At 65.0% G+C, this 57,671-nt stretch carries 51 protein-coding genes (2 of these 51 cut by a window edge); 43 read left to right on the top strand and 8 right to left on the bottom strand.

Translation table 11 applies throughout. The annotated features are described in order from the left end of the window. The 3 genes in view from tssM to H7F16_RS13120 are tightly spaced (each overlapping or abutting the next) and all read left to right on the top strand, a layout consistent with a single transcriptional unit that may run on beyond the window. A protein-coding gene (gene tssM / locus H7F16_RS13110) for a type VI secretion system membrane subunit TssM (RefSeq protein WP_241741430.1) crosses the window boundary here: on the top strand, positions 1-35 show its final stretch. Its footprint begins 3,559 nt before the window's first position; only the last 35 of its 3,594 coding nucleotides appear in the window; its start codon lies beyond the left edge, outside the window; it ends in the stop codon at positions 33-35. Continuing rightward, the gene (gene tagF, locus H7F16_RS13115) at positions 35-679 is read left to right on the top strand and encodes a type VI secretion system-associated protein TagF (protein WP_185798049.1); all 645 of its coding nucleotides are present in this window, start codon (positions 35-37) and stop codon (positions 677-679) included. The genes tssM and tagF overlap by 1 nt, the downstream gene beginning before the upstream one ends. Beyond that, on the top strand, positions 672-1,394 hold the full coding sequence (locus H7F16_RS13120) for a PP2C family protein-serine/threonine phosphatase (protein ID WP_185798050.1): 723 nt from the start codon (positions 672-674) through the stop codon (positions 1,392-1,394). Before tagF ends, H7F16_RS13120 begins: the two co-directional genes overlap by 8 nt. A 41-nt stretch (positions 1,395-1,435) precedes the next feature. Here the strand turns inward: H7F16_RS13120 and H7F16_RS13125 are convergent, their stop codons facing one another. The 3 genes from H7F16_RS13125 to H7F16_RS13135 are packed head-to-tail and all read right to left on the bottom strand — an operon-like array spanning position 1,436 to position 4,660. Next, positions 1,436-2,302 carry a hypothetical protein gene (locus H7F16_RS13125; RefSeq protein WP_185798051.1) on the bottom strand — a complete coding sequence of 289 codons (867 nt, stop codon included), beginning with the start codon at positions 2,300-2,302 and terminating at the stop codon, positions 1,436-1,438. A gap of 10 nt (positions 2,303-2,312) precedes the next feature. After that, positions 2,313-3,818 (bottom strand): caspase family protein, encoded by a 1,506-nt coding sequence (locus H7F16_RS13130; protein WP_185798052.1) that lies wholly within the window; start codon positions 3,816-3,818, stop codon positions 2,313-2,315. Further along, positions 3,818-4,660: a M15 family metallopeptidase gene (locus H7F16_RS13135; RefSeq protein ID WP_185798053.1), complete on the bottom strand. Its 843-nt coding sequence runs from the start codon at positions 4,658-4,660 to the stop codon at positions 3,818-3,820. The genes H7F16_RS13130 and H7F16_RS13135 overlap by 1 nt, the downstream gene beginning before the upstream one ends. A gap of 242 nt (positions 4,661-4,902) precedes the next feature. On the opposite strand from H7F16_RS13135, the gene H7F16_RS13140 reads away from it, so the two are divergent. From H7F16_RS13140 to H7F16_RS13230, 19 genes are all read left to right on the top strand, one after another. Continuing rightward, a complete protein-coding gene (locus tag H7F16_RS13140; protein WP_185798054.1) occupies positions 4,903-5,517 on the top strand; it encodes an OmpA family protein in 615 nt (204 codons plus the stop codon). Between the two features lie 42 nt (positions 5,518-5,559). Continuing rightward, positions 5,560-7,797 (top strand): serine/threonine protein kinase, encoded by a 2,238-nt coding sequence (locus tag H7F16_RS13145; protein WP_185798055.1) that lies wholly within the window; start codon positions 5,560-5,562, stop codon positions 7,795-7,797. Positions 7,798-7,860: 63 nt separating this feature from the next. Further along, positions 7,861-8,652 (top strand): hypothetical protein, encoded by a 792-nt coding sequence (locus H7F16_RS13150; protein WP_185798056.1) that lies wholly within the window; start codon positions 7,861-7,863, stop codon positions 8,650-8,652. A gap of 60 nt (positions 8,653-8,712) precedes the next feature. Beyond that, a complete protein-coding gene (locus tag H7F16_RS13155) occupies positions 8,713-11,286 on the top strand; it encodes a hypothetical protein (RefSeq protein WP_185798057.1) in 2,574 nt (857 codons plus the stop codon). Between the two features lie 175 nt (positions 11,287-11,461). Continuing rightward, positions 11,462-11,890: a FixH family protein gene (locus H7F16_RS13160; protein WP_185798058.1), complete on the top strand. Its 429-nt coding sequence runs from the start codon at positions 11,462-11,464 to the stop codon at positions 11,888-11,890. Further along, positions 11,887-13,116 carry a cytochrome-c peroxidase gene (locus tag H7F16_RS13165; protein ID WP_185798059.1) on the top strand — a complete coding sequence of 410 codons (1,230 nt, stop codon included), beginning with the start codon at positions 11,887-11,889 and terminating at the stop codon, positions 13,114-13,116. The genes H7F16_RS13160 and H7F16_RS13165 overlap by 4 nt, the downstream gene beginning before the upstream one ends. A 151-nt stretch (positions 13,117-13,267) precedes the next feature. Continuing rightward, positions 13,268-13,549, top strand: a complete 282-nt coding sequence (locus tag H7F16_RS13170) for a hypothetical protein (protein WP_185798060.1) — start codon at positions 13,268-13,270, stop codon at positions 13,547-13,549. A gap of 59 nt (positions 13,550-13,608) precedes the next feature. Then, on the top strand, positions 13,609-15,132 hold the full coding sequence (locus tag H7F16_RS13175) for an alkaline phosphatase family protein (protein WP_185798061.1): 1,524 nt from the start codon (positions 13,609-13,611) through the stop codon (positions 15,130-15,132). A gap of 483 nt (positions 15,133-15,615) precedes the next feature. Then, complete coding sequence (locus tag H7F16_RS13180) at positions 15,616-15,810, top strand: hypothetical protein (protein ID WP_185798062.1); 195 nt, start codon at positions 15,616-15,618, stop codon at positions 15,808-15,810. A 118-nt stretch (positions 15,811-15,928) separates the two neighbouring features. Continuing rightward, complete coding sequence (gene rnr / locus H7F16_RS13185) at positions 15,929-18,181, top strand: ribonuclease R (protein WP_185798063.1); 2,253 nt, start codon at positions 15,929-15,931, stop codon at positions 18,179-18,181. A 78-nt stretch (positions 18,182-18,259) separates the two neighbouring features. Next, positions 18,260-20,302, top strand: a complete 2,043-nt coding sequence (locus tag H7F16_RS13190) for a methyl-accepting chemotaxis protein (protein ID WP_185798064.1) — start codon at positions 18,260-18,262, stop codon at positions 20,300-20,302. Between the two features lie 130 nt (positions 20,303-20,432). Continuing rightward, the gene (locus H7F16_RS13195; protein ID WP_185798065.1) at positions 20,433-21,608 is read left to right on the top strand and encodes an acyl-CoA dehydrogenase family protein; all 1,176 of its coding nucleotides are present in this window, start codon (positions 20,433-20,435) and stop codon (positions 21,606-21,608) included. Next, the gene (locus H7F16_RS13200; protein WP_185798066.1) at positions 21,605-22,726 is read left to right on the top strand and encodes a CaiB/BaiF CoA transferase family protein; all 1,122 of its coding nucleotides are present in this window, start codon (positions 21,605-21,607) and stop codon (positions 22,724-22,726) included. Before H7F16_RS13195 ends, H7F16_RS13200 begins: the two co-directional genes overlap by 4 nt. Before the next feature lie 17 nt (positions 22,727-22,743). Continuing rightward, the gene (locus H7F16_RS13205; protein ID WP_185798067.1) at positions 22,744-23,685 is read left to right on the top strand and encodes an N-carbamoyl-D-amino-acid hydrolase; all 942 of its coding nucleotides are present in this window, start codon (positions 22,744-22,746) and stop codon (positions 23,683-23,685) included. Between the two features lie 262 nt (positions 23,686-23,947). Next, a complete protein-coding gene (locus tag H7F16_RS13210) occupies positions 23,948-26,047 on the top strand; it encodes a hydantoinase/oxoprolinase family protein (RefSeq protein WP_185798068.1) in 2,100 nt (699 codons plus the stop codon). Between the two features lie 4 nt (positions 26,048-26,051). Then, positions 26,052-27,827, top strand: a complete 1,776-nt coding sequence (locus tag H7F16_RS13215) for a hydantoinase B/oxoprolinase family protein (RefSeq protein WP_185798069.1) — start codon at positions 26,052-26,054, stop codon at positions 27,825-27,827. Between the two features lie 3 nt (positions 27,828-27,830). Beyond that, complete coding sequence (locus tag H7F16_RS13220; protein WP_185798070.1) at positions 27,831-28,751, top strand: LysR substrate-binding domain-containing protein; 921 nt, start codon at positions 27,831-27,833, stop codon at positions 28,749-28,751. A 16-nt stretch (positions 28,752-28,767) separates the two neighbouring features. Next, a complete protein-coding gene (locus H7F16_RS13225) occupies positions 28,768-29,949 on the top strand; it encodes an oxidoreductase (protein ID WP_185798071.1) in 1,182 nt (393 codons plus the stop codon). A gap of 13 nt (positions 29,950-29,962) precedes the next feature. After that, positions 29,963-30,781 carry an FAS1-like dehydratase domain-containing protein gene (locus H7F16_RS13230; RefSeq protein WP_185798072.1) on the top strand — a complete coding sequence of 273 codons (819 nt, stop codon included), beginning with the start codon at positions 29,963-29,965 and terminating at the stop codon, positions 30,779-30,781. Here the strand turns inward: H7F16_RS13230 and H7F16_RS13235 are convergent. Further along, entirely contained in the window at positions 30,778-31,770 is a 993-nt protein-coding gene (locus H7F16_RS13235) for an AraC-like ligand-binding domain-containing protein (RefSeq protein WP_241741431.1), read from the bottom strand. The two genes, H7F16_RS13230 and H7F16_RS13235, sit on opposite strands and share 4 nt — an antisense overlap. A gap of 270 nt (positions 31,771-32,040) precedes the next feature. Here H7F16_RS13235 and capB point away from each other — a divergent pair, with 270 nt between their 5' ends. From capB to H7F16_RS13340, 21 genes are all read left to right on the top strand, one after another. After that, complete coding sequence (gene capB, locus H7F16_RS13240) at positions 32,041-33,795, top strand: caprolactamase subunit beta (RefSeq protein ID WP_185798073.1); 1,755 nt, start codon at positions 32,041-32,043, stop codon at positions 33,793-33,795. A 20-nt stretch (positions 33,796-33,815) separates the two neighbouring features. After that, a complete protein-coding gene (gene capA / locus H7F16_RS13245) occupies positions 33,816-35,903 on the top strand; it encodes a caprolactamase subunit alpha (protein ID WP_185798074.1) in 2,088 nt (695 codons plus the stop codon). Next, a complete protein-coding gene (locus H7F16_RS13250; protein WP_185798075.1) occupies positions 35,900-36,619 on the top strand; it encodes a LamB/YcsF family protein in 720 nt (239 codons plus the stop codon). The genes capA and H7F16_RS13250 overlap by 4 nt, the downstream gene beginning before the upstream one ends. A gap of 17 nt (positions 36,620-36,636) precedes the next feature. Beyond that, positions 36,637-36,873, top strand: a complete 237-nt coding sequence (locus tag H7F16_RS13255; RefSeq protein ID WP_185798076.1) for an acetyl-CoA carboxylase — start codon at positions 36,637-36,639, stop codon at positions 36,871-36,873. Positions 36,874-36,876: 3 nt separating this feature from the next. Beyond that, complete coding sequence (locus tag H7F16_RS13260; protein ID WP_185798077.1) at positions 36,877-38,253, top strand: acetyl-CoA carboxylase biotin carboxylase subunit; 1,377 nt, start codon at positions 36,877-36,879, stop codon at positions 38,251-38,253. Continuing rightward, positions 38,250-39,125, top strand: coding sequence for a 5-oxoprolinase subunit B family protein (locus H7F16_RS13265; RefSeq protein ID WP_185798078.1), 876 nt, complete (start codon positions 38,250-38,252; stop codon positions 39,123-39,125). The genes H7F16_RS13260 and H7F16_RS13265 overlap by 4 nt, the downstream gene beginning before the upstream one ends. Further along, positions 39,115-40,086, top strand: coding sequence for a 5-oxoprolinase subunit C family protein (locus H7F16_RS13270; RefSeq protein ID WP_185798079.1), 972 nt, complete (start codon positions 39,115-39,117; stop codon positions 40,084-40,086). Before H7F16_RS13265 ends, H7F16_RS13270 begins: the two co-directional genes overlap by 11 nt. A gap of 64 nt (positions 40,087-40,150) precedes the next feature. After that, positions 40,151-41,383: an ABC transporter substrate-binding protein gene (locus H7F16_RS13275; RefSeq protein ID WP_185798080.1), complete on the top strand. Its 1,233-nt coding sequence runs from the start codon at positions 40,151-40,153 to the stop codon at positions 41,381-41,383. Next, positions 41,380-42,363, top strand: a complete 984-nt coding sequence (locus H7F16_RS13280; RefSeq protein ID WP_185798081.1) for a GntR family transcriptional regulator — start codon at positions 41,380-41,382, stop codon at positions 42,361-42,363. Before H7F16_RS13275 ends, H7F16_RS13280 begins: the two co-directional genes overlap by 4 nt. Positions 42,364-42,563: 200 nt before the next feature. Further along, positions 42,564-43,697, top strand: coding sequence for an ABC transporter ATP-binding protein (locus tag H7F16_RS13285; protein WP_241741432.1), 1,134 nt, complete (start codon positions 42,564-42,566; stop codon positions 43,695-43,697). Next, positions 43,697-44,569 carry an ABC transporter permease gene (locus H7F16_RS13290; protein WP_185798082.1) on the top strand — a complete coding sequence of 291 codons (873 nt, stop codon included), beginning with the start codon at positions 43,697-43,699 and terminating at the stop codon, positions 44,567-44,569. Before H7F16_RS13285 ends, H7F16_RS13290 begins: the two co-directional genes overlap by 1 nt. A 3-nt stretch (positions 44,570-44,572) precedes the next feature. Then, positions 44,573-45,424, top strand: coding sequence for an ABC transporter permease (locus tag H7F16_RS13295; protein ID WP_185798083.1), 852 nt, complete (start codon positions 44,573-44,575; stop codon positions 45,422-45,424). Then, positions 45,421-46,155 carry an SDR family NAD(P)-dependent oxidoreductase gene (locus H7F16_RS13300; protein WP_185798084.1) on the top strand — a complete coding sequence of 245 codons (735 nt, stop codon included), beginning with the start codon at positions 45,421-45,423 and terminating at the stop codon, positions 46,153-46,155. Before H7F16_RS13295 ends, H7F16_RS13300 begins: the two co-directional genes overlap by 4 nt. Next, a complete protein-coding gene (locus H7F16_RS13305) occupies positions 46,152-46,907 on the top strand; it encodes an SDR family NAD(P)-dependent oxidoreductase (RefSeq protein ID WP_185798085.1) in 756 nt (251 codons plus the stop codon). Before H7F16_RS13300 ends, H7F16_RS13305 begins: the two co-directional genes overlap by 4 nt. Before the next feature lie 57 nt (positions 46,908-46,964). Beyond that, positions 46,965-48,185, top strand: a complete 1,221-nt coding sequence (locus H7F16_RS13310; protein ID WP_185798086.1) for an ABC transporter substrate-binding protein — start codon at positions 46,965-46,967, stop codon at positions 48,183-48,185. A 70-nt stretch (positions 48,186-48,255) separates the two neighbouring features. Beyond that, on the top strand, positions 48,256-49,359 hold the full coding sequence (locus H7F16_RS13315) for an ATP-binding cassette domain-containing protein (RefSeq protein WP_185798087.1): 1,104 nt from the start codon (positions 48,256-48,258) through the stop codon (positions 49,357-49,359). A 4-nt stretch (positions 49,360-49,363) separates the two neighbouring features. Then, positions 49,364-50,710, top strand: a complete 1,347-nt coding sequence (locus tag H7F16_RS13320; RefSeq protein ID WP_185798088.1) for an amidase — start codon at positions 49,364-49,366, stop codon at positions 50,708-50,710. Between the two features lie 46 nt (positions 50,711-50,756). After that, a complete protein-coding gene (locus H7F16_RS13325; RefSeq protein WP_185798089.1) occupies positions 50,757-51,659 on the top strand; it encodes a polysaccharide deacetylase family protein in 903 nt (300 codons plus the stop codon). Between the two features lie 49 nt (positions 51,660-51,708). Next, on the top strand, positions 51,709-52,002 hold the full coding sequence (locus H7F16_RS13330; protein WP_185798090.1) for a hypothetical protein: 294 nt from the start codon (positions 51,709-51,711) through the stop codon (positions 52,000-52,002). After that, positions 51,992-52,963, top strand: coding sequence for a CobW family GTP-binding protein (locus tag H7F16_RS13335; RefSeq protein ID WP_185798091.1), 972 nt, complete (start codon positions 51,992-51,994; stop codon positions 52,961-52,963). Before H7F16_RS13330 ends, H7F16_RS13335 begins: the two co-directional genes overlap by 11 nt. After that, positions 52,960-53,403: a GNAT family N-acetyltransferase gene (locus H7F16_RS13340; protein WP_185798092.1), complete on the top strand. Its 444-nt coding sequence runs from the start codon at positions 52,960-52,962 to the stop codon at positions 53,401-53,403. The genes H7F16_RS13335 and H7F16_RS13340 overlap by 4 nt, the downstream gene beginning before the upstream one ends. Here H7F16_RS13340 and H7F16_RS13345 read toward each other — a convergent pair. The 4 genes from H7F16_RS13345 to H7F16_RS13360 form a co-directional block, all read right to left on the bottom strand. Next, positions 53,400-54,065: a nuclear transport factor 2 family protein gene (locus tag H7F16_RS13345; RefSeq protein ID WP_185798093.1), complete on the bottom strand. Its 666-nt coding sequence runs from the start codon at positions 54,063-54,065 to the stop codon at positions 53,400-53,402. The two genes, H7F16_RS13340 and H7F16_RS13345, sit on opposite strands and share 4 nt — an antisense overlap. 9 nt (positions 54,066-54,074) lie before the next feature. After that, positions 54,075-54,593, bottom strand: a complete 519-nt coding sequence (locus tag H7F16_RS13350) for a GNAT family N-acetyltransferase (RefSeq protein WP_185798094.1) — start codon at positions 54,591-54,593, stop codon at positions 54,075-54,077. Between the two features lie 162 nt (positions 54,594-54,755). After that, positions 54,756-56,537, bottom strand: a complete 1,782-nt coding sequence (locus H7F16_RS13355) for a hydantoinase B/oxoprolinase family protein (protein WP_185798095.1) — start codon at positions 56,535-56,537, stop codon at positions 54,756-54,758. A gap of 12 nt (positions 56,538-56,549) precedes the next feature. Next, positions 56,550-57,671 carry the 3' portion of a hydantoinase/oxoprolinase family protein gene (locus H7F16_RS13360; protein WP_185798096.1) on the bottom strand. 957 nt of this gene lie beyond the right edge of the window, so only the last 1,122 of its 2,079 coding nucleotides appear in the window; its start codon lies off the right edge, out of view; its stop codon occupies positions 56,550-56,552.

Raw genomic sequence — 57,671 nt, forward strand, 5'->3', positions numbered from 1 at the left:
CGCTGTCCGAGTTCACCTGTCCGAAGTCGTTCTGATGACGGCGCGTTACGGTGCCTTCGGCAAGATACCCGCCTTGGGGGATTTCTTCCGCCTGGCACTGTCGCAGGATTTCGTAGCCCCGTGGGACCGATGGCTTCAGGCGTCGATCGTCGAGGCCCGCGCGGCCTTGGGCGCAGGGTTTCAGGACGCCTATATGTCGGCGCCGATCTGGCGGTTTTCGCTGCCGCCGGGCGTTGCGGGCAGATCGGCGGTGTCGGGGATCCTGATGGCGTCGGTCGATCAGGTCGGACGGCTGTTTCCGCTGACCCTTGCGCAGGAAGCCGGAACGGGCGGCGATGTATTGGCCGATCATGCGGCCCTGCTGGCCGTGGCGACCGAGCTTGAGGAAACGGCGCTGGACGCGCTGTCTGACACGCTGTCGCGCGATGCCCTGGCCGCGCGTCTGGAGCTTTGTCCCGCGCCGCGCCGCGCGGTCCTGCCGCCGGATGCGCGCTACCTGCGTTTGCAGGGCGGGGCGCTGGTGCCCGCGTCGCCGCCGTTTTCCCCGCGTCATTCCATCTGGTCGGCACCGGCCGGGGACGGGCTGGTGCTGATCGCCGCCGACGGTCTGCCCGCGCCTTTGTTCGCAACGCTGATCAACTCTGCCACGCTTCGCTGCGAAGGGGCGGCCCATGACTGAGACACCCTTGATCCGCTACAGCGCCACGACCCATGTTGGACGGGTGCGAAAGATCAACGAGGACAGCATCCTCGCCCTTCCCGAGCATCATATCTGGGTTGTTTCGGACGGGGTGGGCGGCCATTCGGCGGGGGATTTCGCCAGCCAGACGGTCGTGGATTCAATCGCCATACTGCCGCCCGATCTGCCGCCCGCGCAGATGATGGTCGAAATCCGCGCGGCGCTGGGGCGCGCGCATGACATCATCCGCGCCGAGGCCCGCGCCCGCGATGTCGACCTGATCGGCGCGACCGTGGTCGTGCTGATGCTGCACGGCCGGCATTTCCTGTGCTTCTGGGCCGGAGACAGCCGCCTTTACCGCCTGCGCGACGGAATGGTCGAAATGCTGTCGTCGGATCATTCGGTCGTGTCCGAATTCGTCAATGCCGGGCAAATGACATGGGACGAGGTGGATGTCCTGCCGCAGTCGAATGCGATCACGCGCGCGGTCGGTGTCGGCGATACGCTCGAGCTGGACAAGATCTGGGGCGAGATGGAAGCGGGCGACCGGTTCATCCTGTGTTCGGACGGGCTGACCAAATACGCGCGGACCGCGACATTGCAGGCGCTGGCCGCGCGCGCGCCCATCGAGACGGTGGCCGATACCCTGCTGACCTATGCCCTTGAACAGGGTGGCGGGGACAATGTGTCGATCATCGTCGTCGACGTCACTTGACAGGCCGCCCCCGCGGGGGAGCGGCCGCGTGTCATGCGCCGTTACGACCGCAGCAGGAGCATGGAGTTGTCCATGCCCGAGGCGACCGTCTGATAGGCGGCGTAGCGCGCCTCGCTGTCTTCGACCGAACGGATGAGCAGGATCTGCGCGTTCTGCAAGATCACCGTTGCCGCTGCCGCCGTTGCCTCGACCCGGTCGGCGCGAATGGCCGGAAGCGGGGCGCGGGCCACGGCGGGCGCGCGGCGCGGGACGTCGGTGACACGGGCCTGCGGGGCCTCGGCATCGGCGTTCTCGTCCGCGAGCGCGCGCAGCTGGTCGGCGGTGTCGTTGAGAATGCGCTTCATCTCGAAATACTGGCCGCCCGACGGGAGTTGCTGGGCCAGCGCCTTGTACTGGTTCGCAAGGCAATAGACCCGATACTGGATCTGGAAGGTGTCGCAGGTGTCGTTCACCGCCTTGATCGACTTGTCGAGCGTTCCGGTCAGCTTGACCGGATCGGTCGGCTCGATCGGGCCATCGAAGCAGGATGCCAGCGTGACCTGCGCCTCGGCGGCAAGTGCGTCGCTTTGGCGGATCAGCTCGTCAAGAGCGGGCGAGGCATCGGCCACATCCATGCCCGGCACCTCGAGAAAGCCGACGTTCCCGCCACCGCCGTTGTCGATGTCGTCGGGGCAGGGGCCGGACACCTCGATCAGGCCGCCGTCATGGGTTGCGCGCCCGAGGCCCAGTTCCAGGTGCGGCATCAAATCCGCGCCCGTCTCGATCAGGACTTCGCTTCGCAGACCCTGCGGCGCAAGGATACCTGCCGAAACCACTTGGGGCACCATCGTCATCGGCATCACGGCCCCGATCATCACGCCGCGCCGCGCCGTGCGCCAGAAGCCCGCTTCATTCACTTTCTGCATCATGCGTATCCCCTTATCCTGAAATGCCGTAGGCGAGGCGGATCGCCTTTTGCGTCCCTTCGCCGAAATCTCCGTCAATCGTACCTGCGTAGAAATCGTACTCGGCCAGCTTGGCCTGCAAAGCCTTGCGCGTATCGGCCGAGAACACGTCGGGCCGCTGGCTCACCAGATCGAAAACGCGTTTGCTGCCTGCGCGTATCGCGTCGTAAAGGTAGTTCGCCGCATCGGCGGGCCCTTTGCCCGGAACCTGCCCTGCGTTGATCATCGCGGCGTAATTGTACATCGCCTCGCGGTGGCGCACATTGGCGGCGCGCTCGAAATAGGAAATCGCCGTGGGCACGTCCTGCGGCAGTCCATAGTCGCCGCGGGCATAGAAGAAACCGAGGTTGTTGAGCGCGTCGCCAAAGTTCTGGTCGGCGGCCTTCTTGTAAAGCTCGAGCGCCCGCGCCGTGTCCTTTTCGGTGCCAAGCCCCAGTTCCAGAATGCGGGCAAGTTCGAACATCGCCTCGGGCTCGCCCGCGTTGGCGGCGCGTTCCAGTTGCCCGATGGCGGCTTGGGGGTTGTAGCGTTTCTGGTCCTGCGGGTTCAGCCACATGCGGCCCAGTGCGATCATCGAGCGCGTATCGCCGTCATCGGCCAGACGCTTGAACTGTTCTTCCTGTCCGGGCGGCACCTCGGCCCATGCAAGCTGGACGTCCTCGGCCGCGATCTGCGTTCCCGCGCCATCGGTTCCGGCCAGAAAGAACGGCTCGCCCGGAAGCGATCCGTAGGTATGCGGTTCCTGGAAGTTGCCGGTTTCCTTGAGCACCATGTCGCGGACCTGACGGAACATCAGGCTGATCTCGAGGCCCGGTTGTTTCATCCGGTCGGCAAGGGCGGTGGCAAAGGGGCTGTTGCCGCCGTTTCCGTCAAATGCCACGGCCCCGTCGCGCGCGGCAAAGGCGACCAGCGTGCCGCGATCCGGAGAGGGGGCGGCCATGCCGCCGCCGGCGCTGCTGCGCGTCGCCTCGTCGGTGGCCGGTTCCTCGGCCTGGGCTACGGGTTCCAGACCGTCACCGAAGGGATTGTTGCGGCAGGCGTCAAGGATCACGATCCGCATCTTACGGGCGCGGTCCACCGATGCGAGAAACTGCTTGAGCGAAACCGACTGCGCCTGCACATCGCGGTTCGAGCCGACCTTTGCGTCGACCGGCACGAGGAAATTCTCGCCCTGCACCTCGATTCCGTGACCGGCGAAGTAGATCAGCGCCAGATCGGCGGTTTCCGATTTGAAGGAAAACTCGGCCAGCTTGGCCTGAAGTTCGGCCAAGGGGGAATCGACAAGCAGGGTGACATCGAACCCGATGCCTTGCAGCGAGCCTGCGATCAGCTTGGCGTCGTTGACCGTGTTTTCGAGCGCCAACCCCTCTTGCTGATACTTTGCCATGCCGATGACCAGCGCCTGACGGTCGGACCCTGCCTGCGCCACGGCCCCCCAAAGCATCAGGACAAAGGCCAGGATGGCCGGAAATGCGCGCATCACAACCGCCCCTCTGACTGCCATTCGAGCAGCTTTTCCTCGCTTACCTCGAAATGCATGCTGTCCTCGCGCGTTTTGAAACCCGCACCCCAAATCCATCCCGCTTCCTCGAAGAAATCCGCCATGATCGTCAGGCCGAGCTGGGTTTTCCCGTCGCCCAGCGTGTCGAGATAGCCGTCGATGTTCAGATCGACGGCCGTTCCGAAGGAATGCGAGGACCACTTGTCCGTGGTGCCCCGGATCGGACGCACGCAGAGCGCCCCCGCGCTGGTGATGCGGTTGTAAAGATCGACGTCGACGCCCTTGATCTGCTCGAACACCTCGGCAAGCGACTCGGTCGCGGCTTTCAGCATCTTGACGCGAATCGGGCCGACATCGGCCTCGACGAGATGTTCCTCGAAATCCGGGTTGTCGACGGTCAGGCAACCATCGGTTTCGACCAGCGCCATCGCGGGCGCGCCGAGCAGGTCGACAAGGAAGGCCGGGTCGGGAACCGTCCACTTTGAATTCAGCGCCTTGCGCGCGGCGACCGTGACCACCTGCGCATAGGATTCAAGGATCAGGTTGTCGGCCCCTTGCGGGGTTTGCATCATCGTGTCGCCGCCCGATTGCGGGGCAGATGCCGCCGTGGCCGCTGCCTGCATCGCGGCAAGATCGGCCTGAAGCGTGGCGATCTGTTCGGCCATGTCGTCTATCTGGAAGCGCACGGCCTCGAATTCGATGCGCAACTCGCGGTCGACCGCGCCGCCCGAGGGACCTGCGAAATACATGCTGCCCATGACGCCGATCACGGCCGCGATGATGATCGACAGACCGATGATGATCGGAGGCATAAGCCGCATCAGCGGCACCTTTGGGCGGTTCGAGGCAAAGCGGAACGGAAGGGTATCATGGACTGCGCGACACCTCGGTTAACTATCGCTAACAATGCTATCCAAAATCGTGTGTCACGCAACATAAGCCCGTCCATGTCGTTAAAATTTATTGATCGACAGGCTTTTGTATGTGCGAATGCTTCATAAAGATTAATCGTCTTGCGGCACCCGCCGCGCCGCCCCGAACGCACAGATACGGAGATTTCGACATGACGCTTCGTTCCCGCATTTTCGCCACCCTGCTGGCCCTTGCCCTGCCGCTGGTTTCGCTGCCCGCCGCGCCTGTTCTGGCGCAGGACGCCTCGGGCATGACGGCAGAAGAGCTTGAGGCGCTGTTCAAGAAGCAAAAGACACGCGGCCTTGTGCTGGCCCCTGCCGGTGAGCCCGCCGCGGCAGCACCCGCCGCCGCGGATGCAACCGCCGCGACGACAGAGACGGCTGCCGCACCCGCTGCCGAAGCCGCGACAACCTATGTCGAAAACGACTCGGACACGGCGGTGAACATCCAGATCAAGTTCGACTTCGACAGCGCCGCCCTGCGTGACGACCAGAAGCCGAAACTCGGCGCGCTTTGCACCGTGATGCAGACCAATGCCGATTGGGTCTTCCGGATCGTCGGCCACACCGACGCCGCCGGAACGGCCGATTACAACAACCGCCTGTCGCTGCTGCGGGCGCAAGAGGTGGCGCGCTACATCTCGACCTCGTGCAGCGTGTCGATGGACCGGCTTCAGGCCATCGGCGTGGGCAAGGACCATCTGGCGAACGAGGCCGATCCCCGCAGCGAGGAAAACCGCCGCGTGGAATTCCAGTTGCTCAGCTAAGGTCTTCGCCGCGGATGCACCGCCCCAGCCCACGAGGACGGCATGAGCCAGTCACGTTCTTCCGACACGTTCCAGCCCGGTGACCTGCTGAACAACACCTACCGGATCGAAAGCCTTCTGGGGCGCGGCGGCACCTCGGAAGTCTATCGGGCGCGGTCCGAGATTTCGGGGCGTCTTGTCGCGCTGAAGGTGCTGAAATCCGAATTTTCCGCCGACAAGTCCTATCTGGTGCTGATGACGCGCGAAGAGCAGATGCGCGACATCCGCCACGATGCGGTGGTGCGCTATTCGGAAAACCACCGCACGCCGGATGGCCATGTCTATCTGATCATGGATTACATCGAAGGGCCGGGCCTTGACGAAAAGCTGCGGCAAGGCGGCATGTCGGCGGACGATCTGCTGACCGTGACCGCCCGTGTGTCCGAAGGGCTGCACGCCGCCCATTCGCGCAACGTGGTGCATCGTGACCTGTCGCCCGACAATATCATCCTGCGCGGGGGCGATCCGGCGCAGGCGGTCATCATCGACTTCGGCATTGCCAAGGATGAAAATCCGGGCGCCGAAACCATCGTCGGCAACGAATTCGCGGGCAAATACGCCTATGCCGCCCCCGAACAACTGTCGGGCAAATCCGATGCCCGTTCAGACATCTATTCGCTGGGCGCGTTGATCCTTGCCACCTATCGCGGCAAGGTTCCCGATGTCGGGCGCAACCCGATGGAGGTGATCCGCGCCAAGAACCTGCCGCCCGATACCGAAGGCGTGCCCGAGCCTTTGCGCACCCTGATCGAGCGGATGACCCAGCCCGATCCCGATGCCCGCCTGCAAACCGCCCTTGCGGTGCTTGAAGCCATCGACCCGTCGTGGATCGCGCCCACGACAGCGCGCCGCCCGCTGACGGAACAGCCCAAGCCCGCGACGGCCAAGCCTGCGGCCCCGGCTGCGGGCAAATCCGCGACCCCGGCGCCCGCTGCGGGCAAGTCGGCGGCGCCGCTGATCGGCGGCATCGCCGCGGCGCTTGTCGTGGCTGCCGGGATCGGGGGGTGGCAGTTCGGCCTTTTCGGCGGCGCGCCGAAAGCACCGCAACCCGCTGCCACCGCGTCGACGGCAACGGCGGCTTCGACGGGCGCCGAACCCGCAGCCGAACCTGCGGCCCCCGACAGCGGGGCTGCGGCGCCCCTTGCCAGCCCCTTCGTGCTGCGTGCCGCCAAGGCCGCCGACGGCACAACCAGCCTGAGCGGGAACGTCCCGTCCGAAGAGGCGCGGACGGCCCTGACCGCTGCGATGGGGGCGGGCGTCAGCGGCGATCTTTCGCTTGCATCGGGTGACGTGCCCGACGGTTTTGCCGAAACGCTCGGCACGGTCTTGCGCGCGCTTGGGCCGCTGCCGGAATGGCAGGTTCAGGTTCAGGACAAGACGCTGTCCGTCACCGGTCGCGCCACATCGGACGCGGAACGGCAATCGGTCCTTGCGGTCTTGCAGACGCCCGAAATGGCGGTTTGGCAGGCCAGCGCCAAGATCGACCTGCCGACGCTGACCCTGCCTTCGGCATCGGTGGAAGAGGTTCTGGCCAAGCACACGAATTGCGGCCCGCTGGTCCTGATCGATCCGCCCGCAGCGGGCTATGGCCCGCAGGACCAGATCGCCGTGACCGGAACCGTGGCCGATAGCGAAACCCGCGTGGCGCTGACCGAAGAGATCACCGCCCTTGCCAAGGGGCGGCCCGTCGTTGTCGATGCCGAAGTGCTGAACGCCAAGGTCTGCACGGTCGAGGCACGGCTTCCCCGCCTGCCGTCAGGGCCGCTTTCGGTCAATTTCCTGACAGGCGACCAGTTGGTGCCGAACCCGTCGGGGCGTTACTATGTCAATGAAAACCCCGTCATCGACGTGACCCTGCCCGCCTCGGTCGAGGATGGATACATCTGGGTTTCCGTCATCGACGTCAGCGGCAACGTCTACCATCTCTTGCCGAACCTCGGACGTCCCGAAGCCTCGGTTGTCGGGCTGCGCAAGGGGCTTCCGGGTGATCTTTCGCTGCGCGTCGCCTATTCGCTGTCGGAGGCCAAGGCCAACGGGCAGATCGCCTTTACGGTCGATGACAGCACCTTGGGCAAGACCAAGATCTTGCTGCTTTATTCAAAAGCCCCCGTTTTCGACGAATTGCGCCCGACGACGGAAAGTGTCGAAGGTTTTGCCGAGTCCCTCGCCCAGCGGGCCGGAGAGGGCAAGCTTTCGGGCCTTTCGCTCAACAGCCGTATCCTTGTGACGGAGAAAAGATAGGCAGGTTCTTCCATGACTGAATTCAAGGTTTCCGGTCCGGAAATTAAGAAATTTGTAAAGATCATGCGGCGTGCGCCCGTTTCATTCGCCTATAACGCCGCCGACAAATCCGAGGACGATTACCTTGGCTTCCATCGCCAGAAGCCGCCCAAGGTATTGGGCAAGGAAGCCAAAGAGGAAGGCGCAGGCCCCAAATACGCCTTTGGCACGGCGCAGGTCGAAGGCAAGATCCTGTCGCTGACCTGCGAGCGTGTCGTTCCCGGCCTTGCCAAGAAGCTGAAACGCTATCTCAAGACGCAGAGGATCATGCTGAATGTGCAGATCCTTGACGAAACCGGGGCGATCCTCGAATCCGACATCGAAGAGCTGCCGGACGATCCCGAACTGTTCGACGACGACGACCCTGCCGCCGCCGCGACCCCCGCTGCTGCGGCGGCCCCTGCCGCTGACGGTGCGGCCCCGAAAGGCCGTGTGGCAAAGCGTGTGTTTCTGCTGGAGCGCTGGAAGAAGATTCCCGGCGAGTTGAGCATCGAGCTTGGCGCGTTGAACAAATCTATCGCCAGCAAGGTGCCGGTCGAAGACCCTGACGATTTCTGCAAGGGCGTCGAGGACTGGTTCGGCGCGATCCTGTCCGAGATGCAGACGGACCTGACCGATGCGATCGACGAGTCGATCAATGCGGGCGATGACAGTTTTGCGGCCGTGGGCAAGGTGATCAACGGCAAGTTCCGCCCGCGCATCGCCAGTGACCGGCTGGTGCAGCTTTTCAAGAAGGGTTCGCTTTTGCCCGGAAGCCCGTTCGAAGAGGCCTTCGAAAAGGCCTTTGCGGAAATTGAAACCGGGCTTCGGCTTTGACGCCGTCCGCGCCTGCGTGGACGACCCCTATTTCATCTTTCATCAGGATATTCAGCTTCCATGGATGACGCCAAATTCAATGCGCTTTACGCATCGCTCGCCAGCCGCGGGGCCTCGGCCGGGGAACTTTTGGCTTTGGCGGCACAGCATGCCGAACATCCGGCGATGGATGAAAAGAGCTTTGCCGAAGCTTTCATCAGACCCGTGATGGCGAAGATCGCCGCGCGCGAGCAGTTCTTCAAGGAAGCGCAGCTCGGGCGGCAGATCATGGGACGGCCCATGCCCGCCAAGGCGCCGCCAAAGCCGCCGCGTCCGGCAGCCGCGCCGCGTCCCGCCACCGAGCCGGGCGCAAAGCAGCCCATGACGCCGGACACGCCCGTTGCCGCGCCACCCCGGCCACAGGCCCCGCCGCAACGGCCGGTTTCGGCACCTTCGGACAGGCTTGAGCAATTCGCGCAAGCCCGCACCGCCGCACCGCAGCCCGCGCCACCTTTCACGGCGTCGCCGATCACGGCCCCGCCGCCGCCCAACCCGTTCGAAGCGGCCTATGCCAAGGCGAAGGATGCGTTGGAGTCGGCCGAGAAGATCATCGCGGGCGGGTCACTTGGCGCGCGCAGCGCCGAGGTCGGCAAGGCCTTTGCCGACCTGAAGGCCGAGGCGCTGGCACGATCGAAAGACGACGGCAAGGCTGCCATGCTGAACTTGCAGAAGCTTGTCGCCCTTGCCGAAAAGATCAACGGCACAAGGACGCTTGCCGCACGGCCGGCCCCGCCGCCTGCCTCGCCGAACATCGCGCCCCCGCCCGATGGCGCGCCGAAGCCGCAGCGGCCTGCGGATGCGGCGCAGGGCGCACAGACCGGCGATGACAACCGCAAGAAATACGAGGCCGCCGCGCAACGGCTGGTGCCGGATATCAAGGCGGCGCGCGCGTTGCAGACGCCCGCCTCGGGTGCGCTGGTGGGTGCCGCTGTGCGCAACATGCTTGATCTGAGCAACGTGATCGGCGCGGCCGTGGCCAAGGGCGATTATGCGACAGCCCAAGGCCAGCTTGGCCAACTTGCCAATCTGGCGGCGGCTGTGGGTGACGCGGCGAAACTCGAGGCCCGCCAGCGCGCCGCCCGCGACGCGCAGCGCAAGGAGTCGACCACGGCGGTGACGGCAGTGCTGGGCAGTCTTGATACGTCCGTTCCGCCCAAGGACATGGCAAACAAACTGCAAGAGGCCGGCAAGGCGGCGGACACCGATTTCGGCAAGGCCATGCGGAAAATCGAAAAGCGCGCCCGCAGCCATGACCGGATGATGAAGGATTACACCGAAGCCCGGAGCTTTGCGCAGAAGTATCTTGCCGACCATCCGCGTAAGGGGAAGGTGAAGGACGACGAGACCGAGAAGCGCCGCAAACTCGCGGAACTGGCCATCGCCACGACGGACAAATGGTTCGCCGATCAGGTCAGCAACAGAAAGAAGATCGAGGCGCTTTGCACGCGGCTGAGCGCCGATGCGGGCAAGGGCGACGGGCCTGTCGCCATTGCGGTGCTGGACGACCTGCAAAAGATCATCGACAGCCCCCTTGTCCCGCAGGATCTGCGCGATATGGCCAGTGCGACGGCCGACAAGATCGTTTTTGCCAACCGGCTTCTGGCGCCGGCGGCGCTTGCATCGGCCAAGACCGATCCGGAACGCGGCAAGACATTGCTGGAACACGCGCGTTTCAAACGGACCGACGGCGGCACGTCGGACGTGAAACTGCTGACCGAAGACGATGGCCGGATCGCCTATGCCTTCAAGAGCGTAGAGGGTGAATCCGATGGTGGCCTGCGGTTTCTCGGCCTTGGCAAAGGGGCCTCGACGCTGCGCGAGGTCGTCTCGTCGAAAATCCATGACGCCTTTGCGCAGGCCGGACTCGATTTCGGCTTTCCCAAAACCATCCTGCTTGAAAGCGACGGCAAACACGGTGCGCTGATCGAGGGGATCAAGGGCAAGATGGTCGACCCCGAAGAACACGGGGCAAAGGCCGGGCGGGCCGATGGCGAGACCGATCCTGTCAAGAAAGCCGTCCTTGATGCGGAAGTGGCAGACTCTCTCAGGACGATGAACACCTTGCCCGAAAAGGTCAGCCCCGACAGCATGCAGAACGTGATCCTGTCGCAGATGCTGACCTGCCAGTGGGATTGCAAATGGGGCAATCTTATCATCGATGGCGACAGGGCGCGGCCGATCGATGCCGGAACGGCCATTCCGACCAGGGATGTCGTGAAAGAGTTTGCCGGAGGCGCGCCCCCCGCCTTCAAGAACCTGCTGACCCATCCGGACAAATACGACACGGCCAAGTTCGGCACGCCCCTGCCGCATGCCGCGCAGCCGTTCCCTGCTGCGAAGATCAAGGCGATCAAGGATCTGGACGTCGAGGCGATCATCGAGGTCGCGCGCAAGGAACGCGACGCGGTGATCAAATCGGTTCCCGGAATGGACGCATCGCTGATGGACGAGTCCTGTTTCGACATCATGCGCGACTCGATCAACGCGGTGAAAGCGATCCTGACCAAGAAGCCGGACCAGACGCTGGAGCAGTTCGTCGCGGCCTATACCGACTGGTTCGAAGACTATAGCGCCAAGGCTCTGGCCTCGGGGTGACACCGCGCCGATCGGGGTTCGGTTGCGCAAATGCCGTGAGGGGCGGGGTTCCCCTTGCCGGCAAGCCTGTGGCGTGACCGCCTTTGGTGTGGGGGCTTCTGTTCGGACGGTCGATTGTGCGGGCGTTAACCATCTTATACGATTTCGCGGACGGGTGTCGGCGGGCGGGGCGGGGATGGCGAAGCGGGTTGGCGTTGCATTGGTGTCGGGGGTGGCCGTTCTGCTGGCCGGTTGGGCGCTTTGGGTCCGGTCGGGCGATGCGGGGCCCGATCTTGCGCTGAGCAAGACAAGCGATGCGGGTCTGTATCAGGTCGCCATCGCTCCGGCATCGCAGCCGTTTCACCGCGAGGTGTTCCACGACTGGAACGTGACGCTGCGGACCAAGGCAGGCCAACCCGTCGAGGGCGCGCGCCTTACGCTGGGGGGCGGAATGCCGGGGCATGGTCATGGCCTGCCGACGCAACCGCAGCAAAAGGGCGACGGCGTGGGCGGGGTTTACGAGATCGACGGTTTCAAGTTCAGCATGGCCGGTCATTGGGTGATCGACATCGTGATCGATGCGCCGGCGGGCGCGGACCATGTGGCCTTTGACCTGCAACTATGATGTGGCGGCGTGGCGCGATCCTGCTGGCCTGCCTGCTTGTGACCGCGCAAGGCCTGCGCGCCGATCCTGCGGACGAGGTTTTGCCGGCCGGGCCTGACGACGGTTTCACGCAGGATGCGGCGGATCTTGCATCGCGGCTGGTGATCAACAGTCTGGGGCTTGCGCCTGACGATCCGTCAAACAGGGTGTATGACGACCCGAAGGCCGCGGTCTTTGGCGAGGCGCTTTTCCACGATGCGCGGATGAGTGCGACGGGAACGGTCTCGTGCGCGTCGTGCCATATGGCCGGGATCGGGTTTCAGGACGGGTTGCCGCTGGGGCAGGGGATCGGCACTGCCAACCGGCGGACCATGCCGCTTGAAGGGGTGGCGTGGAACGCGTGGTTCTTTTGGGACGGGCGCAAGGACAGCTTGTGGTCGCAGGCGCTGGGGCCTCTCGAGAACCCCGTCGAACACGGGTCGAACCGCGTGCGGCTGGTGCGGTTTCTGCAAGAGACCTATGCCGACGACTACCGCGCCGTGTTCGGCGCCTTTCCCGACCTGTCCGGTTTGCCCGAGGATGGCGCGCCGACGGGCGACGCTGCGACACGCCGGAACTGGGAGGCGCTGACCGATGCGCAACGCCATGCGGTCAATACGGTCTTTGCCGATATCGGCAAGGCCATCGCCGCCTATGAACGGCAGTTGAAGCCCAAGGAAACCCGTCTGGATTTCTATCTGCGCGCGACCTTCGGGGCGATGGAGGGCGCAAGGGACCAGTTGTCCGAAGAAGAGATCGCCGGGCTCGAGATCTTTGCCGGAAAGGGGCGCTGCATCAGTTGCCATCAGGGCCCGCGCATGACGGACGGGTTTTTCCACAATACCGGCGTGCCGCCTGTGGCGGGGTTGCCGCCCGACAATGGCCGGCTTGACGCGATCGCGCTGGTCGAGGCGGACCCGTTCAACTGCCTTGGCCCCTACAGCGACGCCCCCGCTGGGTCTTGCGAGGAATTGCGCTTCCTGCAACGCGACCCCAAGGCGCTGGCGCGGGCGTTCAAGACCCCCTCGTTGCGCGGTGTCTCGCTGCGCCCGCCCTATATGCACGCGGGCCAGTTCGGGACGCTGGAAGAGGTCGTGCGCCATTACAACGCGGCGCCAAAGGCGGCGGTCGGCACCTCGGAGTTGCGGCCGCTCGACCTTGACGAGGCCGAGATCAAGGCGCTTGTCGCCTTGCTGGAGGCGCTGTGAACGGCTGGCCCCATCCAAGCGGAGCGGCCGGAAGATCGGGTTGTTAACGAATATGTTCGGGCTTATCGTCGCGCGCAGGCCCTGCGGGGTGAGTTTGCCGGATGAGATGCGGCAAGAGTTTGATATAAAACGAAAATCGGAAGGTTATGTCATGAAGGGCTTGGTTCGGACGGCAGGGGTGATCCGCGCGGTCGCCTTGGGCGGGGTGGTCATGGTTTCGGTGCTTGGACTGTCGGGTTGCAAAGAGGACAAGGACGAGGACGAGGCGGTTGCCGCCACCCCGGCCGAGGTCGCCGCCGACTGTCAGGAAGGTGCGAACAAGATGTTCGCGGATGACAAGGCCGCCGAGGCCGCGAAATTCGCCAAGTGCATGGCCAAACGCCTTGGCGATGACTGGCAGGAAAAGAACCCCGAGCTGAAGCCTGCCGAATGACCGCATCGGCCCGACCGCAGGAGGCAGCTTTGCCAAAGACCAACCCGTTTTTCCTGTTCATGGCGACAATCGGCATCGTGGCCGCAGGGATGATGGGTCTGGCCTTTGCCAGCGTCATCTCGGCCTTCGATATCATCTGCTTTGCGATCGTGCTGGCGGTGTTCCTGTTTCTGGCAAGCCGGATCTTCCGCTTTCTCGAGCGGCGGGGCTGGCATGTTGCGGTGCCGGTGCTGGCCTTCCTTGCCGGCATATTCCTGTTCCACAACCTTTACCTTTTCGTCATCAGCCTGCCGCCGGGATCGGCGGTCAGGGTCCTGACGGTTCTGGCCGTGCCCTCAGCGGTTGCGACCGGCGTGATCTGGGCCTTGCGTGGCAGGATGGGCGGCGGGAAACTGGCCTTGGTGGCGGTGGTGCTGGGGCTGCTGGTTTCGGCCTATCCCGCTGTCATGGCGCAGGGCGAGAACGCGCAAAGCCAGGGCGTGCGGCAGACCAGTCTGGCCGAAAACGCGGTCGATCCGGCCTATAACGTCACGAAATACATCCGCCCCGTCACCTTCAGGACCAAGCCCAACGTCTATCTTCTGGGCCTGTCGGCGGGAACCGCCGAGGCGATGGTGCAGGCGCATCTGGGCATCGAATCCTCGCCCCTGAGCGACTATCTGCGGACCAGCGGCTTCCGGATTTTCCACAACGTCTTTACCGAAGCGCAGCTTACGCGCCTGTCCTATGACCTGATCCTGTCGATGAACCGCGACCTGTTCTTCTCGCTGAACGCAAAGGATCGCGGGACGATGATTTCGGGCAATATCCCCAGCCCGCTTTACACGATCTTCCACGACAACGGCTACGAGGTCAGCACGCTGGCCGAGGCTGCGAAATTCGGCGTTAAGGGACCTTATGTCGAGCGATACGAGGTCGCGGTCGAGGCGTCGCTGTGCAATTTCCACTTTTTGCCCGAGGAGGTCAAATCGACCATGTTCCTTGGCGGGTGCGACCTGCGCAAGCTGTTCAACCCGTTGAGCAAGAAGAAGAACAAGTCGATCTTCGATTTCCAGATCGAGCAGTTGGCGCGGATCGGGCAAAGCGACAAGCCGCAACTGGTGTTCCTGCACATGCGGCCGCCCTATCACTATCGGGATATGAAGCTGACCGCGCCCGACCCCGCCAAGGTTCAGCCCTTTGCCGAGAAGTCGAAAGAGTTTCTGGCGCAGGCGGCCGAGAACCTGCGCCGCGTGCAGGAGGAAATCTACAAGGATGACCCCAATGCAATCATCCTTGCCTTTGGGGACCACGGGCTAAGCCTGTCGGACCCGCCACCCGATGGCAGCCTGACCGAGTTCTTCGTGCATGACCGCTATGCCGTGCTTGGGGCGGTGTATCCGGCGGGGGCCTGTGCCGACTACTTCCCCAAGGCCGGAGCCTATGCGCATGTCACCTCGGCCGAGCTGGTGGGCGATCTGGTGCGCTGCCTGTCGGGCGGGCAAGACCCCTATCCCGTCGGTTACCAGCATCTGGGAATTTTCAACCAGTCGACCTTTGACTTTGCAGGCTACGAATACGAGCCGGCGGAACCCGCGCCATAGGAGCGGATGGCGGCCTGTCTGCGGGGCGCGTGGCGGAAAAAGCGGAGCCGCCTTTGCGGGGGCGGGGCGTTTGCATCAGGCCGAAGCGAGCGGAAAACGCGCGTCGCGGAAGCCGATGGCGCAGGGATTGGCCGTGTTTTCGGCGCAGCCATATTCCCCGATAGGGGTGGAATTCACGGGCGAAAAGCGGGGTTTTTTGCGCCATTGCGATGTATTCGGGCGGTAAGCGAAGCGGAGCGCGGGCCAAATGACCCCTTTTCCTTCTCCGGCACGGCCCGTGCGGGGTGGGCATCGCAAAGGCGAACGAGAGTCGCGATATACACTTTCGACAAACCCGCGCCCGTTTGACTGGGCCTGTTTATCCGACGCTGCGGGGCCGTTCGGCGCGATAGGTGGCAGACTTTGCCTGACCGGCAATTCCTGTCGGGGACCGCGAAGGATGCTCCATTGGACAAAAAGCAGATTGACCTGATTACCAGAACCTTGACGGACGAGCTGTTCGCATTGTCGCTTTTGGTCGAGCTGCTCGACCATGAAAGCGGCCGCCGCGAGGCGATGCTTGTGATGTGCAAGGAGTCGGTCGAGCGGTGTCGCCGGATCACGGCGGGGCTGTGGGGGAATGGCGGGGGCGCGCTGCGGCAGGCGGCAACTCTCAGGACGATGCAGCGGATGAACTGACGCGCGGGCTTTCCGGCGGGGCGGGGGCGGCGCGGGGCGCGGGATGGGCCTTGTGCCGCCCTTTGTGCGGGGGCGTTGCAAGGTGGCCTTTCTGCCGCTTGCATGGTAACCCGAAGGCATGAACCAGCTACCTACCAAAGACCAGATCCGCCAGTGGATTGCCGAAAACCCCGCGCAGGGGGCGAAGCGCGATATCGCCAAGGCTTTCGGAATCAAGGGTGCCGCGCGCATCGAATTGAAGCGCATGCTGCGCGAACTCGAGGACGAGGGCGGCGTGGTGCGCAAGCGTCGCACCTATCGCGAGGCGGGATCCCTGCCGCCCGTCACGCTGCTGACGGTGCTGCCGCCGGATGCGGCAGGCGATCTGTTCCTGCGCCCGATGGAATGGGAGGAGGAAGGCGCGCCGCCGCGCATTCTGTTCATTCCGAAAAAGGGCGATCCTGCGCTGGGCGCGGGGGACAAGATCCTTGGCCGTCTGGCAAAGGTCGATCTGGACGATTACGAATACGAGGCGCGGCTGATCCGGCAACTCGGGTCGAACCCCGTCAAGATCCTGGGCATCTTCCGCGCCGAGGCCGAAGGGGGGCGGATCGTGCCCATCGACAAGGGCGCCGACAAGGAATGGCGCGTGGGGCGCGATTTCACCGAAGGGGCCAAGGACGGCGAACTGGTCGAAGCCGAGCAGATGGGGCCAAAGCGCCTTGGCCTGCCGCAGGCCCGCATCACCGCGCGTCTGGGTGACCCGATGGGGCCGCGCGCTGTCAGCCTGATCGCCATCCACCAGCACGGCATTCCCGACCGGTTTCCCGATGCGGTGCTGGCCGAGGCCGATGCGGCCAAGCCCGCCCCGATGGGCAAGCGCGAGGATTTGCGCGACCTGCCTTTGGTGACCATCGACCCGTCCGACGCCCGCGACCATGACGACGCGGTCTTTGCCGAGGCCGACACCGACCCCGCCAATGCGGGCGGCCATATCGTCTGGGTCGCCATCGCGGATGTGGCCCATTACGTGCGCCCCGGCTCGAAGCTGGACCGCGAGGCGAGGAAACGCGGGAATTCCACCTATTTCCCCGACCGTGTGGTGCCGATGCTGCCCGACACGCTGTCGGGCGACCTGTGTTCCCTGCACGAAGGGGTGGACCGCCCCTGCATTGCCGTGCGGATGAAGCTGGACGCCGAGGGCGCCAAGATCAGCCACCGCTTCTTGCGCGGCATGATGCGTTCGGCCGCGTCGCTGCATTACGGCGAGGTGCAAGAGGCCGCCGATGGCCGCCCCAACCCGCGCTGCGCCGCGCTTCTGGATCGGGTGATCACGCCGCTTTACGCCGCCTACGAGGCCGCAAAGAAAGCCCGCGCGATCCGCCAGCCGCTCGATCTGGAATTGCCCGAACGCAAGATCATCCTGTCGGACGCGGGCAAGGTTCTGTCGGTCGATTTCCGCGAACGCTTCGATGCGCACAAGCTGATCGAAGAGTTCATGATTCTGGCCAACGTGGCCGCCGCCGAGGAGTTGACGCGGCTGAAAAAGCCGCTGCTGTTCCGCGTGCATGAAGAACCCAGCGCCGACAAGATGGACGCGCTGCGCGAAGTGGCCGAGGCGTCGGGGTTCAGCCTTGCCAAGGGGCAGGTGCTGAAGACCGCGCATCTCAACCGTTTGCTGTCGCAGGCGCAGGGGACCGAGTTCGACGAGCTTTTGAACATCTCGACCCTGCGGTCGATGACGCAGGCCTATTACCACCCGCAGAATTACGGGCATTTCGGCCTTGCGCTGCGGTCATATGCGCATTTCACCTCGCCCATCCGGCGCTATTCGGACCTGATCGTGCATCGGGCTTTGGTGTCGGGCCATGGCTGGGGCGATGACGGGCTTTCGGCGCAGGATATCGAGGCGCTGGAAGAAACCGCCAAACAGATTTCCGATGCCGAGCGGCGGTCGATGGCGGCAGAGCGGGATACGACCGACCGTTACCTTGCGGCCTATCTGTCGGACCGCGTGGGGGCCGAGTTTGCGGGGCGCATTTCGGGCGTGCAACGCTTCGGCGTTTTCGTGAAGCTCGATGAAACCGGCGCGGACGGGTTGATTCCGATCCGCGATCTGGGGCGCGAGTTCTTTCACTACGATCAGGACAGCCAGACGCTGATGGGGGCCGATACCGGCCTGACCATCGGCATCGGGCAGCGCGTGACGGTGCGTCTGGCCGAGGCGACGCCGGTCACCGGCGGGCTGGTGCTGGACCTGTTGACGCTGGACGGCAGCGCCCTGCCGCAGGGCAAGCCGGGCAAGGGCGGGCGCTATGCCCCGCGCAAGCCGGGCAAGTTCGCGCCCCGCGACCGCAAGATCAAGCGCAAGGTGGAACGCACCCGCCGCTAAAAACGCAGCGCCCCTGTCGTTAAGCACTGCGGAACCGCATTTGCGGAACTTGCATGTACACGGGGGTTAAGCGGTCTGATGCGGTTCAAATGGAAGGTGACCATCGCAATGGTTGCTGTCGGTCTGTTGCCGACGGCCATCATCTCGTATGTCGATGTGACGCGGCTTGAAGGCTTTGCCAAGCAAAGCGCCGAAGCCGAGGTCCAGACGGGGCTGAAGCTCAAGGCATCGGCGGTCGAGGCCTATTTCAACCGTCTGCTCGACGTGTCCGAAAGCCTTGCCGAAATGCCCGAAACGGCGGTGGCGTTGCGTGAATTCACAGCGGCCTCTGATGCGCTGGACCTTGCGGCCCTGCCTGCGGGCGAAGCGGCGCTGAAGGCGCGTTACGACTATCAGGCGCAGAACACGCCCGATGCCGGTGCCACGGCGGCGGCAGACTGGCTGTCGCAGCTCGACCCCAAGGGGCGGCTGATGCAAGAGCTTTACGTCTCGGGCAATCCGGCCGAGATCGGCAAGAAGCAGGAAACCGACGACGCGGGCGACGGCAGCGCCTATAGCGCGCTGCATGCACGGCTGCATCCGTCCTTTCGTGCCTTTCAAGAGCGGTTCGGCTTTTATGACCTGTTCCTGATCGAACCGAAGCAGGGGCGGATCGTCTATACCGTGTTCAAGGAACTGGATTACGGCACCTCGCTTCTGTCCGGGCCCTATGCCGGAACGGCCTTTGGCCGCGCCGCGCAGGAGATGATCGCCAGACAGGGCGCGGATGGTCCGGCTTTCGCCGACTTCGAGGCCTATGCGCCGTCTTACAACGCGCAGGCCGCCTTTATGCTGGTGCCGCTGCAAGACGGCGGGACTTTTGCCGGGATCGTGGCGTTTCAGGTGCCGCTCGACTTTGCCAATGCCTTGCTCGGGGCCGGGGTCGACGGCAAGGAAACCTCGGACACCTATATCATCGGGACGGATCGCCGCTTGCGGTCGACGCCGCGTTTCGGCGAGGGGCTGGCCGTCGGCTCGCCGCTGGACGGGCCTTTGATGCTGGCGGCGGCGAGTGGCGAAAGCGGCGTGCGGCAGGGCGTGAACCATCGCGGGGCAAATGTGATCTCGGCCTATCAGCCGCTCAGGTTGCCGGGGCTGGACTGGAGCCTTGTGTCGGAAGTGGCGCGTGACGAGGCGATGGCGCAGGCCGATGCGACCAAGCATGACGCACAGGTCACGGTCGCTTCCCTTGCCGGCGCCATTCTGCTGTTCGGCCTGCTTTTGTCGCAATGGTTGCTGTGGCCGATCCGCAAGCTGGGCAACGACCTGCGGACGCAGGCGGCTTCGGCCATCGAGATGCTGACCGGAGCCTCGACGCAGGCGCGGGCGGCGGCCGAGGTGATGGCGACCACCGCCGAACAGACCAGCCGCCAGACGGTTTCGGTGAAGTCGGGGTCGGAACTGACGACGGGCGATGTGTCGAGCGTGGCAAGCGCGGTGGACGAGCTGTCCTCGTCGATCGCCGAGGTCGTGGCGGGCATCCGGCAGACCTCGGACCTTGTGGACGGGGCGGCGACGCGGGCGGCGGATGCGGCGGCGCTGCTGGCGGAACTGGAGCGCGTGGCCGGGCGGATCACGGGGATCGTGACGCTGATCAACGATGTGGCGAACCAGACCAACCTTTTGTCGCTGAACGCCGCCATCGAGGCGAGCCATGCCGGAGAGGCGGGGCGCGGCTTTGCCGTGGTCGCCGCTGAAATCCGCACGCTGGCCGCGCGGACGACCGCCTCGACCGAAGAGATCGCGGGCGAGGTGCGGACCGTGCTGGACACCGTGTCGCGCAACTCCGAGGCGATCCGGTCGATTTCCGCCTCGATCAGCATGGTCAACGACAAGGCCCGGCTGATTTCGGTTTCGGCCGAGCAGCAGGGCGCGGTGACGAGTGAAATCGCGGTGCGCATGGCCAAGACGGCCGGGCGCGTGGCGGCGGCCAACGACAGCCTGACCGAGGTGCAGATCGCCTCGACCCATGCCGCAAGTGCCGCTTCGGATGTGCTGGACGGCATGGCGCATGTCGGGCAGGCCACGACCGAGATGGACCGCGCGCTGAACGGCTTTGTGCAGCGGGTGAACCGGCTTTAGGTCTGTTTTGCCTTTTCCGGCTGGTCGCGCCCCGTTGCCATGACGGGGCGCGATATCTGCATGCACGGGATATTATTTCCCTCGCGCCCGCTTTCCTGCCACCTAAAGGGTCAGACAGACGGAGTGCGACATGAGCTTCCACCCCACCGCAGACTATGATGACATCCGCAAGGGCGTGGCCGCCGTCTGCGCGGGCTTTCCGGGAAGCTACTGGCGCGATCTCGACGCGCGGCGGGCCTATCCGGAAGAGTTCGTGTCGGCGCTGATGCGCGAAGGCTGGCTCGGGGCGATGATCCCCGAGGAATATGGCGGATCGGGGCTGAACCTGACCGCGGCTGCCGTGATCCTCGAGGAAATCCACAAGCAGGGCTGCAACGCGGCGGCATGCCATGCGCAGATGTATACGATGGGCACCGTGCTGCGCCACGGGTCCGATGCGCAAAAGCAGCGTTACCTGCCCGAAATCGCCGCAGGACGCCTGCGCCTGCAAGCCTTTGGCGTGACCGAGCCGACAAGCGGGACGGACACGCTGTCGCTGCAAACCACGGCGCGGCGGGACGGGGACAGTTGGGTCATCAACGGCCAGAAGATCTGGACCAGCCGCGCCGAGCATTCCGACCTTATGGTGCTGCTGGCCCGCACCACGCCGCGCGACAAGGTGGCGTCAAAGACCGAGGGGCTGTCGGTGTTTCTGGTCGATCTGCGCGGCTTGGTCGGCAAGGGCATCACCATCCGTCCGATCCGCACGATGATGAACCACGCCACGACCGAGGTTTTCTTCGAGGATGTCCGCATCCCCGCCGATGCGCTGGTGGGGGAAGAGGGCAAGGGGTTCCGCTACATCCTGTCGGGCATGAATTCCGAACGCATCCTGATCGCGGCAGAGTGTATCGGCGACGCGAAGTGGTTCCTCGAGAAGGGTTCGGCCTATGCGCGGGACCGCAAGGTCTTTGGCGCGCCCATCGGGCGCAATCAGGGGGTGCAGTTCCCCCTTGCACGGGCCTATGCGCATATGCTGGCCGCCGAAGCCATCGTCTACCGAGCCGCCGGAATGTATGACGCGGGCCAGAACCCCGGGGTCGAGGCGAATACGGCCAAGATGCTGGCGGCCGATGCAAGCTGGGAATGCGCCGAGGCCTGTCTGCAAACCCACGGCGGTTTCGGCTTTGCCGAGGAATATGACGTCGAACGCAAGTTCCGCGAGGCGCGGCTGTATCAGGTGGCCCCGATCAGCACCAACCTGATCCTGTGCTACATCGCCGAACAGGTGCTTGGCCTGCCGAAAAGCTACGGCCCCGCGTCATGAGCCGCGATCTGGAGGGGTTGCTTGTCGTCTCGCTGGAACAGGCGGTTGCGGCACCGCTTGCCACGGCGCGGCTGGCCGATGCCGGGGCGCGGGTGATCAAGATCGAACGCCCCGAGGGGGATTTCGCCCGCGGCTATGACCGTCTGGTGCATGGGGAAAGCGCCTATTTCGTCTGGATCAACCGCGGGAAAGAGTCGATCTGCCTTGACCTGCGGCAGGAGGGCGATCTGGCGGTCTTGCGGCGGATGATCGGCCGGGCCGATGTGTTCGTGCAGAACCTTGCCCCCGGTGCGGCGGACCGTCTCGGGGTCGGGGCCGAGGCGATGCGGGCGGCGCATCCGGCGCTGATCTATGTGTCGATTTCCGGCTATGGCGAGGACGGGCCTTACCGCGACGCCAAGGCCTATGACATGCTGATCCAAGGGGAAAGCGGGCTTTTGTCGATCAACGGCACGCCCGAGGGGGCGGCGCGGGTGGGGATTTCGGTCTGCGACATCGCGGCGGGCGAGACGGCCTTTGCCGCCGTGCTGCAATCGCTGATCGCGCGGGGGCGGACGGGGCAGGGGCGGGTGGTCGAGGTGTCCTTGTTCCATACGATGGCCGACTGGATGAACGTGCCCTATCTGCAGGCCGCCTATGGCGGGGTTGCGCCCGCGCGGGTCGGGCTGCGGCATCCGTCGATTGCGCCCTATGCGGCTTTCGCCTGCGCGGACGGGGGCGAGGTGTTGCTGGCCGTGCAAAGCGACCGCGAATGGGTGGCGCTTGCAACGTCGGTGCTGGGCCGGCCCGAATTGGGGACGGACCCGCGCTATGCGACCAATGTCGCCCGCGTGGCGCATCGGGCCGAGGTGGAGGGCATGATTGCCCCCGTTCTTGCGGCGCTTGGCCGCGAGGCGGCGGTGCGTCTGCTCGGGTCGGCGGGCATCGCTTGCGGGCGGGTGTCTGACCTTGACGATCTGCAATCCCATCCGCAGGCGCGGCATGTGACGGTAGACAGCCCGACCGGCCCCGTGACGATGATGGGGCGCGGGGTGCGCTTTGCCGATGGCGGCATCGGCACGGGGCCGGTTCCGGCAAAGGACCAGCACGGCGCGGCGCTGCGGCAGGAGTTTTCCTAAACCAGAAAGGGTTCGGCATGGCACGGCATCTGATCACGGCGGCAGCGCAGATGGGGCCGATTTCACGGTCTGAAACCCGCGCCGATACGGTGCGGCGTCTGGTCGAGATGATGCGCGAGGCCAAGGCGCGGGGCTGCGGGCTGGTGGTGTTCACCGAGCTTGCGCTGACCACGTTCTTTCCGCGCTGGATGATCGGGGACGAGGCGGAACTCGACAGTTTCTACGAGGCGGAAATGCCTTCGGCCGCGACGCAACCGCTTTTTGACGAGGCGAAGCGTCTGGGGATCGGCTTCAACCTCGGCTATGCCGAACTGGTGGTTGAAGCGGGCGTGAAGCGGCGGTTCAACACCACGATCCTTGTCGATGCCACGGGGCGGATCATCGGGAAATACCGCAAGGTGCATCTGCCCGGACATGACGCGCCACAGGCGGGGCGGGCCTTCCAGCATCTGGAAAAGCGGTATTTCGAGCCGGGCGATCTGGGCTTTCCCGTGTTTCGCGGTTTCGGCGGGGTGATGGGCATGGCGATCTGCAATGACCGCCGCTGGCCCGAAACCTATCGCGTCATGGGGTTGCAGGGGGTGGATATGGTCATGCTGGGCTACAACACCCCGTTCGACCATACCGGAGACGAGGCGGTGAACAGCCTGACGCTGTTCCATAACCATCTGTCGATGCAGGCGGGGGCCTACCAGAATGCGACCTGGGTCGTCGGCACCGCGAAATGCGGCACCGAGGAAGGGTCGAAAATGGGCGGGCAAAGCGTGATCGTCGCCCCCTCGGGCGAGATCGTGGCGCAGGCGGTCACGGTCGAGGACGAGGTGATCACCGCGAAATGCGATCTCGACATGGGGCGCATCTACAAAGAGACGATCTTCAACTTCGCCCGCCACCGCAGGCCCGAGCATTATCGCCTGATCGTCGAGCGGACGGGCGCGATCCTGCCGCCCGAGGCGTGACCGCGCCCGCATCTTGTGCGCAGCGGGCGGTTTTGCGGTGAAAACAGTTATGTCAGACGCGTATGGGTGCTGGCCCTGTTGTGCCGAAGCGGCATTTCCGGGGCGGTAAGCGCCTGCAAATCAAGGGATTTGCGCGCGGTTGGCCGGATCGGGGCGGGGCGTCGGGGGTGTGGGCTGTAAAAAGCGGTATGCAAAATCCGCTTTGTGTGGGGACGGTTCCATGTCTCAATCCGGATAACAAGCCAATCAGCGGGGGTGTGGGATGATACGTGTCGGTGTCGATGTCGGCGGGACGTTCACGGACCTTGTGCTTGAACAGGTCGAGGCGGGCGGCAAGCAGCGGGTGTTCACGCACAAGGTGTCGTCGACCATTGCCGACCAGTCGATCGCGGTGGTGCAGGGCGTGGTCGAACTTTGCGCCATTGCGGGGGTGCAACCGGGCCAGATCGACGCGCTGTTCCACGGCACCACGGTCGCCACCAACATCGTGATCGAGCGCAACGGGGCCGAGGTGGGGATGATCACCACGCGCGGTTTCCGCGACATCCTGCACATGGGGCGGCACAAGCGGCCGCACAACTTCAGCCTGCAATTCGACGTGCCGTGGCAAAGCGCGCCGCTGATCAAGCGGCGCAACCGGATTGTCGTTGACGAACGCATCCTGCCGCCGACGGGGCGGGTCGAGACGGCGCTGGCGCTGGATCAGGTCGAGCAGGCGGCGGAGCTTTTCGCCGAGCGCGGGCTGGATGCCGTGATGATCGGTTTCCTTTATTCCTTCCTGAACCCCGACCATGAAATGAAAGCCGCCGAGGTGGTGCGCCGCGTGCTGCCGAACGCTTTTGTCTGCGCCTCGTCCGAGGTGGTGAACACCATCCGCGAATACGAGCGGTTTTCGACCGCGGCGATGAATGCCTATATCGGGCCGAAAGTGGCGCGGTATCTCGACAACCTCAAGCGGCGTCTGGCCGAGGCGGGGGTGAATGCCTATGTCCGGATCATGCAGTCGAACGGTGGCGTGACCACGGTCGAGCAGGCCAGCCGCAACCCCGTGGGCCTGCTGCTGTCCGGCCCTGCCGGCGGCGTGATCGGCGGGCGCTGGACCGGCGAGGCCTGCGACCAGCGCGAGATCATCACCATCGACATCGGCGGCACCTCGGCCGACATCAGCGTGATCCGTGGCGGCGAGCTGACGATCAAGAACCCGCGCGACACCGAAGTGGCCCATATGCCGGTGCTGGTGCCGATGATCGACATCGACGCCATCGGCGCGGGCGGCGGGTCTATCGCCTATGTCGACAGCGGCGGCGCGTTCCGTGTGGGGCCGAAGTCGGCAGGGGCCGAACCGGGGCCTGCCTGCTATGGCCGGGGCGGCACGCAGCCCACGGTGACCGATGCGCAGGTCGTGCTGGGGCGTCTGGATGCCGAGCATTTCCTTGGCGGCGGCCTGCATATCGACCCCGCGCTTTCGGAGCAGGCGATACGGGTGCATCTGGCCGAACCTCTCGGGCTGTCGGTCAAGGATGCGGCTTTGGGCGTGCTGCGGATCATCAACAACAACATGGCGCTGGCGATTGCCTCGAATTCCGTGGCGCGGGGGATCGACCCGCGCAATTACAGCCTGATGGCCTTTGGCGGGGCGGGGCCGCTGCATGGCGTGGCGCTGGGCCAGATGATCGCGGCCAAGAACGTGATCTCGCCCCTGCATCCGGGGATCACGGCGGCGATGGGGCTTCTGGTCACCGAACCGCGCTACGAATTCACCCAGTCGTCGCTGACGATCCTGCAATCGGGGTCGGATGCCGATTTCGCCACCGTGAACGCGGTCTTTGACCGGCTTCAGGCGGAAGCGGCGGCGCAATTGGCCGCCGATGGCATCGCCCCCGAAGGCCAACGCTTCGAGCGGATCGCGGAATGCCGCTACGTGGGCCAAGGGTTCGAATTGCGCGTGGCCGTGCCGGACGGCCCCTTTACCGCCGCCACGGCGCAAGAGATGGCGCGGCGCTTCTTTGCGGTGCATCGCACCGAATACGGTCATGCCTTCGAGGATCAGGCCGTGCAGATGGTGACCCTGCGGGTCATCGGCTCGTCGCGGTCGGACACGCTGCGCCTGCCGGTGCTGGACAAGGGCGGGCGGCGCAACCCGTCCGAGGCGGCGCTTTATGCGCGGCCCACCACATTCGACGATGGCGAGACGATCCAGACCCCGCGCTTCGACCGTCTGAAGTTGCGCGCGCAGGATACGGTCGCGGGTCCTGCGGTGATCGTGCAGCAGAATTCCACCACCATCGTGCCGCCGGGCTTTGTCGCCACGGTCATGAAACTGGGTGATCTGGTGATCGCCCGCGCGTCGCAGGAGGGTTGAGATCATGAGCAAGACCATAGATCCGATCACGCTTCAGGTCATCGGCGGGGCGCTTCATGCCATTGCCGAGCAGATGGGGAACGTGCTGTATCGCATGTCCTATTCGTCGATCATCCGCGAAAGCCAGGACCTTGGCGCGGGGCTGTTCGACCTTGACTACAACACGCTGTGCGAAAGCGATTCCACGCCGATGCACATCGGGTCGATCCCCGGCTACATGCGCGGGATCGAGAAGAGCATTCCGAAAAGCGACTGGCACGAGGGGGATGTGGTGATCCACAACCACCCCTATTACGGGGCCAGCCATTCGCCCGATATCGGCATTGTCATGCCGATCTTCTATCACGGCGAGCTTGTGGGTTTCTCTGCCAATACCGCGCACCATCTGGATATCGGGGCCGCCACGCCGGGGCTTATCATCGACGTGCCCGACGTCTTTGCCGAAGGGATGCTGCTGAACGGATTGAAGCTGTTCGAGGCGGGCAAGCGCAACGACACGCTCTGGCGCTATATCAGCGGCAACACGCGGGTTCCGGGGCTTGTGATGCGCGATCTCGAAGCGCAGATCGCCTCGGCGGAACTGGGCGTGAAGCGGTATTGCGAACTGATGGACACCTATGGCCGCGACACGGTCGAACAGGCGGCCAAGCAGTTGATGGACTATTCCGAAACCATGCTGCGGCGCGAGATCGCCAAGATCCCCGATGGCGATTACACCGCCGAAGGCTTCATGGATGACGATGGCCGCACAAGGGGCGTGCGCCTGCCGATCAAGGTGACGGTGCGGGTGCGGGGGGATGATGTCGAAGTGGACCTGACCGGTTCGTCGCCGCAGGTGCCCACGGCCTTCAACGTGCCCTTCGAGGGGTCGACCAAGGTTGCGTGCTACTTTGCCTTCCGCGCGCTCTTGCTCGATACCTACACGCATCAGGAATACATCCCGCAGAACGAAGGGTCGTTCCGCCCGGTCAAGGTGACGGCACCGCTCGGGTCGATCTTCAACCCCATCGCGCCTGCCGCCTGCGAGGCGCGGTTCAACCAGATCCAGCGGGTCGTGGACCTGATCATCAAGGCGCTGGCCCCGGTGCTGCCCGACAAATGCACGGCAGGGAATGCGGCCTGTTTGTCTTTCGCATCCTATTCGGGCCTGCGCGACAATGGCGACTATTGGGTGCTGATCGAGGTGAACGAGGCCGCGATGGGCGCGCGCCCCGCGTCGGACGGGCCTGACACCATCGAGGAGTTGATGCGCAACACCCGCAACAACCCGCTCGAAGACCTTGGCATGCATCTGCCGATGATCTGCGACCGCTACGAGATCCGCGACGATGTGTTCCCCGGTGCGGGGGAATATCGTGGCGGGATGGGCGTGGTGAAATCGCAGCGCTTCCTGACGCCGGGCTTCATGACGCATGAATCCGACCGCAACGAGGATACGCCCTGGGGCATCTTTGGCGGGCATGAGGGTGCGACCGCCATCGTGCGGATCGAGAACGCCACCAGCGGCCAGCCACCGCGGGACGTCGATGCCAAGTTTTCCGGCATGCGGGCCGAACTGGGCGATGTGGTGACCTATCTTTCGCCCTGCGGCGGGGGCTACGGCCATCCGCTGAACCGCGATCCGGCCAAGGTGCTGGACGACCTGCTTGACGGCTACATCACGCCCGACCATGCGCGCGACGTTTACGGAGTGGTCTTTCAGCCGGTGAAGAACGGTTACGGCTGGGGGCTTGACCATGCCGCGACCGAGGCGCTGCGGGCACGGATGCGGGCTGCGTAAGCGGTGGAGTTTCTGGACCTGCACTATTTTGTCAGCATTGCCGAGACGGGGAGTTTCACCAAATCGGCCTTGCAGAACAACATGGCGCAATCGGCGCTGAGCCGCCGCGTGCGCGACCTCGAGGCCGAGCTGGGCACGGCGCTGTTCTACCGCAACGGGCGCGGCGTGGTGCTGACCGATGCGGGCGAAGTGTTCCTGACCCGCGCGCGCGGCATCCTTGCCGAACGCGAGGCGCTGCGGCAGGACATGCGCGCTTCGGCCGGCGAGCTGGACGGGACGGTGAAGCTGGCGGTGCCGCCCTCGGTCGGGCTGGTGCTGCTGGCGCCGTTGCTGCGCCAGATCCGCGCCGATCTGCCGCGCGTGCGGATGCGGGTGATGGAGGGGTTCAGCGGCCATGTGGCCGACTGGCTGGCGGCGGGCAAGGTGGATCTTGCGGTGCTTTACAAGATGAAGTCGAGCGCGCTGCTGGATGCCGAACACCTGCTGTTCGAGGATATGTTCCTGATCTCGGCCCCCGATGCGCCGCCCTTGGGCAGCCCGTCGGGCGTGACGATGGACGAGCTTGCCGGGGAAGAGCTGGTCCTGCCCGGCCCGCCGCACGGGTTGCGCGTGCTGGTCGAGGAAGCGGCCGCCAAGGCGGGGGTCACGCTGAACGTGGCGATCGAGCTGGAAACGCTGCCCACGATCCACGATCTTGTCGGCACGGGCGGCATCCGCACCATCCTGCCGCTGACCGCCGTCAGCCGCGAGTTGCAGGCGGGCAAGCTGGTGGCGCAGCGCATCACCCCCGCCATCAGCCGCGAGTTGATCCTTGCCCATGCGCCGCATCGCGCCGCTGCCCCCGTCACCAAGGCGGTGGTGCGGCTGATCCGCGCCCAGATTTCCGATCTTGTCCGTTCCGGCATTTGGGCCGGGCGGCTGTAACATAGGAGTTCGACACATGGCCGAAGCCTTTCCGACCCTGTTTTCCCCCGTCACGCTGGGCCGCGTCACCCTGCGCAACCGTATCGCGATGGCCCCGCTGACGCGGCAGATGGCCGAAGCGGATGGCACCCCGACCGACGAGATGGTCGCCTATTACGCCCGTCGCGCGCGGGGCGGGCTTGGGCTGATCGTGACCGAAGGCACCTACGAGCAGGATGCCTTCCAGTCGCGGGCCTATCTGTCGCAGCCCGGTATCGCCAATGCCGCGCATGTGGCGGGCTGGAAGAAGGTCTGCGACGCGGTGCATGAACACGGTGCCAAGATCGTGATCCAGTTGATGCACGGCGGCCGCGTCTGCGACCCGCGCACGCTGGGCAACGAGCCGCCGGTCAGCGCCTCGGCCACGCAAAGCGGGGGCTGGACGCTTTACACGGACAACGACTACGAAAAGACCATCCGCAACATCGACGGCGATTGGCCCAAGGTGACCTTCGGCAAGGCGCGCGAATTGTCGGTGGCCGAATTGCACGCCGTGGCCGACGGCTTTGCCGCAGGGGCCAAGCGGGCGGTCGAGGCCGGGGCCGACGGGGTCGAGGTGCATGGCGCGAACGGCTATCTGCTGTGGCAGTTCATCACGCCGAAAACCAACCTGCGCACCGACGAATTCGGCGGCAGCCCCGAAAACAACGTGCGTTTCGCCAAGCTGGTGGGCGAGAAGATCCGCGCCGCCATCGGGCCGGACAAGCTGCTGATCCTGCGCCTGTCGCAGGACGGGGTGGACGATTTCACCGGCGCTTGGCCGGGCGGGACGGCCTATGCCGAGGCCATCGGGGCGGCGCTGAAGGATTCGGCCTATGACGCGCTGCATTGGGCGAGTTTCAACTACCTCGACAACCGTTTCCCCGCCGATCCGACGCCGCTGCCGACCGTGCTGAAACGCGCCTCGGGCAAGCCGATGATCACAAACGGCGGCATTGCCGAAGGCCAGCAGGCCGAGGCGGCGCTGACATCGGGTGCTGCCGACATGGTGGCGCTGGGACGGCCGCTCTTTGCCCATCCCGACTGGCCCTATATCGTGCGGTCGGGGGCCGAGTATCCATGGTTGCCGTTCGACCGGAAATACGTGATCCAGCCGCCGCTCGATTTCGGCCATGCCTATCCGATGGGGCTGGTCGATCCGAAGTGGCCGCAGCCGTAACGGAGGGCGCAGGGTGGCGGGGTTCGAGGATTGGATCGGGCGCGGGTCGCGGCGGGTGGACACACTTTCGCCGCGACTGATCGCGCAGTATCGCGCCACGCTGCCCGACCTTGCGACCGGCGAGGTGCCGCTTGGCATGTTCTGGACCCTGTCGCCCGATGCCTATCCGCCCGCCGATCTGGGGCGCGACGGGCATCCGCGGCTGGGGCTGGAACTGCCGCCGCTGCCGCTGAAACGGCGGATGTGGGCGGGGGGCGAGATCGCCTTTCACGGCAGTTTCCATGCGGGCGACGAGGTGACGCGCGACAGCCGGATCGAGCGGATCGCGGAAAAGACGGGATCGACGGGGCCGCTGATCTTTGTTTCGGTCCGGCATGACTATGGCGTCGGCGGGGCGGTGCTTGTGTCGGAACGGCAGGATCTGGTTTACCGCGAGGACCCCGCACCCGATGCGCCCGCGGTCGCCTATCCGGATGCGCCCGACCTTGGCGCGCCCTTGGCCGCCATGCCGCTGCTGGCCGACCCCGTGCGCCTGTTCCGCTTTTCGGCCCTGACCTTCAATGGCCATCGCATCCATTACGACGCCGACTATGCGCGGGACGTCGAAGGCTATGCGGGGCTGGTGGTGCATGGCCCCTTGCAGGCGGTGGCGATGATGGTGCTGGCCGCGCGGGTGCTGGAAAGGGTGCCTGCCGTCTTCAGCTATCGCGGGCTGTCGCCGCTGACCCTGGGACAAGAGGCGGTTGTCGAGGCGCATCGCGACGGGGACGCCCTTGGCTTGCGCGTGCGGCGGCGGGGCGGGCCTGTCACGATGGCGGGGCGGGCGGTCTAAGGCGTCTGGCTGGCGCGGTAGCTGCTGGGGGTCTGGCCGAACATCGCCTTGAACAGGCGCGAGAATTGCGCCTGATCGGAAAAGCCGAAGCGGTAGGCGATGTCCGACATCGGCCCCGGATTGGGCATTTGCAACAGATCGCGGGCCGCCCGCAGCCGTTGTTCGCGCACGAATTGCGAGACGGTGCAATTCACCTCGGCAAACAGTTCGTGCAGGTAGCGTTTCGAGATGCCGACCCGCTCGGCCACCAGTTCCGGCGACAGGTCGGGGTTGGACAATTGCGCCAGAATCACCGATTGCGCGCGACGGCGATGCCCTTCGCGCACCGAGGACCCGGCCCCCGTTTCCACATCGCTGCTGCGGTCGAGCGTCAGTGCGAGGAGTTCCACGAGGTGACGCCCCAGAACCGTGCCAGCCAGCGGATCGGTCGCCGGTTCGGCGGCGGTCTGGCGCTGGATCTGCTGCGCCATCGTGGTGAAAAGCGAACCGATCCCCTCGCGCCCGTTGAAGACCAGCGCGCAGAAGCGGTCGGGATTGCGCAGCTTTTCCGACAGGATGGGCTTGGCGACCTTGATGACGCAAAGGTCGTTCGCGGCGCCGTAGGAAAAGCGGTAGGGTTCGTCCCCGCGTTCGAGGATGAACCCCCCCGGATCGCAACGGACCTCGCGCCCCGATTGGCTGAATTCGACCGGCGACTGCCGGGGGATGGTGATGAGATACTGTTCCTCGGTCGTGCGCGAGATGTGGCGGCGGTGGCGTTCGTATTGCACAGCCTCGGTCTGGAGGCGCGACAGCGACAGCTCGCCCACGGTGCCGTGTTCCAGACGCCCTCCGAAACGGGCGGCATCGCGGAAGGTGAGGTCGAGCGGGAAATAGGCCTGCGCGATGACAGCATTCCAGTGATCGGCGCGGGATGACGCCGGAACATGGTCTGTGCTGTGCATCCTGTTGGTCAAGATCGTATCCGCCTTGTCCGCATCGGGGGCCATGATCGTCTTTGTATAGGCGAAGTCAATTCCGTAGCGGCATGACAGCTATGTGAACCCATCTTTCCAAGGGAAAGCAGCACTCGGGCGCGCTGGGTGACAAATGCTTGTGCGCGGATCGTCAAGACGGGGGGCGGGGAAGGGGGCAACCTGTCGGGCAATGAATGACAAGGCCGGGATTCGGCCGGAGACAGGGAGATGCCGCCACTCTCCCGCCTGCGGGCGGGATGTGTCGCCTTGTGTCCGGCCCATGGCGGACAACAGGAGATGGGCATGACCAAACGGAACGTCGACCCGATCACGCTTTCGGTGGTGCGCGGGGTGCTGGAAACCACGCAGCGCGAGATGACTTTGGCGCTGGAGCAGACGGCGCGATCCTCGGTGTTCAACCTCGCGCATGACTATTCGACGGCGCTGTTCAACCATGCGCCCGAGATGATCTTGCAGGGGCAGGACATTCCGATCCACCTCGGCTCGCTCATCCCCGCGATGAAGTCTGTCGCCAAGTATTTCGAGGGCGACATCCACGACGGCGACCTGATGTTGCACAACGATCCTGTCTATGGCGGGTCGCATATCATCGACACCTGCATGTACATGCCCGTCTTCTACGAGGGCGAGCTGGTCTTCTGGACCGTCTGCAAGGGCCACCTGACCGATATCGGCGGGCCTGTGCCTGCGGGCTACAACCCCAACGCGACCGAGATCTATGCCGAAGGTCTGCGGATCCCGCCGATCAAGATCTGGGATCAGGGCAAGCCGCGCAACGACGTGATGAACATGATCCTGTCCAACATGCGGGCGCGGCGCGACCAGGAGGGCGATTTCAACGCGCTGATCGGCGCCTGTCAGGTGGGGGCGCGGAACCTCAAGCGGCTGATGGACAAATACGGCAAGGAGATGGTGCAGGAGTGCATCGCCGAACTGCTCGACATGGCCGAACACCACATGCGCAGCCTGATCGCCGAAGTGCCGGACGGCACCTATACCGGCACCGCCATTCTCGAGGATGCCGGCCACGGCTACGGCGATTTCGAGATCACCGCCACGGTGACGATCAAGGGTGACGGCTGCCACATCGCCATCCAGTCACCACCGCAGATCCCCTATTTCATCAACAGCTACGAAGGAAACAGCCATTCCGGCGTCTACCTCGGGCTGATGATGTTCGCGCAGCTTCCGCCGCCCTATAACGAGGGGCTGTACCGCTGCGTCAGCACCGACATGGGGCCAAAGGGCACGCTGTGCAACGCCAAGTCGCCCGCGCCGCACATGAACTGCACCACGACCCCGATGGAGACGCTGACCGATGCGGTGCGGCTCGCCTTTGAACAGGCGGCACCGCACAAGGTTTCGGCAAGCTGGGGCCATGCCAACGGCTGCAACATCGCCGGGTGGGACAAGCGGCATGACGAGGAATATGTGACGATGGTTCTGGCCTCGATCATCTCGGGGGCGGGGGCCACGTCGCAGGCCGACGGCTGGCACGCGGTGGGGCCGGAATGCTGCTTCGGCGCGTTGACCTCGGGCGATATCGAGATGCTGGAACACAGCTATCCGATCATCATCCACCGCTACTCGCTGATGGAAGACAGCGGCGGGGCGGGCAAGAACCGTGGCGGGTCCGGCACCTGCTGGGAGGTGGAGCCGCTCGACAGCCCGATGACGCTTATCACCTTTGGCGAGGGGCGCCGCATTCCCGCGATGGGTGCTGCGGGCGCGAAATCCGCGATGGTGTCGAAAAAGGTCGGGCGGCTTGAGCTGACCCGCAACGGATCGACGCAGATCATCACCGACAACGTGATCGAAACCATCCAGCCCGGCGAGCGGGCAGCCAACAAGAACCCCGGCGGCGGGGGCTATGGCAACGCCTTTGAACGCGATGTGCAGAAGGTGGTCGAGGATGTCCGCAACGGTCTGGTCAGCCTCGAGGGGGCGCGGCTCGACTATGGCGTGGTCATCACCGACCGCGAAACGCTGGCGGTCGACGCCGCCGCAACCGCAGCCCTGCGCGCCAACGCCGCCTGACGGACACAAGGAAGAAAACCATGCAGAACACCTATCGTCTGGGCATCGACGCCGGCGGCACCTTTACCGATTTCATCCTTGCCGACCGCACGGGGGAGGTGCGCATCTTCAAGGCGCTTTCCACCCCGCAAGATCCGACGCAGGCCATCCGCAACGGGTTGGCGCTGATCGAGGAAGAGACGGGCATCACCGCGACCGAGATCGTCTCGAATGCCGATCTGTGCATCAACGGCACGACCGTGGGCCTGAACGCGCTGATCCAGCACAAGGGCGCGCGCACGGGGCTGATCGCCACGGCCGGGCACGAGGACAGCATCGAAATCCGTCTGGGCCACAAGGAGGACGGCTATCGCTACGATCCCGAATATCCGCCCGCCCGCATGCTTGTGCCGCGCTACCTGCGGCGCGGCGTGCGCGAGCGCGTGGTTTCGACCGGGGCCGTGCATACCCCGCTGCATGAGGAAGACGTCCGCGACGCCTGCCGCCATTTCCTGCGCGAGGGCGTGGATTCGGTCGCCATCAGCTTTGTCTGGTCGGTGCTGCACCCCGAACACGAACAGCGCGCCGCCGAGATCGTGCGCGAGATGATGCCCGGCGTGCGGCTGACCGTGGGCAGCCTGCTCTATCCGCAGGTGCGTGAATATACCCGCACCTCGACCGCCATCGTGAACGCCTATCTCGCGCCGATCCTGTCGCGCTATGTCGAAGCGGTGGACGGCTATTTCCGCAGCCTCGGGGCCAAGAATCCCGTGCGCTACTTCCAGTCGAACGGCGGGCTTGCGCTGGGGTCGGTGGTGTCGGACCAGTCGGTCTATGCCATCAACTCGGGCCCCGCATCGGCCCCGCAGGCGGCGCTGTATATCGGCGAGCCGTGGGATTTGAAGAACATCATCACCGTCGACATGGGCGGCACGTCGTTCGACATCACGCTGACGCGGGACGGGCGGGCGAATGTGTCGAAGAACATCGATTTCCTGCGCTACCGCATCGGGATTCCGATGATCCAGGTGGAAACGCTGGGCGCGGGCGGCGGGTCGATCGGCTGGATCGACAGCATGGGCCTGTTGCAGATGGGGCCGCAATCGGCGGGGTCGGAACCGGGACCCGCGTGCTACGACCAGGGGGGCGAGAAGCCGACGACGACGGACGCGAACCTTGTGCTTGGCTACCTCAATCCCGATGGTCTGGTGGGCGGGCGCCTGCCGCTGGCGGTGGACAAGGCCAAGACGGCCATCGACGCGCATCTGGCCAAGCCGCTTGGTCTGAGCATCGCGCAGGCGGCCTATGGCATGTTCACCATCGTCAACAACAACATGGTCAACGCCATCCGCCGCGTGTCGGTCGAGCGGGGCTATGACCCGCGCGATTTCGTGCTGAACTGCGCGGGCGGGGCGACGGGCGCGCATATCACGGCGCTGGCGCGGGAAATGGGCATCACCCGTGTTCTGGTGTCAAAGCTGGCTTCGGGGCTGTGCGCCTATGGGCAGATCATTTCCGACGTCAAATACAACTACATGGCCCCCGCGCCCGTGCGTCTGGAAGGCGCTGCGGCTGCGGCCAAGCTGGACGGGTTGTTCAAGGGGCTGGAAGCGCGCGGCGTCACCGACCTGAAGAAAGACGGCTTCACCGAGGACCGCATTTCGATTCGACGCAGCCTTGATATGCGCTACGTCGGGCAGGTGCATGAATGCACCGTCGATGTGGACCCGTTCGCGCTGGACGAAGCGGCGCTCGAGCAGCTCAAGACGGCGTTCCATGCGCGGCACGAAGAGCTTTACACCTATTCCGAGCCGGGTAGCGTGGTGGAAGTGGTGAACGTGGAAAGCGCGATTTCGGGGCGGGTGGACAGGCCGCGCCGGATGAGCATTGCCAAGGGTGCGGGCGCAGACAAGGCGCTGGCCGGAACGCGGGCGATGATTTTCGCCGCCGACGGCAAGGCGCAGGAAACGCCGGTCTACACCGGCGAGAAACTGGGCGCGGGCGACCGGATCACCGGCCCCGCCGTGATCGAGGAAGTCACGACCACGCTTGTCGTGGAACCGGGCTGGAAGGCGGAACTGACGGAGTCGGGTGTCTATCTGCTCGACTATACGGGGGGGGCGGCATGACGATCATCAACTGCGACATGGGCGAGGGCTTCGGCCTTTACCGCATCGGTGACGACGAAGGGCTGATGCCGCTGATCGACGTGGCCAACGTGGCCTGCGGCTTTCACGCATCGGACTTCAACCACATGCGGCGCACGGTGCAGCTTGCCAAGCAATGCGGCGTCAAGGTGGGGGCGCATCCGTCGCTGCCCGACCTGCAGGGCTTTGGCCGCCGCGAGATGAAGATCGGGCGCGAGGAACTGGTCAATTGCATGATCTACCAGATCGGCGCGTTGAAAGGCTTTCTCGACGCCGAGGGCATGGTGCTGAACCACATCAAACCGCATGGCTCGCTTTATGGCATGGCCGCGCGGATGGAGGATGTGGCCCATGCCGTCGCCGATGTGGCCGACATCTTCCGCGTGCCGCTTTACGGCATGGCGGGGACGCTGCACGAAAGCGTCTACACCGCGCGGGGGCATGGTTTCGTTTCGGAATTCTACGCCGACCTTGACTACAACGACCAGGGCGGGCTGATCATCACCCGCGAACATGCCGCGACCGATCCCGACGCCGCCGCCACGGCCTGCCTGCGCGCGATGCGCGAGGGGCGCGTGCGGTCGGTCGGCGGCGTCGACGTTCCCGTGCGCGCCGATGCGATCTGCGTGCATTCCGACACACCGAACGCCGTGCAGGTGGCCCAAGCCGTGCGCGCGGCGGTCAAATCGGCAGCTTGAGACAAAGGACAGACACCATGGCAAAACAGATTCTCTCGCCCCTTCCCGGCACGTTCTACCGCCGCCCGTCTCCGGACAAGCCGGCCTTCAAAGAGGTGGGCGACACGGTCGCGGTGGGCGATGTGATCGGGCTGATCGAGGTGATGAAATCCTTCAACGAGGTCGCGGCCGATCAGGCCGGCGTCATCACCGGCTTTCCGGCCGATGACGAGGAACCCGTGATGGCGGGCCAGCCGCTGGTCGAGCTGGGCTGACCGATGGCAATCCGCAAACTTCTCGTCGCCAATCGGGGCGAGATCGCGGTGCGGATCATCCGCGCCGCGCAGGAGCTTGGCATCAGGACGGTGGCGGTTCACAGCCTTGCCGATGCCGACAGTCTGGCCGTGAAGCTGGCCGACGAGGCCGTGCCGATCGGCCCGCCCGCGGCGTCGAAATCCTATCTGAAGATCGATGCGATCCTTGAAGCGGCCCGCCTGACAGGGGCCGATGCGGTGCATCCGGGCTATGGTTTTCTGGCCGAGAACGCCGATTTCGCCGATGCGGTGGAAGCGGCAGGCATGGTCTGGGTCGGCCCCAAGGGCGACAGCATCCGCGTGATGGGCGACAAGGTCGCCGCCCGCATCGCCGCCGAAGCGGCGGGCGTTCCGGTGGTGCCGGGGTCTGACGGGCGCATCGACGACCCTGATCAGGCCCGCGCCGTGGCGCTGGCCATCGGCTTTCCGGTGATGATCAAGGCCGCCGCCGGGGGCGGGGGCCGTGGCATCCGCATCGCCCATGACATGGAGGAATTCGAGCGCCTGATGCCGCAGGCCAGCGCCGAGGCCAAGGCCGCCTTTGGCGACGGTGGCCTGTACATGGAAAAGGTGATCGAGCGGGCCCGCCATATCGAGGTGCAGGTTCTGGGCGACGGCACCCGCGCCGTGCATTGCTTCGAGCGGGAATGTTCGCTGCAACGCCGCCGCCAGAAGGTGTGGGAGGAAGCGCCTTCGGCCAGCCTGCCGCAGGCGATGCGCGAAAGGCTCTGCGCCTCGGCCGTGGCCCTTGCGGAAGCGGTGGGCTATCGCGGGGCGGGAACGCTGGAATACCTTTATGACGATGCATCGGGCGCGTTCTATTTCATCGAGATGAACACGCGGATCCAGGTCGAGCATCCGGTGACCGAGATGGTCACGGGCGTCGATCTGGTGCGCGAGATGATCCGCATCGCGGGGGGCGAGCCGCTGCGCTACCGGCAAGAGGACATCCGACTTACAGGCCATGCGATCGAGGTGCGGATTTGCGCCGAGGACCCGTCCAAGGGGTTCCAGCCCGCGCCGGGGACGATTTCGGCGCTGCGCGTGCCGGGCGGGGCGGGGGTGCGGTTCGATACGATGCTTTATCAGGGCTATACCGTGCCGCCCTTCTACGACTCGCTTCTGGGCAAGCTGATCGTCTGGGACGAGGACCGCGCCTCGGCCATCGCCCGCATGCGCCGCGCCTTGGGCGAGCTGGCGGTCGAAGGGCTGCCCACGACCCGCCCCCTGCACATGCTTCTGGCCCGCGACCCCGAGGTCGCGCAGGCCGATTTCCACACGCGCTGGCTGGAACCCTGGCTTGAGCGGAATGCACACCGGCTTGAGGAGACCCCGGAATGAAGACCAGATACTCCTTCGGTGGCGACGAGCACATCTTCGTCGAATGCGATGAGGAAATGTCGCTCGAAGCCTTTTTCAAGGGCATGTCGATCACCAGCGCCCTGCGCGAGGCCAAGATCAAGGGCGTGACCGAGATCTGCCCCGCCAACGCCTCGTTCCAGGTGCGGTTCGATCCGGATGTGATCTCGCCCGATGACATGATGGCCGAACTGAAAAAGCTCGAGACGGTCGCGCAGGCGGCCGCGCCGACCTTGCAGACGCGGATCATCGAAGTGCCGGTCCTGTATAACGATCCGTGGACGCACGAGACGCTGATGCGGTTCCGCGAACGGCATCAGGACCCGACCTCGACCGATATCGAATACACCGCGCGGATCAACAACCTCGACGGGGTGGACGGTTTCGTAAAGGCGCATTCCGGCGCGCCGTGGTTCGTGTCAATGGTGGGGTTCGTGGCGGGTCTGCCGTTCCTGTACCAGATGGTCGACCGCAAGCGGCAGATCCAGTCGCCCAAATACCTGCGCCCGCGCACCGATACGCCGCGGCTGACCGTGGGGCATGGCGGCTGCTTTGCCTGCATCTATTCGGTGCGCGGGGCGGGGGGATACCAGATGTTCGGCATCACCCCGATGCCGATCTATGACCCCAACCAGACGGTGCCTTACCTGCGCGATTTCATGTGCCTGTTCAGCCCCGGCGATATCGTGAAGTGGAAGCCCATCGACCGCGAGGAATACGACCACACGGTCGCCGAGGTGGATGCGGGCCGCTGGATGCCGCGCATTGCCCCTGTCAGCTTCTCGCTGTCCGAGTTCCAGAAGGACATCGACGGCACCAACGCCCGCATCATGGAGGCGCTCAATGGCCATTAACGTCATCAAGCCGGGCCTTTCCACCACGGTTCAGGACCTTGGCCGCCCCGGCTATTACCACATCGGCATTCCCACCTCGGGCGGGATGGACACGCTGTCGCTGGCGGCGGCGAACCTGCTGGTGGGCAATGCCGCCGGCGATGCGGTTCTGGAAGCGGTGTTTCTGGGCCCGGAACTCGAATTCACCGCCGATGCGACCGTTGCCGTGACGGGGGCCGACATGCCGCCCAAGGTCGATGGCGAAGAGCGCGCGGGCTGGACCGCCTTCAAGGTGAAGAAGGGGCAGGTGCTGAGCTTCGGGTTCCTGAAAGCCGGGGCGCGGGCCTATATCGCCGTGTCGGGCGGAATCGACGTGCCGGTGGTGCTGGGATCGCGGTCGACCTATACGCTGGGCGCGCTGGGCGGGTTCAAGGGGCGCAAGCTGGAAGCGGGCGACACGCTTCCCGTGGGGGCGCGGGCGGGTGCTGCCGAAGGGCGGAGCCTGCCCGAAACCCTGCGCCGCAAGCCCGGAATGCCTGCCGAGTTGCGGATGCTGCCGGGGCTTTACTGGCACCGCATCACCGAGGCGGCGGGCAAGAACTTCTTCGAGGATACATGGAAGGTCGCGCCCGAGGCGGACCGCATCGGCTATCGCTTCAAGGCCGGGCGCCCGCTGGAATTCGTGGCGCGCGACCAGCCCTTCGGCGCGGGGTCGGACCCGTCGAACATCGTGGACGCCTGCTATCCCTATGGCTCGGTTCAGGTGCCGGGCGGAACGGAGCCCATCGTGCTGCACCGCGACGCGGTGTCGGGGGGCGGTTACTTCATGCTCGGCACGGTCGTCTCGGCCGACATGGACCTGATCGGGCAGTTGCAGCCGCATACGCCGACGCGCTTTGTGAAGGTGACGATGGAACAGGCGCTGCAAGCGCGGCACGACCGCAAGGCGGTGCTTGACGCCATCACCGCCGCGCTGGTCTGAAGGGGGCGACCGAAACAGGGCGGGGGCAATCACGCTGCCCCCGCCGCACCCGACGCGAGGGACGATGAAGGACGACGCCAAACCCGAACTTTCGACCCCTCCGATTGTGCCCCGGCGCAAGTTGCGGGTGCTTGGCACGTCGATCACGCTGCTCAAACCGGTGCGAGACAGGGCCAAGGCCGATCTCGGGTTCGACATCGCCTTCGAGAAGATGGATTTCCTGTCCTGCCAGCGCTGGGCGGCGATGGAGCCGGACAGCTACGACATCTACGAACAGTGCTTCCATAACCTCGACATCGTGTGGTTCTGGGGGGCGTTGCAGCCCATCGACATCGGGCGCATTCCCGAATGGGACAATATCTCGGACCTTGTGAAGCTCGGCGGGGTCAGCAAATACGCCGGACGCGGGCGGGGCGATGCGCCTGCCAAGAAGCTTTACGTCCAGCCGGGCGGCTTTCTGGGGCCGAAGCCGTCGCGCTATGTCAGCATGTTGCCGACCGTGCATAACATGGACAGCTTCGGCTATGACGCCCGCATCTTCGGCGAGGGGCCGGATGTGCGCCCAAGCTGGGCATGGCTGCTTGATCGGCGGGCCAAGGGGCGGATCGCGCTGGTGGACGAACCCGCCATCGGCTTTTTCGATGCCGCCCTTGCGGCGGAAGCCGCGGGCGAACTGGAATTCGCCGATATCGGCAACATGACCATCGACGAGATCAACGCACTGATGAAGCTGCTCGAGGATCGGCGCGCGGAAGGCTACTTCCGTGGCACATGGCGCGACGGGGTCGAGGCGGCCGAGCTTGCCGAAGAGGGCGCTGTCGCGGTGCAAAGCATGTGGTCGCCCGTTTACGGCAAGCTGCGCAAGGCGCGGGCGCATTTCGTCGAATCGGCGCCCTCGGAAGGCTATCGCGCGTGGCACGGCGGCGGCAGCCTGTCGCGGCATCTGCGCGGGGCCGAACTGGATATGGCCTATGAATATCTGAACTGGTGGCTTTCGGGCTATGCCGGCGCGGTCATGGCGCGGCAGGGCTACTACATCTCGAACCCGCAGCGGGCGCGGGAATGGATGATGCCCGAGGAATGGGCCTATTGGTACGAAGGGGCCGCAGCCGCCCGCGACCTGTCGGGGCCGGATGGCGAGGTGGCGGTGCGGGCCGGCGAACGGCGGGCGGGCGGCCCCTATGTCGACCGCGCGCGGCGCATCGTGATCTGGAACACGGTCATGGACGAATACAACTACGCCGCCCGCGCGTGGGAACGCTTCGTGCGCCGCGTGAACGAGGGGGCCGCGACATGATCCGTTCGGTCAACCCGCTTGCGCAAGAGCCGCGCTACGAACTGATCGGGCGCGTCCTGCGCGAGAACATCCTGTCGGGTGTACTGCCGCAGGGGTTCGTGCTGCTGGAAGGGCCGATTGCCGCCGTCATGCAGACCAGCCGCGTTCCGGTGCAATCGGCGCTGCGGCAATTGCTGGAAGACGGGCTGATCCACCGGTTCGACGGGCGCGGCTATCTGGTCGGGCAGGGCGGGGCGGATGTGATTCCGATCCGCCGCGACATCCGCGAACTGGAGCTTGAGATTCCGCAGGTCGTGGACGAGGCGTTGCAGACGCGCGGCACGTGGCGGCATGTCTATGACAAGGTCGAGGAAGAAGTGGCCTCGTGCCAGATCTTCGGTGAATTCCGCATCGTCGAGACGGAACTCGCGGATCACCTTGGCGTCAGCCGTACCGTGGTGCGCGATGTGCTGGCGCGGTTGCAGGAACGCGGGCTGGTGCGCAAAAGCCCAAGCTCGCACTGGATCGCGGGGCCGCTGACGGCGCGGACGGTCAGCGAGAAATTCGAGCTGCGCGGAATCATGGAACCCGCAGCACTGCGACTCGCCGGGCCGCATATCCGTTATGCCGAAGTCGAGGCCCTGCTGGAACGCACCGGCACCGACCCCGGGATCACGCCGCAGTATCTGGGCGATGCGCTGCTTGAACTTTGTATTGCGCAGGCACCAAACACGGCTTTGGTCGAGATGATCCGGTCCAACCGCCTGCTTCTGTCATCGGTCGACCGTGCGCTGATCCTGCTCGGACTGCCCCGAGACGAGGATACGATCGAGCAATACCAGACGCTTCTGGACCTGATCACGCACCATCCCATTGATTCTGCTTGCGAATATCTGCGCTACCACCTGTCCATCACCGCGCGACGATATCTGGCGCGGATGAAGATCGTCGCGGTGATCGACGAAACAGGCTCTTTCGCACCCTATCTCAGTCCGCAGTAAAACGGCTGTAGTACGCAATGTTCACAATGCCTGCTTGGCGGCACTTCGCTGTCGGCAAGTTTTTTCGGCGATTTGTTGCTTTACTTGCCTAAAAAAGCCGAAACTCGCAATTTAATAACCAGTTGACAGGTGGGCAAACCACCTATGTTATACGAAGTACAGTTTTTCCGAAGTGACTCGCGCAGGCGGTCGTTTCGGTTTTGACCAAAAACAATCAGGTCGGTCCCATCGAGGGCAGGCCGAACCCAGGCGAGGTGATGGTGGACACGGCGGTCTTCAGATTAGAGGGCGTGACCAAGCGCTATGGCGATCTGGTCGCACTCAACAACGCGACGCTCGAAGTCGGGGCGAACGAATATCTTTCGTTCCTCGGGCCGTCGGGGTCGGGCAAGACCACGCTTCTTCGCGTGATCGCAGGCTTCGAGGCGCCGGAATCCGGGCGCGTGCATTTCGAGGGGCGCGATATCACCAACGTCCCCGCGCACGAGCGCGGGATCGGCTTTGTCTTCCAGAACTTCGCCCTGTTTCCGCATCTGACGGTGATACAGAACGTGGGCTTCGGCCTGACGCATGGCAAATCGGGCCTGTCTGCCGCCGAGGTGGAACGCCGCGCCGTCGAGATGATCGAACTGGTGGGGCTTTCGGGCATGGAGGGGCGCGGGGTCGACCAGATTTCGGGCGGGCAGCGCCAGCGCGTCGCTCTGGCGCGGACGCTGGCGATGAAGCCCAAGCTCGTGTTGCTGGACGAACCGCTCGGCGCGCTTGACGCGAACCTGCGGTCGCGGATGCGCAACGAATTGCGCGCCATCCGCGAACGGCTGGGCGTGACCTTCCTGCATGTGACGGGCAGCGAGACCGAAGCCCTGGCGATGGGCGACCGCGTCGTGGTGCTTGACCGTGGCACGATCATCCAGACCGGCACCCCGGGCGAGGTATACGACCGCCCCGCATCGCCGGACGTCGCGCATTTCCTGAACCGCTTCAACCTGTTCGACGGGCAGCTTGCCAAGGGCAGCTTTACCGGCGCTTTCGGCACGGCACCCGCCCCGCGCGCCACCCGCGCCGACCGCGATGTCTATGCCGTGCGCTACGATCGCGTGAAGGTTCTTCCCGTTTCGGCCAAGCCCGAAGGCCCCGCCTTGAAGGCGACCTTCATCGCGTCGGAATATCTGGGATCGTCGATCATGAACTTCTTCGACGCGGGCCACGGCCACCCGATCGAGATGGAACACCATCTCAGCCTTGGCGCACCCGACATCTATGAACCCCGGCAGGACTATCTGCTGACCTGGAACCCCGAACAGGCCATCGTCTTTGGCCGCGAGGCAGTGTGATGACCAGCACCGTCACCATTCAGCAGCGCCAGTCCAAGGTGACCCGTTGGCTGCTTATCCCCGGCATTGTCTGGATGTCGCTTTTCCTCGTCGTGCCGATCGCGATGATTGTCTATGTCTCGTTCTGGACGCAGACGACCTTCAACATCTCGTCCGATCCGACGCTGGCAAGCTGGAAGCAATTCTTCACCTCCGATACCTATACAGGCTCGCTCTGGACCACGATCCGCATCTGGCTGATCGTTCTGGCGACGACCTTCATCGTCGGCTATCCGACGGCGCTTTTCGTCGGGCTTTTCGTGAAATCTAAGACGCTGTCGACCGTGCTTCTGGTGGTTTGCGTCATTCCCTTCTGGACGTCGTTCCTGATCCGCGTTCTGGCGTGGCGGCCGATGCTGGGCAAAGAGGGCGCGATCAACATCGTGCTGCTGCATCTTGGCATCATCCAGCAACCGATCGAGGTGCTGCTGTTCACCGAACTCTCGGTCATCATCGGCATGACGCAGATCTATTGCGTGTTCATGGTCGGCCCCATCGCCTTCATGCTCAGCCGGATCGACCGCAACATCATCGAAGCGGCGCGCGATCTGGGCGCGGGCTTCGGGCGGATTTTCTGGAAGATCATCTTCCCGCTGTCGCTGCCCGGCGTGGTCGTGGGCGCGATCTTCGTCTCGGTCATGGTGCTTGGCGAATTCGCCACCTCGGGCGCGCTGTCGGGCCGCAAGGTGAACCTGCTGGGCAACATCATCGTGACGCAGGTCGGCTCGTTGAAATGGGCGATGGCCTCGGTCGTGGGGGTGGTGCTGACCATCGTCATGGGCATCGTGATCGCCGGTTTCCTGCGTATCGTCGATCTGAAGCGGGAGCTGTAAGCCATGGAATCGCGTATCATCAAACCTGCGCTTGGCGTCTATGTCGCGCTGTTCGTGCTGTTCCTCTATGGCCCCTTCGTGGTGCTGACGATCATCTCGTTCCAGCAGGGGCCGGATGGCGGGCCGCAATTCCCGATCATCGAATGGTCGACCTACTGGTACCGGCAGATCTTTGGCCTGACCCCTCCGTCGCGCATCGCGCCGCTGCCCTTTGGCGAGGCGCTGATCCGCTCGCTGGTGCTGGCGCTGATGACGATGGTCGTTTCGACCGTGCTGGGCGTGATGTCGGCGCAGGCGTTCCGGCGGAACTTCAAGGGCTCGGCCTTCGTGTTCTACCTGATCGTGCTGGGCATGATGGTGCCGGGCGTGCTGACCGGTCTTGGCACCTCGCTTCTGGCCAACAACATCATCGGGATCGAGCGGCACTGGTATACGACCGCCTTCGCGACCCATGTGGCCTATACCTTCCCCTTTGCCTTCCTTGTGATGCTGGCGATCCTGAACCGTTTCGACAGTTCCGTGGAAGAGGCGGCGTGGTCGCTGGGTGTCGATCCGTGGACCACCTTCCGCAAGGTGACCTTTCCGCTGATCTTCCCGGGCGTGCTGTCGGCGATGCTCTTTGCCTTTACGCTGTCGCTTGACGAATTCCCGCGCACGCTGTTCGCATCGGGCCGTGACCAGACGCTGCCGCTGGCGATCTACGGGACATTCTCGGTCGAGATCCATCCCAACATCTTCGCCTTTGGCGTGCTGACCACGCTGTTCTCCTTTGCGCTCTTGTCGGTCTACGGGATCCTGATGGCGATGTCGGTCCGCCGCGCCAAGAAGATGGCCATGCAGGAGGACATTGCATGAGCCGGACGGCGGGAACCGCAATCGTCACCGGCGCGGGGTCGGGCATCGGGCGGGCCATCGCGCAGCGTCTGGCGGCCGATGGCTACAAGGTGATGGTCAACGACTTCCGGGCAGCGGCGGCAAGCGCCGTGGCCGCGGAAATCGGGCAAGCCGCCCGCAGCATCGGCGGCGACGTGTCGGACGCGGGCGATGTGGCGGCCATGGTCGCCGAGACCGAGTCCGCATTCGGCGCGGTGACGCATCTGGTCAACTGCGCGGGCCATGTGCATCAGGCGCGGTTCCAGGACCTGACCGCCGAGGATTTCGACCGCATGATCGCGGTGCATCTGCGCGGCACCTTCCTTTGCACCCGCGCGGTGATCGACGGGATGCTGGCGCGCAAGTCGGGGGTGATCGTCAACGTCGCCTCGCAGCTGGGCCAGATCGGCGGGGTGGAGCTTGTCCATTATTCCGCCGCCAAGGCCGGGATCATCGGGCTGACCAAGGCGCTGGCGCGCGAAGTCTCGTCGCAGGGCATCCGCGTGAATGCGGTGGCCCCCGGTCCGATCAACACGCCGCTGGTGCGCAGCCTGTCCGAGGACTGGCAGCGCGCCAAGGCCGCCGAATTGCCGCTGGGCCGTTTCGGCGAACCCGAAGAGGTGGCCGAGGCCGTGTCCTTCCTTTGCTCGCCCGCCGCCTCGCTGTTCGTCGGCCAGACGCTGGGTCCGAATTCCGGAGATGTGATGCTATGAGCGAAACCGTCCTGATCACGGGTGCCGGTATCGGCATCGGCCGTGCCGCCGCCGTCGCCTTTGCGGCGGCGGGCTACCATGTCGTCGTGACCGACGTTCTGGATGCCGAAGGGCACGCCGTCGTGGCCGAGATCAAGGCCGCGGGTGGCAGCGCCGAATATCACCGCCTCGACGTGCGATCGACCGCCGATGCCGATGCGCTCGTGGCACGGATCGAAGCCGAACGCGGCGGGATCGACGTGATCGTGGCCAATGCGGGCATCGCGCACAAGGTGCCGCTTCCCGCGCTGACCGACGAGAAGTGGGACCACACCTTCGACATCGACCTGAAGGGCATTTTCCGCGTCATCCGCCCCGCGCTGGCCGGAATGAAGGCGCGCAAGAAGGGCGCGATCGTCGCCTTGTCGTCGATCATGGGCGTGGCCTACGGGTGGGACGAACATGTCCATTACTCGGCCGCCAAGTCCGGCGTGGTGGGTCTGGTGCGCGGCCTTGCGGTCGAACTCGCCAAGGACGGCATCCGCGTGAACGGCGTGGCGCCGGGCTATATCCGCACCGCGCAACTGTTATCGAAGGAGAACTCGCTTGGCCCCGAAGGTGCGGCCAAGGCGGGCGAATTCATCCCGATGGGCCGCATCGGCGAGCCGGATGAAATCGCCGATGTGATCCTTTTCCTGGCATCCAACGGCGCCCGATACATGACCGGACAGGTCGTGGTCGTGGACGGAGGATTGCTCGTCGGGCGCTACTGATCCGGCGGGACAAAGAAGAAGACAAGACGCAACAGACGTAACAGGAGGTACTACCACATGAACGATATGTCGCTGTCGCGGCGCAAGTTCCTGCAGACCACCGCAGGCACCGCTGCCCTTGCCGCCGGGGGCCTTCCCTTTGGCGCGCAACAAGCCTTTGCTGCCGACCTCGCCTCGCAGGAACTGCGGACGGTCGGCCTTTCGGTGACCGTGCAGGAACGCATCCTGAACGATTTCAAAGCGGCCTCGGGCGTCAAGGCAGTGTCGGGCAAAGCCGACATCTTCCCGAACACCCAGACCGAACTGCTGTCGGGTTCGACCGCCTACGACTGCTGGGAAACCATCGGCGAGCGTCTGCCGTCGATCGTGCAGACCGATCTGGTCGCCCCGATCGCCACCGCCAACCTGACCAACTGGACCGGCGTCGGCGAAAGCTTCCTGAAGCCTTCCGACAAGTGGGAAGCCCGCGCCCAGATCGTCGGCCAGATCTGGACCGACGAGTCGCAGACCGCGCTGAACATGGTGCCGACCGTCTACAACTTCGACTCCATCGGCTACCGCCCCGACCTCGTCTCGGCGGAAGAAGCGTCGATGTGGTCCTCGCTGTTCGACCCCAAGTTCAAGGGCAAGACCGGCCTGAACGTCGACCCGCTGATCGCTTTCGGTCAGGCCGTCATGGCCATGAACGAAATGGGTCTGCTGGAAGTGCCGAACCCGGGCAATCCGGATGCGGCGGCCATCGAAGAAGCGGCCAAGTTCCTGATTTCGAAGAAGAAAGAAGGCCAGTTCCGCGCCCTTTGGGGTGACTTCGGCGAGCTTGTCAACCTGCTCGCCTCGGGCGAGATGATCCTTGCCGACGCGTGGCAGCCTGCTGTCATGGCCGTCAAGGCGCAGGGCGTGCAGTGCTCGTATGCCACCATGAAGACGGGCTATCGCGGCTGGGCCATCGGCGTTTCGGCGCTGAAATCCTCGCCCAACCTCGATGCCGTCACCGCCTATGCCGATTACTGGCTGTCGGGCGGCCCGGCTGTGGCCGTGTCGGAACAGGGCTACTACTCGCCCAACGACAAGGTCAAATCGGTCATGGCCCCCGAGAAGTACGCCTTCTGGTACGAGGGCGCACCGTGGGTCGGCGCGGAAGAGCGCGGCATCAAGGAAGGCGATCTGCGCGACGGCGGCTCGTTGGCCACCCGTGCGGCGAACGTCGCCTACTGGCACCAGTGGCCGGATGAGTACGACCTGCTGATCTCGAAGTGGGACGAATTCCTGTCGGCTTGATCGACGCCTGAAACCTGCGGCCGGGGCAGTTCGCTCCGGCCGCACCCAAACGACAACCGGGGACTTTCCAGTGGCCTACGACCTGCAGCTTTCGCATATCGGCAAGGTTTACGACAACGGCACGCCTGCCGTGATCGACTTCAACCTTGACGTGGACAAGGGCGAGTTCATCGCCTTCCTCGGCCCGTCGGGTTGCGGCAAGACCACGACGCTGCGGATGATCGCGGGGTTCGAATCCATCACGTCGGGTGACCTGCTGATCCGTGGCAGCCGGGTCAACGACCTGCAGCCGGAAAAGCGCCCGACCTCGATGATCTTCCAGAATTACGCGCTGTTCCCGCATATGACGGTGCGCCAGAACGTGATGTTCGGCCTAGAGGTCAAGCAACTGCCCGTGGCCGAGGCCAACCGCAAGGTGGACCGCATCCTTGACAAGCTGGGCCTGACCGAAGTGGCGAACGTGCGCCCGACGCGGCTTTCGGGCGGGCAGCGGCAGCGGATCGCGCTGGCGCGGTCGCTGGTGGTGGAACCCGATATCCTGCTGCTCGACGAACCGCTCGGCGCGCTTGACGCGAACCTGCGCAAGTCGATCCAGAACGAATTGAAGCTGCTGCAACGTGATCTTGGCATCACCTTTGTCTTTGTGACGCACGCCCAGTCGGAAGCGCTCGCGCTGTCGGACCGGATCGTGGTGATGAACGCCGGTCGCGTGGAACAGATCAGCCCCCCGCGCGAGCTTTACACCCGCCCGCAAAGCATCTTCGTCGCCCGTTTCATCGGCGCGAACACCCTGATTTCCGGCAAGGTCCGCAATGTCGAGGGCGGGGCCGTCAGCCTTGATACACCGTTCGGCGCGCTGGTGGCCGAACCGCCCGCGGCCTCGATCACCACGGGGGCTTCGGCGTCCATCGTGTTGCCTGCGGAAGCGATGCACGTTCTGCCCGGATCGATGTCAGAGGCCGAGGTGCGGGCCAAGCACGGCAGCAACGTCGTGCCGTGCCAGATCACCCGTTTGCAGCTTGTCGGCCATATCCTGCAGATCGGGATGACCCTTCCCAGCGGCGAGAGCGTCTCGCTTGAAGGGCATGCCGACAAGTATCGTGACAGCCTTCAGGCCGGCACGGCGGGTTTTGTTGCGTGGAATCCGGCGGATACCACGCTGATCGCGCAGTAAGACCATGGCAGAGACCGCAAAGGCACTGGCCGACGATCTGCGCAGCGGGCGCAAGGATCCGCTGGATCTGGTGGCCGAGGTATACGACCGCATCGACGCGCATGGCGACGCCGCCCTTTTCATCCGGCTGACGCGCGACCGCGCCGAGGCCGAGGCGCGTGCCGCCCGCGAAAGGCTGCGCGCGGGAAACCCTGCGAGCCTGCTCGATGGTGTGCCGCTGGCGTGGAAGGATCTGTTCGACCTGAAAGGCACGGTCACGACCGCAGGGTCAGCCGTGCTGCGCGGGGCGCCGCCTGCCGCCGCCGATGCCGCCCTTGTGCGGGCGGGGATGCGGGCGGGTCTGGTGACGGTGGGGGCCGTCAACATGACCGAATTCGCCTATTCGGGCATCGGGTTGAACCCGCATCACGGCACGCCGCGCAATCCGCGCGATGCCAAGGTCGCGCGTTCGCCGGGGGGGTCGTCCTCGGGCAGCGGGGCGGTGGTGGCGGCGGGGATCGTGCCCCTGTCCATCGGCACCGATACGGGCGGGTCGATCCGCATTCCCGCCGCCTTCAACGGGGTGGTGGGATACAAGACCTCGACCGGCCATCACCCGATGGGCGGGGTTTTCCCGCTGTCGCCCACGCTTGATACGCTGGGGCCGCTTGCCAATACGGTCGAGGATTGCGTTCTGGTCGATGCCGCCCTGCGCGGTCTGGCAGCGCCGCAGGTGCGGGCGGCCGATGTCGCCGCGCTCGATCTCGCGGTTCCCGATGCGGTGATGTTCGATGACCTCGACCCCGCCGTTGCCGAAGCCTTCGATGCCACCGTGGCGCGGCTTGCCGCCAAGGGGGCGCGGGTCCGCCGCATCGCCCTGCCGGAACTGCGCGAGACGGTCGCGGCGATGGGGCGCTATGGCCCGCTTGCATCGGCCGAGGCGATGGATATCCACTGGGACCGCCTGCACGGCCCCGACGAGGCGCTGATGGATGCCCGTGTCGTGCGCCGTATCCGCATGGGCGAGAAGATGACGGCGGTCGACCTGATCCGCCTGCATGCCGAACGCGCCCGCCTGATCGCCACCGTCAACGACCGGCTTGGCGACGCGCTTCTGATCTGCCCGACCACCCCCAGCGTGGCCATGCCCATCGGCCCGCTCGAGGCGGATGTCGAGGTGTTCTTCCACCACAACTTCCGCACGCTCAGGCATACGGCCATCGGCAATTTCCTTGACTGGTGCGGTCTGTCGATCCCGAACGGGGCCGACGCCGCGGGCATGCCCACGGGTCTGATGATCTGCGCCCGCCACGGCCGCGATGCGGCATTGCTGGCGGCGGGTCTGGCGCTTGAAACGACGATCCGCGGCTAGGGCCGCGTACGGAAAAACGACGACTTCTCAACAGGAGGAAAGACTGATGGCGAAAAAGATCATGTGTGCCTTCGGCACCGACATCGACTCGGTGGCGGGCTGGATCGGGTCTTACGGCGGGGGCGACAGCCCGTCCGACATCCAGCGCGGCATCTTTGCGACCGAAGTGGGCGTGCCGCGCTTGCTGCGGTTGTTCAAGAAATACGACCTCAAGACCTCGTTCTTCATTCCGGGCCACAGCCTTGAAACCTTCCCCAAGGAAATGGAGATGATTGTCAAGGACGGTCACGAAGTGGGCGCGCATGGCTACCTGCACGAAAACCCCATCGCCATGACCCCGACGCAGGAAGAGGACGTTCTGGTCAAGTCGATCGAGCTGATCAAGGGCCTGACCGGCAAGGCACCGCGCGGCTATGTGGCCCCGTGGTGGGAAATGTCGAACTCGACCGCCGCGCTGCTGCTCAAGCATGGCTTCACCTATGACCACAGCCAGGGCTACCGCGACTTCCAGCCCTTCTACGCCAAGGTCGGCGACAGCTGGAACACCATCGACTATTCCAAGTCGGCCAAGGACTGGATGCACCCGCTGAAGCATGGCACGGAAATCGACCTCGTCGATATCGCGGCCAACTGGTATGTCGACGACCTTCCGCCCATGATGTTCATGAAGAAGGCCCCGAACAGCCACGGTTTCGTCAATCCGCGCGATATCGAGGAAATGTGGCGCGACCAGTTCGACTGGGTCTACCGCGAGATGGATTACGCGGTGTTTGCCTTTACCATCCACCCCGATGTGGCGGGCCGTCCGCAGGTTCTGCTGATGCTGGAACGCCTGATCGAATACATCTCGAAGCATTCGGGCGTGGAATGGGCCCCCTTCGAGGATATCGCCAACGACTTCCGCAAGCGCTATCCTTTCGCCGGCGGCAAGCGCCCCGAAGTGATCTGATCCCGAACGGGGGGCGGCAGCGCCCCCCGTTTTCCTGACGGAGGCCCCCATGTGCAACGCCTGCGGCAACCCCGCCGCCCCCGGCCACTGGACCGAGGCCGGAGCCGCCACCCCCGGCGACCGGCTGCGCGCGCGGTTCCATCGGGCAAAGGTGCTGGACGATATTTTGCGCCCCTACGGGCTTATGGCGCATGACGGCGGCGTCGTGCCGGGCATCCAGCTTGGCACGATGGCAGGGGCGAGCAGCATCGTCCACAACCTCTCGGAAGTCTGGGCCGAGGCCGAGCGTCTGCACGGCGCGCCCATCGACCCGCTTGATCCGCGGTATCTGGATGACCTCTGACACGCGCCTGCGGCTGACGCTTCTGGGCGGCTATCTCGGCTCGGGCAAGACCACATGGTTGCGGCACCAGTTGCATGTCGGGGCGTTCGGGCCGCGCGTGCATGTGGTGGTGAACGAGGCCGCCGAAACCCCCGTCGATGATGCCCTGCTGGCCGGTGCCGAAGGGATGACCCTGCTTGCGGGCGGCTGTTGCTGCTGCGCGGGGCGGGCCGAGCTGATCGCCGCACTGCGCCGCCTGTGCGATGCCCGCAGCCGGATTTCGGCCGAGGAGGCGCGGCTGGAACGGATCGTGCTTGAAACCAGCGGTCTGGCCGATCCGGGGGCCATCGTTGCCGCCATTCAGGATGACCCCGTTCTGGTCAACCACATCGTGGTCGAGGAAACCGTGGTCGCGGTCGATGCGCTGCACGCGCTGGCGCAACTGGCGACCGAGCCTTTGGGGCGGCGTCAGGTGGGGGCGGCGGACCGGATGGTGCTGACCAAGACCGACGCCTGCGCGCCGGACGCGCTTGCCACCCTGCGCGCGACGCTTGCGGGGCTGAACGGCCATGCCACGCTATCCGCCGCCGTTCTGGGGGTCGAGGCCGTACTTGCGCCGCTGCCCGCCGGCGCAAGGCCCGCCGTATTGCCCGAACTTGCCGGAGAGGACGCGCGCGGACCCATCGCGCCCACGCAGCTTGCCTTGCCCGACGATCTTGACTGGTCGGCCTTTACCCTGTGGCTTTCGGCGCTGCTGCATGCGCGGGGCGACGATCTGGTGCGGGTCAAGGGCGTCTTGCGGACCCCTGCGGGCCGGTTGCTGCTGCAAACCGTGCGCAAGGTGGTGCAATCGCCGGAAATCCTGCCCGAACAGGGCGAAAGCCGCAGCGACAACGTGATCGTCTTTATCGGTCGCGGCTATCGGCCCGAAGATCTTGGCCGTTCGATGCGGCGTTTCCTTTCACCGACGAGGACGACATGACCACAATCCGCCCCCTGCGCCCCGAGGACCGTGCCGACTGGGCGCGGCTTTGGACCGGCTATCTGGAGTATTACAAGACCACCGTGCCGCAGGCGGTCTATGACAGCACCTTTGCCCGCCTGACCGGCGATGATCCGCAGGACTTCACCTGCCTGATCGCCGAGGTCGATGGCCGCCCCGTGGGCTTGGTGCATTACCTGTTTCACCGCCATTGCTGGAAGGTCGAGAACGTCTGCTACCTGCAAGACCTGTATGCCGACCCTTCGGTGCGGGGCCAGGGTGTCGGGCGGGCGCTGATCGAGGCGGTCTATGCCGCCGCCGATGCCAACGGCACCCCCGCCGTCTATTGGCTGACGCAGGATTTCAACACCGAGGCGCGCAAGCTTTACGACCGTATCGCGCAGGTGACGCCCTTCATCCGCTACAACCGCAAGCTCTAGCTGCGGTTCTTGCGGTAGCTGTCTTTCAGCGCGATCAGATCGCCCGCAAAGCGGAAGATGTCGCAGCCCTGCACATCGACCTCTTTGCCGGTCTTGTCGGTGCCGGTGAAGCGCCATTCCGACAGGCCGGTGTCGCCCGCGACATGGTGGCTGTCGGCGGTCCATGCGGCTTTGGGAAAGGTCTCGAACATCGCGGCGTATGAGGCGCGGACGGCCTCGCGCCCGATGAAGCGGCGGCCTTCGGCTTCGGGTCCGGCCGAGGCGTGGAAGGCGCAGTCGTCGGCCATGCAGGCCATCAGCGCATCGACATCGCGGGCGTTCCATGCCGCCATGAAGCGCACCAGCGTATCGCGGCGGCGGTGGGCGGTGGCATCCGCAACGGTTTCGATTTCAAGAAAGGCGAGAGGGGCCGCCCCCGCGTTGGTGACGTTGTGATGCACCCCCTCGCGCCGCGAATAGGGGACGCCTTGGGTCAATGTGGCGGTAAAGGGCGCGCCGTCGGGCACGTCGAGGCCCAGCGTGCCATCGGTCAGCGGGACGATGACGTAATCATGCCCGTGGACATGCCAGCCCGTTTCCGCCCCCGCCGCAAAGCGCCATTCGGTGACCTTGAAGCGGTCGTCGTCGATATGGGTGACGCTGGTTGCCTGTGCTTTGGTCATGTCTCTTCCTCAGGGTGCGGGGTGACGCCAGATCTGCATCGGGCCAAGGCGGGTATGGTCGAACATGCCCTCGAAGCCGCAGCCCAGCCTTTCGGCCAGCCGGATCGAGCGGGTGTTGGCGGGGTCGATCATGCTGACAGCCGTGGTCCAGCCCAGCGTGCCATAGGCATGGTCGCGGGCCGCAAGGGCGGCTTCCTGCGCGACGCCGCGCCCTTCGGCATGGTGCATCATGACCCAGCCGACCTCTGGCCCGTACCAGCCTTCGGGATACCACAGCCCGACATGGCCGCAGAACTGGCCCGTCGCCTTTTCCTCGACCGCCCAGAATCCATAGCCGCGCAAGGCCCAGTGGCCCAGATGCGTCGCAAGCCCGCGCCATGCCATTTCGCGCGTGAGCGGGCCGCCGATGAAATGCGACCGTTCGGTCGCGTAAAAGGCGGCGAAGTCCTCGAAATCCGACTGGCGGTATTCGCGCATCAGCAGGCGCGCGGTTTCCAGCCGTGGAATGGTGACGGTATAGGCGGACATGGGGCAGCCCCGTGCTGGGTTCGCCCACAGGCTAGCGGGCCGTGGCGGGGGGCGGAAGTGCCTTTGCGCGCAAGCTGATATGCGGGCATGAAAAAGGCCGGCCATGGGAGCGGCCGGCCAGTCTGAGCGGCGCGGGGAGGCGCCGCAGGGGTCAATCGGCGGTCAGGTCCTGCGCAACGCTTGCCGCAGCTTTTCGGTTGCCGCCATATCGACGGTTTCGCTGTCGAGGTTGACGGCAACGCCGTAGACCGTGCGGGCGTGGTCGACGCTGCAAAACCCGTCCAGCACATCTTCCAGCACCTTGACGGGCGGGCGGTTCAGCGGGTCGCCATAGCCGCCGCCGTTGGGGCTGTAATAGGTCATCACGTCATTGGCCGCGACCGACAGGCCCGAGAACTTGGAATACATCTCGCGTTCTTCGCCGGGACGGTCGGGGCTGGTGATGGTGCAGCGCCCCACCGCCCCGTCATGCCCGCCAAAGATGCCCCAGGGCGCGTCGTGGTGGCGTTCGGATTCGTGCGTGATGAAAGCGGGCGTCAGCACGCGCTGCGATTTGACCACGCCGATCCCGCCACGGAATTCGCCCGCGCCGGGGGGCATGTCGTCGCGCAATTCATAGCGGTCGCAGATCATCGGGATATGCATCGCAAGATCTTCGAGCGGGTTGTTGCGCGTGTTGGCCATCAGGTTGTCGATGCTGTCCGGCCCGTCCGAGCGCGGGCGTCCGCCATATGCGCCCTCGTTCACTTCCAGAAATACCCAGTAATCGCCCGAAGGCCGCAGCCCCGAATAGGCCGCGAAGCTGATCGAGGCGGAAGAACCCGCAATCACGCGGTCGGGCATGACGGGGGCAAGGGCACGGATGATCAGGTCGATCATCCGGTTGCACTGGGTAAAGCGCGCTTCGGCCGAGGCGGGCGCGCGCGGGTTGAAGATCGAGCCCAAGGGCGCCGTCACCTTGATCGGGCGGAAAGACCCTTCGTTCGACGGCACGCGCAGGTCCGACGTGGCGGCGTCGAGCAGGAGTTTGCGGAAACCCGCATAGGCCGCAACCTTGGTCGAGCCTTCGAAGGGCACGTTATAGGCCGTGGGCGTCTGGTCGGCCGAACCTGTCAGATCGACCTCGACCTCGTCCCCGCGGACGCGGATGGTGACCTTGACCTTCAGCCGCTGGTCACGGTTGCGGCCATCGTCGTCCAGCCAGCCCTCGGCGGTGTAATCGCCATCGGGAATTTCGCTGATGCGCTGGCGGGTCATGCGCTCGGCATAGTCCATCAGCTGGTCGGCTGCGGCGAAAACCATGTCTTCGCCGTATTTTTCCAGAAGCTCGACGAAGCGTTTCGCCCCCAGCCGGGCCGAGGCGACCTGCGCCTCGATGTCCATCACCAACTGCCCCGCCGCGCGGCTGTTGCGGCGGATGTAGTTCCACATCGCGTTGTTGGGCTGGCCCTTGCGGTAAAGCTTGGTTCCGGCAAAGAGCATGCCTTCGGCAAAGACGTCTGGCACGTCGATGATAAGCCCCGGCGTCGCCGCGCCGATGTCGACATGGTGGGCGGTGTTTCCGGCAAAGCCGACAAGCCGCCCCTGATAGAAGACCGGCACGACGATGGCGAGGTCGGGCGTATGGCTTGATCCGTAATAGGGGTGGTTGTGAACCACCACGTCGCCTTCATACCACTCGCCGTCTTCCAGCGTCTGGTCGATTCCGCGCAGATAGGCGGGGATCGAGCCGATGTGCATCGGGGTGGATTCCGACTCGCACAGGGTGTTGAAGTTCACGTCGAACAGGCCCGCGCCAAGGTCCTGGCTTTCGCGGATGATCGAAGAAAAGGACATGCGGTAAAGCACGTGGCCCATCTCTTCGGCGATGGTCTCGAAACTGCCGCGGATCACTTGCAGCGTGATCGGATCGACGGTGACGGCGGTCGGGGAAATCAGGTTCATCTGTCGTCCTCCTTATGCGCCGATGGCACGGATGCGGGTGTTGCCGTAGTCGAGCGTTTCGGCCACGTAGCCGGGCGGAACCAGCGTCGTCGCGTTGTGCTGGTGCAGCAGGGCAGGGCCGGGCACGCGGTCGCCTGCATAAAGTTTGGTGCGGTCGTAGCGCGGGGTTTCCAGCGTGCGGCCATCGTCAAAGGTGGTCGGGCGCACGAACATCAGCGCGCGGTCGATGCTTGACCCGTCGGTCTTGGCAATCGTCGGAATCTCGATCCGCCGGACCGAGGCCGAGCCGATGACGCGCAGGGTGATCAATTCCACCTCGGCGTCGCGGTAGCTGTAGCCATAGTCTTGCTGGTGCTGGTCGTGGAAACTGTCGGCGATGGTTTTCACATTGGCCGCCGTGACCTCTCCTTCGGGCATGTCGGCGCGCAGTTCGAACCCCTGGCCGTGGTAGCGGCATTCGGCAAGGACCGTCAGGCGCTGCTGGTCGCGCGGGATGCCGTCGCTGTCGAGTTCTTCGGCCACACGCGCGCGCAGCACCGAGACGGCGGCGTTGATGCGGGCGAATTCGGCAGGCCCTGCCTTGTTCAATTCAACGATCACCGCTTCGGTATGTTCGTATTGCAGATCGGTTTTCAGCAGTCCGACGGCAGCGGTGATGCCGGGTGCCACGGGCACGATCACATCGCGGCAGGACATCGCCTCGGCCAGTGCCACGCCGTGCAGGGGGCCCGCGCCGCCAAAGGGCATGATCGAGAACTCGCGCGGGTCGACGCCGCGCGCGACCGAGTTCGAGCGGATCGCCAGGGCCATGTTGTTGTTGATGATCTTGATGATGCCAAGCGCGGCTTGCTTGACCGTCATGCCCAGCGGGCGGGCGATCTTTTCTTCGATGGCCTTGTGGGACAGGCTGGCGTCGAGTTTCAGGTCGCCGCCAAGCGCCATGTCGGGGTCAAGGCGTCCCAGCACGATCTGCGCGTCGGTCACGGTGGGTTCCACCCCGCCGCGCCCGTAGCAGGCCGGCCCCGGCTCGGAACCCGCCGAGCGGGGTCCGACATGGAAGGCACCCGCCTCGTCGATGAAGGCGACCGATCCGCCGCCCGCGCCGATGGTGACAAGATCGATCATCGGCGTCAG

It is taken from the genome of Paragemmobacter straminiformis (genome assembly GCF_014243445.1).
GTDB lineage: Bacteria > Pseudomonadota > Alphaproteobacteria > Rhodobacterales > Rhodobacteraceae > Paragemmobacter > Paragemmobacter straminiformis.

Coding starts and splice junctions, on each gene's coding strand:
- tagF (WP_185798049.1), top strand. CDS start 35: ATGACGGCGCGTTACGGTGCCTTCGGCAAGATACCCGCCTTGGGGGAT.
- H7F16_RS13120 (WP_185798050.1), top strand. CDS start 672: ATGACTGAGACACCCTTGATCCGCTACAGCGCCACGACCCATGTTGGA.
- H7F16_RS13125 (WP_185798051.1), bottom strand. CDS start 2,302: ATGATGCAGAAAGTGAATGAAGCGGGCTTCTGGCGCACGGCGCGGCGC.
- H7F16_RS13130 (WP_185798052.1), bottom strand. CDS start 3,818: ATGCGCGCATTTCCGGCCATCCTGGCCTTTGTCCTGATGCTTTGGGGG.
- H7F16_RS13135 (WP_185798053.1), bottom strand. CDS start 4,660: ATGCGGCTTATGCCTCCGATCATCATCGGTCTGTCGATCATCATCGCG.
- H7F16_RS13140 (WP_185798054.1), top strand. CDS start 4,903: ATGACGCTTCGTTCCCGCATTTTCGCCACCCTGCTGGCCCTTGCCCTG.
- H7F16_RS13145 (WP_185798055.1), top strand. CDS start 5,560: ATGAGCCAGTCACGTTCTTCCGACACGTTCCAGCCCGGTGACCTGCTG.
- H7F16_RS13150 (WP_185798056.1), top strand. CDS start 7,861: ATGCGGCGTGCGCCCGTTTCATTCGCCTATAACGCCGCCGACAAATCC.
- H7F16_RS13155 (WP_185798057.1), top strand. CDS start 8,713: ATGGATGACGCCAAATTCAATGCGCTTTACGCATCGCTCGCCAGCCGC.
- H7F16_RS13160 (WP_185798058.1), top strand. CDS start 11,462: ATGGCGAAGCGGGTTGGCGTTGCATTGGTGTCGGGGGTGGCCGTTCTG.
- H7F16_RS13165 (WP_185798059.1), top strand. CDS start 11,887: ATGATGTGGCGGCGTGGCGCGATCCTGCTGGCCTGCCTGCTTGTGACC.
- H7F16_RS13170 (WP_185798060.1), top strand. CDS start 13,268: ATGAAGGGCTTGGTTCGGACGGCAGGGGTGATCCGCGCGGTCGCCTTG.
- H7F16_RS13175 (WP_185798061.1), top strand. CDS start 13,609: ATGGCGACAATCGGCATCGTGGCCGCAGGGATGATGGGTCTGGCCTTT.
- rnr (WP_185798063.1), top strand. CDS start 15,929: ATGAACCAGCTACCTACCAAAGACCAGATCCGCCAGTGGATTGCCGAA.
- H7F16_RS13190 (WP_185798064.1), top strand. CDS start 18,260: ATGCGGTTCAAATGGAAGGTGACCATCGCAATGGTTGCTGTCGGTCTG.
- H7F16_RS13195 (WP_185798065.1), top strand. CDS start 20,433: ATGAGCTTCCACCCCACCGCAGACTATGATGACATCCGCAAGGGCGTG.
- H7F16_RS13200 (WP_185798066.1), top strand. CDS start 21,605: ATGAGCCGCGATCTGGAGGGGTTGCTTGTCGTCTCGCTGGAACAGGCG.
- H7F16_RS13205 (WP_185798067.1), top strand. CDS start 22,744: ATGGCACGGCATCTGATCACGGCGGCAGCGCAGATGGGGCCGATTTCA.
- H7F16_RS13210 (WP_185798068.1), top strand. CDS start 23,948: ATGATACGTGTCGGTGTCGATGTCGGCGGGACGTTCACGGACCTTGTG.
- H7F16_RS13215 (WP_185798069.1), top strand. CDS start 26,052: ATGAGCAAGACCATAGATCCGATCACGCTTCAGGTCATCGGCGGGGCG.
- H7F16_RS13225 (WP_185798071.1), top strand. CDS start 28,768: ATGGCCGAAGCCTTTCCGACCCTGTTTTCCCCCGTCACGCTGGGCCGC.
- H7F16_RS13235 (WP_241741431.1), bottom strand. CDS start 31,770: ATGGCCCCCGATGCGGACAAGGCGGATACGATCTTGACCAACAGGATG.
- capB (WP_185798073.1), top strand. CDS start 32,041: ATGACCAAACGGAACGTCGACCCGATCACGCTTTCGGTGGTGCGCGGG.
- capA (WP_185798074.1), top strand. CDS start 33,816: ATGCAGAACACCTATCGTCTGGGCATCGACGCCGGCGGCACCTTTACC.
- H7F16_RS13250 (WP_185798075.1), top strand. CDS start 35,900: ATGACGATCATCAACTGCGACATGGGCGAGGGCTTCGGCCTTTACCGC.
- H7F16_RS13255 (WP_185798076.1), top strand. CDS start 36,637: ATGGCAAAACAGATTCTCTCGCCCCTTCCCGGCACGTTCTACCGCCGC.
- H7F16_RS13260 (WP_185798077.1), top strand. CDS start 36,877: ATGGCAATCCGCAAACTTCTCGTCGCCAATCGGGGCGAGATCGCGGTG.
- H7F16_RS13265 (WP_185798078.1), top strand. CDS start 38,250: ATGAAGACCAGATACTCCTTCGGTGGCGACGAGCACATCTTCGTCGAA.
- H7F16_RS13270 (WP_185798079.1), top strand. CDS start 39,115: ATGGCCATTAACGTCATCAAGCCGGGCCTTTCCACCACGGTTCAGGAC.
- H7F16_RS13275 (WP_185798080.1), top strand. CDS start 40,151: ATGAAGGACGACGCCAAACCCGAACTTTCGACCCCTCCGATTGTGCCC.
- H7F16_RS13280 (WP_185798081.1), top strand. CDS start 41,380: ATGATCCGTTCGGTCAACCCGCTTGCGCAAGAGCCGCGCTACGAACTG.
- H7F16_RS13290 (WP_185798082.1), top strand. CDS start 43,697: ATGACCAGCACCGTCACCATTCAGCAGCGCCAGTCCAAGGTGACCCGT.
- H7F16_RS13295 (WP_185798083.1), top strand. CDS start 44,573: ATGGAATCGCGTATCATCAAACCTGCGCTTGGCGTCTATGTCGCGCTG.
- H7F16_RS13300 (WP_185798084.1), top strand. CDS start 45,421: ATGAGCCGGACGGCGGGAACCGCAATCGTCACCGGCGCGGGGTCGGGC.
- H7F16_RS13305 (WP_185798085.1), top strand. CDS start 46,152: ATGAGCGAAACCGTCCTGATCACGGGTGCCGGTATCGGCATCGGCCGT.
- H7F16_RS13310 (WP_185798086.1), top strand. CDS start 46,965: ATGAACGATATGTCGCTGTCGCGGCGCAAGTTCCTGCAGACCACCGCA.
- H7F16_RS13320 (WP_185798088.1), top strand. CDS start 49,364: ATGGCAGAGACCGCAAAGGCACTGGCCGACGATCTGCGCAGCGGGCGC.
- H7F16_RS13325 (WP_185798089.1), top strand. CDS start 50,757: ATGGCGAAAAAGATCATGTGTGCCTTCGGCACCGACATCGACTCGGTG.
- H7F16_RS13330 (WP_185798090.1), top strand. CDS start 51,709: ATGTGCAACGCCTGCGGCAACCCCGCCGCCCCCGGCCACTGGACCGAG.
- H7F16_RS13335 (WP_185798091.1), top strand. CDS start 51,992: ATGACCTCTGACACGCGCCTGCGGCTGACGCTTCTGGGCGGCTATCTC.
- H7F16_RS13340 (WP_185798092.1), top strand. CDS start 52,960: ATGACCACAATCCGCCCCCTGCGCCCCGAGGACCGTGCCGACTGGGCG.
- H7F16_RS13345 (WP_185798093.1), bottom strand. CDS start 54,065: ATGACCAAAGCACAGGCAACCAGCGTCACCCATATCGACGACGACCGC.
- H7F16_RS13350 (WP_185798094.1), bottom strand. CDS start 54,593: ATGTCCGCCTATACCGTCACCATTCCACGGCTGGAAACCGCGCGCCTG.
- H7F16_RS13355 (WP_185798095.1), bottom strand. CDS start 56,537: ATGAACCTGATTTCCCCGACCGCCGTCACCGTCGATCCGATCACGCTG.